This is a genomic window from Coleofasciculus sp. G3-WIS-01, assembly GCF_040223135.1.
Lineage (GTDB): Bacteria > Cyanobacteriota > Cyanobacteriia > Cyanobacteriales > Coleofasciculaceae > Coleofasciculus.
Window position 1 is genome coordinate 1 of record NZ_JAVJZI010000101.1, and the last position, 50,605, is coordinate 50,605.

Annotated in this window: 37 protein-coding genes and 3 pseudogenes; 25 read left to right on the top strand and 15 right to left on the bottom strand. The window is 44.5% G+C overall.

The genetic code is table 11. The annotated features are described in order from the left end of the window. Positions 1–203 precede the first annotated feature (203 nt). Positions 204–1,715, bottom strand: coding sequence for a threonine ammonia-lyase, biosynthetic (gene ilvA, locus RIM23_RS10575; RefSeq protein ID WP_446366849.1), 1,512 nt, complete (start codon positions 1,713–1,715; stop codon positions 204–206). Between the two features lie 63 nt (positions 1,716–1,778). Between ilvA and RIM23_RS10580 the strand changes: the two genes are divergently transcribed. From RIM23_RS10580 to RIM23_RS10595, 4 genes are read left to right on the top strand one after another with little or no spacing between them, the layout of a single operon-like run. Continuing rightward, positions 1,779–2,681 carry a TIGR04255 family protein gene (locus RIM23_RS10580; RefSeq protein WP_446366851.1) on the top strand — a complete coding sequence of 301 codons (903 nt, stop codon included), beginning with the start codon at positions 1,779–1,781 and terminating at the stop codon, positions 2,679–2,681. Between the two features lie 4 nt (positions 2,682–2,685). Then, on the top strand, positions 2,686–3,312 hold the full coding sequence (locus RIM23_RS10585; protein ID WP_446366853.1) for a hypothetical protein: 627 nt from the start codon (positions 2,686–2,688) through the stop codon (positions 3,310–3,312). Further along, on the top strand, positions 3,299–3,886 hold the full coding sequence (locus RIM23_RS10590; RefSeq protein ID WP_446362612.1) for a hypothetical protein: 588 nt from the start codon (positions 3,299–3,301) through the stop codon (positions 3,884–3,886). Before RIM23_RS10585 ends, RIM23_RS10590 begins: the two co-directional genes overlap by 14 nt. Positions 3,887–3,929: 43 nt before the next feature. After that, the gene (locus RIM23_RS10595) at positions 3,930–4,094 is read left to right on the top strand and encodes a hypothetical protein (protein ID WP_446366855.1); all 165 of its coding nucleotides are present in this window, start codon (positions 3,930–3,932) and stop codon (positions 4,092–4,094) included. Between the two features lie 106 nt (positions 4,095–4,200). On the opposite strand, the gene RIM23_RS10600 is transcribed toward RIM23_RS10595, so the two are convergent. Further along, the gene (locus RIM23_RS10600; protein WP_446366857.1) at positions 4,201–4,815 is read right to left on the bottom strand and encodes a hypothetical protein; all 615 of its coding nucleotides are present in this window, start codon (positions 4,813–4,815) and stop codon (positions 4,201–4,203) included. A gap of 349 nt (positions 4,816–5,164) precedes the next feature. Between RIM23_RS10600 and RIM23_RS10605 the strand changes: the two genes are divergently transcribed. Then, the gene (locus RIM23_RS10605) at positions 5,165–6,958 is read left to right on the top strand and encodes a protein kinase domain-containing protein (protein WP_446366858.1); all 1,794 of its coding nucleotides are present in this window, start codon (positions 5,165–5,167) and stop codon (positions 6,956–6,958) included. Between the two features lie 136 nt (positions 6,959–7,094). Next, positions 7,095–8,357 carry a pentapeptide repeat-containing protein gene (locus RIM23_RS10610; RefSeq protein ID WP_446366860.1) on the top strand — a complete coding sequence of 421 codons (1,263 nt, stop codon included), beginning with the start codon at positions 7,095–7,097 and terminating at the stop codon, positions 8,355–8,357. Positions 8,358–8,483: 126 nt separating this feature from the next. Here the strand turns inward: RIM23_RS10610 and RIM23_RS10615 are convergent, their stop codons facing one another. The 3 genes from RIM23_RS10615 to RIM23_RS10625 form a co-directional block, all read right to left on the bottom strand. Then, positions 8,484–9,173 (bottom strand): hypothetical protein, encoded by a 690-nt coding sequence (locus RIM23_RS10615; RefSeq protein ID WP_446366862.1) that lies wholly within the window; start codon positions 9,171–9,173, stop codon positions 8,484–8,486. Between the two features lie 279 nt (positions 9,174–9,452). Beyond that, positions 9,453–9,653 (bottom strand): hypothetical protein, encoded by a 201-nt coding sequence (locus tag RIM23_RS10620; protein ID WP_446338501.1) that lies wholly within the window; start codon positions 9,651–9,653, stop codon positions 9,453–9,455. Between the two features lie 170 nt (positions 9,654–9,823). Continuing rightward, positions 9,824–10,744, bottom strand: a complete 921-nt coding sequence (locus RIM23_RS10625) for a PEP-CTERM sorting domain-containing protein (protein WP_446366864.1) — start codon at positions 10,742–10,744, stop codon at positions 9,824–9,826. Between the two features lie 673 nt (positions 10,745–11,417). Between RIM23_RS10625 and RIM23_RS10630 the strand changes: the two genes are divergently transcribed. The 3 genes from RIM23_RS10630 to RIM23_RS10640 all read left to right on the top strand — a co-directional run bounded on the left by RIM23_RS10630 (position 11,418) and on the right by RIM23_RS10640 (position 16,079). Next, positions 11,418–12,752, top strand: a complete 1,335-nt coding sequence (locus tag RIM23_RS10630) for an AAA-like domain-containing protein (protein ID WP_446366866.1) — start codon at positions 11,418–11,420, stop codon at positions 12,750–12,752. Between the two features lie 105 nt (positions 12,753–12,857). Continuing rightward, on the top strand, positions 12,858–15,308 hold the full coding sequence (locus tag RIM23_RS10635; RefSeq protein ID WP_446366868.1) for a CHASE2 domain-containing protein: 2,451 nt from the start codon (positions 12,858–12,860) through the stop codon (positions 15,306–15,308). A gap of 30 nt (positions 15,309–15,338) precedes the next feature. Then, complete coding sequence (locus RIM23_RS10640) at positions 15,339–16,079, top strand: DUF928 domain-containing protein (RefSeq protein WP_446366870.1); 741 nt, start codon at positions 15,339–15,341, stop codon at positions 16,077–16,079. Positions 16,080–16,316: 237 nt separating this feature from the next. Here RIM23_RS10640 and RIM23_RS10645 read toward each other — a convergent pair whose 3' ends face one another. Next, positions 16,317–19,346 (bottom strand): CHAT domain-containing protein, encoded by a 3,030-nt coding sequence (locus RIM23_RS10645; RefSeq protein ID WP_446366872.1) that lies wholly within the window; start codon positions 19,344–19,346, stop codon positions 16,317–16,319. Between the two features lie 86 nt (positions 19,347–19,432). Here RIM23_RS10645 and RIM23_RS10650 point away from each other — a divergent pair, with 86 nt between their 5' ends. Continuing rightward, positions 19,433–19,753, top strand: coding sequence for a DUF433 domain-containing protein (locus RIM23_RS10650; protein WP_446366874.1), 321 nt, complete (start codon positions 19,433–19,435; stop codon positions 19,751–19,753). Next, the gene (locus RIM23_RS10655; protein WP_446338508.1) at positions 19,746–20,081 is read left to right on the top strand and encodes a DUF5615 family PIN-like protein; all 336 of its coding nucleotides are present in this window, start codon (positions 19,746–19,748) and stop codon (positions 20,079–20,081) included. Before RIM23_RS10650 ends, RIM23_RS10655 begins: the two co-directional genes overlap by 8 nt. Positions 20,082–20,149: 68 nt before the next feature. On the opposite strand, the gene RIM23_RS10660 is transcribed toward RIM23_RS10655, so the two are convergent. The 3 genes from RIM23_RS10660 to RIM23_RS10670 form a co-directional block, all read right to left on the bottom strand. Further along, positions 20,150–24,595 (bottom strand): two-partner secretion domain-containing protein, encoded by a 4,446-nt coding sequence (locus RIM23_RS10660; RefSeq protein WP_446366876.1) that lies wholly within the window; start codon positions 24,593–24,595, stop codon positions 20,150–20,152. A gap of 288 nt (positions 24,596–24,883) precedes the next feature. Continuing rightward, positions 24,884–26,545 carry an adenylate/guanylate cyclase domain-containing protein gene (locus tag RIM23_RS10665; protein WP_446366878.1) on the bottom strand — a complete coding sequence of 554 codons (1,662 nt, stop codon included), beginning with the start codon at positions 26,543–26,545 and terminating at the stop codon, positions 24,884–24,886. A gap of 157 nt (positions 26,546–26,702) precedes the next feature. Next, positions 26,703–28,244, bottom strand: a complete 1,542-nt coding sequence (locus RIM23_RS10670) for an FAD-dependent oxidoreductase (protein WP_446366880.1) — start codon at positions 28,242–28,244, stop codon at positions 26,703–26,705. Between the two features lie 161 nt (positions 28,245–28,405). Here RIM23_RS10670 and RIM23_RS10675 point away from each other — a divergent pair. Continuing rightward, a pseudogene (locus tag RIM23_RS10675) lies at positions 28,406–28,699 on the top strand (helix-turn-helix domain-containing protein); the annotation flags it as partial. Between the two features lie 127 nt (positions 28,700–28,826). Here the strand turns inward: RIM23_RS10675 and RIM23_RS10680 are convergent. After that, the gene (locus tag RIM23_RS10680; protein WP_446366882.1) at positions 28,827–28,982 is read right to left on the bottom strand and encodes a hypothetical protein; all 156 of its coding nucleotides are present in this window, start codon (positions 28,980–28,982) and stop codon (positions 28,827–28,829) included. Positions 28,983–29,015: 33 nt separating this feature from the next. Here RIM23_RS10680 and RIM23_RS10685 point away from each other — a divergent pair, with 33 nt between their 5' ends. The 5 genes from RIM23_RS10685 (at position 29,016) to epsE (ending at position 35,179) form a co-directional block, all read left to right on the top strand. After that, a complete protein-coding gene (locus RIM23_RS10685; RefSeq protein WP_446366884.1) occupies positions 29,016–29,162 on the top strand; it encodes a hypothetical protein in 147 nt (48 codons plus the stop codon). Positions 29,163–29,311: 149 nt separating this feature from the next. Beyond that, on the top strand, positions 29,312–31,519 hold the full coding sequence (locus tag RIM23_RS10690) for a hypothetical protein (protein WP_446366886.1): 2,208 nt from the start codon (positions 29,312–29,314) through the stop codon (positions 31,517–31,519). Between the two features lie 227 nt (positions 31,520–31,746). Beyond that, the gene (locus tag RIM23_RS10695; protein ID WP_446366888.1) at positions 31,747–32,736 is read left to right on the top strand and encodes a hypothetical protein; all 990 of its coding nucleotides are present in this window, start codon (positions 31,747–31,749) and stop codon (positions 32,734–32,736) included. A gap of 54 nt (positions 32,737–32,790) precedes the next feature. Next, positions 32,791–33,591, top strand: coding sequence for a hypothetical protein (locus RIM23_RS10700; RefSeq protein WP_446366890.1), 801 nt, complete (start codon positions 32,791–32,793; stop codon positions 33,589–33,591). A gap of 331 nt (positions 33,592–33,922) precedes the next feature. After that, complete coding sequence (gene epsE, locus RIM23_RS10705; RefSeq protein ID WP_446366892.1) at positions 33,923–35,179, top strand: exopolysaccharide biosynthesis GT4 family glycosyltransferase EpsE; 1,257 nt, start codon at positions 33,923–33,925, stop codon at positions 35,177–35,179. A 213-nt stretch (positions 35,180–35,392) separates the two neighbouring features. On the opposite strand, the gene RIM23_RS10710 is transcribed toward epsE, so the two are convergent. Further along, positions 35,393–36,478 (bottom strand): glycosyltransferase family A protein, encoded by a 1,086-nt coding sequence (locus tag RIM23_RS10710; RefSeq protein WP_446366894.1) that lies wholly within the window; start codon positions 36,476–36,478, stop codon positions 35,393–35,395. Positions 36,479–36,665: 187 nt separating this feature from the next. Further along, entirely contained in the window at positions 36,666–37,955 is a 1,290-nt protein-coding gene (locus tag RIM23_RS10715; RefSeq protein ID WP_446366896.1) for a glycosyltransferase family 4 protein, read from the bottom strand. A 788-nt stretch (positions 37,956–38,743) separates the two neighbouring features. Between RIM23_RS10715 and RIM23_RS10720 the strand changes: the two genes are divergently transcribed. The 3 genes from RIM23_RS10720 (at position 38,744) to RIM23_RS10730 (ending at position 41,941) form a co-directional block, all read left to right on the top strand. Further along, a complete protein-coding gene (locus RIM23_RS10720) occupies positions 38,744–39,547 on the top strand; it encodes an LEVG family PEP-CTERM protein (protein WP_446366898.1) in 804 nt (267 codons plus the stop codon). A 450-nt stretch (positions 39,548–39,997) separates the two neighbouring features. Next, a complete protein-coding gene (locus RIM23_RS10725; RefSeq protein WP_446366900.1) occupies positions 39,998–40,747 on the top strand; it encodes an LEVG family PEP-CTERM protein in 750 nt (249 codons plus the stop codon). Between the two features lie 330 nt (positions 40,748–41,077). Then, a complete protein-coding gene (locus RIM23_RS10730; RefSeq protein WP_446366902.1) occupies positions 41,078–41,941 on the top strand; it encodes a VWA domain-containing protein in 864 nt (287 codons plus the stop codon). A gap of 109 nt (positions 41,942–42,050) precedes the next feature. On the opposite strand, the gene bchM is transcribed toward RIM23_RS10730, so the two are convergent. Together bchM and nagA are read right to left on the bottom strand one after the other, a co-directional pair. After that, entirely contained in the window at positions 42,051–42,743 is a 693-nt protein-coding gene (gene bchM, locus RIM23_RS10735; RefSeq protein WP_446366904.1) for a magnesium protoporphyrin IX methyltransferase, read from the bottom strand. A gap of 526 nt (positions 42,744–43,269) precedes the next feature. Then, a complete protein-coding gene (gene nagA / locus RIM23_RS10740; protein ID WP_446366906.1) occupies positions 43,270–44,418 on the bottom strand; it encodes an N-acetylglucosamine-6-phosphate deacetylase in 1,149 nt (382 codons plus the stop codon). A 77-nt stretch (positions 44,419–44,495) separates the two neighbouring features. Here nagA and purE point away from each other — a divergent pair, with 77 nt between their 5' ends. The 5 genes and pseudogenes from purE (at position 44,496) to RIM23_RS10765 (ending at position 50,131) form a co-directional block, all read left to right on the top strand. Then, positions 44,496–45,023 carry a 5-(carboxyamino)imidazole ribonucleotide mutase gene (gene purE / locus RIM23_RS10745; RefSeq protein WP_446366908.1) on the top strand — a complete coding sequence of 176 codons (528 nt, stop codon included), beginning with the start codon at positions 44,496–44,498 and terminating at the stop codon, positions 45,021–45,023. A gap of 163 nt (positions 45,024–45,186) precedes the next feature. After that, positions 45,187–46,887 carry a beta-carotene ketolase CrtO gene (crtO, locus tag RIM23_RS10750; RefSeq protein ID WP_446366910.1) on the top strand — a complete coding sequence of 567 codons (1,701 nt, stop codon included), beginning with the start codon at positions 45,187–45,189 and terminating at the stop codon, positions 46,885–46,887. A gap of 39 nt (positions 46,888–46,926) precedes the next feature. After that, positions 46,927–47,481: a DUF2231 domain-containing protein gene (locus RIM23_RS10755; protein WP_446366912.1), complete on the top strand. Its 555-nt coding sequence runs from the start codon at positions 46,927–46,929 to the stop codon at positions 47,479–47,481. 247 nt (positions 47,482–47,728) lie between these two features. Beyond that, a pseudogene (locus RIM23_RS10760) lies at positions 47,729–48,172 on the top strand (OsmC family peroxiredoxin). Positions 48,173–48,463: 291 nt separating this feature from the next. Next, positions 48,464–50,131 carry an alpha-amylase family glycosyl hydrolase gene (locus RIM23_RS10765; RefSeq protein ID WP_446366914.1) on the top strand — a complete coding sequence of 556 codons (1,668 nt, stop codon included), beginning with the start codon at positions 48,464–48,466 and terminating at the stop codon, positions 50,129–50,131. Between the two features lie 230 nt (positions 50,132–50,361). On the opposite strand, the pseudogene RIM23_RS10770 reads toward RIM23_RS10765, so the two are convergent. Next, a pseudogene (locus tag RIM23_RS10770) lies at positions 50,362–50,605 on the bottom strand (photosystem II q(b) protein); the annotation flags it as partial.

The window sequence follows — 50,605 nt, forward strand, 5'->3', positions numbered from 1 at the left end:
ATTGATAATTGATAATTGATTAATTGGGTCTAAGACCTCTTCGTTTACGAAGAAATTAAAAAAGATTTTCCTTAATTTCAATCCTCTTCTTTTAAGGAGAGGTCATTATCCATTGTTCATTATCCATTGTCAATTTGTGAAAGCTCTCCGTGTTTATGGTGAAATCACCATTTGTAGGAGCACGACATGTCGTGTCCCTACTACTATCCCAAAAACAGTTTATACGCCGGATTCTGGTTTTCATCCCAATAGCGATAACCCAAAGTATCCAGAAACCCTTGCCATTCCTCCATCTCGTGCGGCGGAACCTGCATTCCTACGACAATGCGTCCATAATCTGCCCCATTATTACGGTAGTGAAATAGGCTAATATTCCAGTTAGGACTCATCGACCCGACAAACTTCATTAAAGCACCCGGACGTTCAGGAAACTCGAAGCGGTAAAGTAATTCATTATCCGCTAAGGGAGAATGTCCACCTACCATGTGTCGTAGGTGCATTTTTGTCAGTTCATCATCGGTTAAATCTACGGTTTTGAATCCACACCCTTCAAACGCTTCTATCATCTTAGCGGCGTCACTGCGGTTGGCAATTTGGACACCGACAAAAATATGTGCCTCGTTTTCAGCAGAAATGCGATAATTAAACTCGGTTAAATTCCGTTTACCTAAGCATTCACAAAACTTACGCAGACTACCCGGTTGTTCGGGAATTGTCACAGCAAAGATGGCTTCGCGACGTTCGCCAAATTCTGCCCGTTCTGCCACAAAGCGAAGACGGTCAAAGTTCATATTAGCACCGCAAGCGACAGCAACTAAGGTTTGCCCCTGAATTTGCTCGCGTTCAACGTAGGTTTTCGCGGCTGCGATCGCTAATGCCCCAGCGGGTTCTAAAATAGAGCGTGTATCCTCGAATACGTCTTTAATCGCGGCACAGGTGGCATCAGTATCCACCAGAATAATCTCATCCACATATTGTTGACACAGGCGAAAGGTTTCCTCTCCCACTTCCCGCACCGCCACCCCATCGGCAAATAAACCCACCTGGGGCAATCGCACCCGTTTCCCAGCTTTCAGGGATTGATACATGGCATCCGCATCCACAGGTTCAACGCCAATTATCTTAATTTGGGGATACAACCGTTTTACATACGCCGCAATCCCAGAAATTAATCCACCTCCGCCAATTGCCACAAAAATAGCATGGATAGGTTGCTGATATTGCCGGAGAATTTCCATGCCAATCGTACCTTGTCCGGCAATCACATCGGGATCATCAAAGGGATGAATAAAGGTTAAACCTTTTTCGGCTTCCAGTTGACGGGCAAAGGCGTAGGCTTCATCATAAGTTTCTCCCTGCAAAACCACCTCTCCCCCACGGGCTTTAACCGCATTGATTTTGACTTGGGGTGTGGTTATGGGCATGACGATAATCGCTTGGGTTCCTAACTGACGGGCAGCTAGGGCGACACCTTGGGCATGGTTTCCGGCAGATGCGGCAATGACGCCCTGTGCCAGCATATCGGGGGGGAGTTGTACCATTTTGTTATAAGCCCCCCGCAGTTTGAAGGAAAAGACAGATTGCATATCCTCCCGCTTCAACAAGAGTTTGTTATTTAGGCGGGCGGATAGGTTGGGGGCGTATTCTAGCGGGGTTTCTTGGGCAACATCGTAGACGCGGGCGGTGAGGATTTGTACCAGATAGTCACAAAGCATGGGTAAACCGGGTGGCAGATGCAGGATGTAACGAAAATTTTACTTTAATTGGGGGGCAATGGTTTGGGAGGTGATACTGAGTTAGTCTGGATATTAGGGTATAAAGTTATATGGCAGCGTGCTGAAAAACTTGGAGCAGTCGATGTGATAGTTGGAGAAAACAGTAGAAAACTACCTTCTTATGAGGAACCACCCGTCACTGAAGTGGTTTGCAGTGTGTTGTTTAAGTCAATTGAGGAATTCCTCTCTCCTCATATTGGACTATTGTGGCAAAGATTTCAGCCTGAATACCCGTTTTGTAATGATGTCGCTCCCATCACTCCTAGAATAGAAGTCTTTAATCAACCAGAGATTGAGCCTATAGTGGAACTGAGTGACATTCCACCACTGCCGAGAGTTTGCCTTTTCAGTAATGATGGAACAAAAATCATCCAAATTCAGCGAGATCGATTTATCCACAACTGGAGAAAGATTAGTCCAGAAAGTGAGTATCCAAGATATAAAAATCTTATCCAAAGGTTTCAAGAGTATCTATCAACGTTTGATGATTTCTTAGTAGAGGCTCAGCTAGAACCGATTCAGCCACTCCAGTATGAGCTAACTTACGTTAATCAAATTCCACAAGGGGATACTTGGTCAACTCTTGAGGATATTGGGAACGTTTTTCCAGATTTGACTTGGAACGCCAACTCCCAGAGATTTCTTTCTCCTCCACAGAGGATTAGCTGGAGTACTGTTTTTGAGTTGCCTGATGAACTTGGCAGATTACACGCATCCGTTAAATATGTCGTTCTTAATAACCATCCTACTCTTTTATTGCAACTTACTGTACGAGGAATAGGAAGCTATACATCCAGAGAGGCATTGCAAAATTGGTTTGATATAGGGCATGAATGGATTGTGCGTGCATTTGCTGATTTAACAGAAGAGGGGATTCAAACAAACATTTGGAAGCGGAGAGAATAAGACTATGACTTCAATTGTTTCCCAATTTGAAGAGCTGGATCAAAATCAAGGAGAGTTAGATACAACTGCAACCACTTTGATAAACCAAGAAGTAAAAAAATTTCCGGTTCGTCCTATTGCCGTAGTCAGTTCTGTTCGTTCGATAGCGCAGACTTGGGTGAAGCCGATTAATACTGGCGTTGGTGCTAAACGTTATTATCTTCCTCAACGTTTTCAAAGCTTGGCGAGTAGGTCTTTAACGCCTTATCCATACCAACTTAGAACCATTGAAGATCAATTGGAAGAGTTCGATACTAATGATATAGCTGTACACACATTAGCACAACCTACTTCTAGGCAAAATATTGGTTTCGTTCAAGCGTCAGCGAGAGTCAAAGATGGTAAATTTTTAACTCCGCCGATAGGTTACTCATCAACCAATGTTCCACGCTCACAATCTAAACTTCAGGAAATTGAAGCAGATCAGCTTGAAACAGATGAGGAAGAACCATTCTGGAGAGGAATTTTTGCCCTACCGCGCAGTAGTGACGTTTTATTCTCAAAGAAGATTGAACTTAAAGTAGATGAGCTGCCAGCTTGGAAGCCCCATGTTGTAATTGATAGCTATCGCCTCGAAGATGATGACGAATGACCCTTGGTATGAGGCAGTTGATGCCAACACAAAACTAACTCAGGGTGACATTATTTTTGATTGTCCTGTAGTTTGTTGGGCTTCTCAACCTATTGAACCAGAAATTGGCAAAGAAGTTGAAACACTGAAGTCAGCGATTAAAGTAATTAAAGCTGATGTTGTGGTGATGACTCAGGCTTGTGATCTGGAAAACAATAAAGTCGAAAATGTAATCCTATGTCCTCATTTGCCACTGGAGAGATATAAAGAAGAATGGGAAAATTTCATGAAAGCACGAGGTCAAACCAAACTCTCAAAAGCATGGGTAAGAACCTGTGAAGATATAAAAAATGGTTACATTTGGAACTTGGCGATGCTAAATGAGGGAATTACTGAAGAACTAAGTTTAACTCATCGTGTTGTTGATTTTCAGGATGTATACACCTTACCGCGTATTTTTCTTGAGTCTCTATTGCAAAAAAGAGGTAAACCTAGGCTTCGCTTACGTCCTCCTTATCGTGAGCATTTGTCACAAGCTTTTGCCAGATTCTTTATGCGAGTGGGTCTTCCTATGGGAGTAACAAAGGTTTGGTAGAGCGATCGCTTCAGATTCACCTGGCTGGATCGAGTTGCACTGTATGAAAGCAATTGCTCAACCATGGGGCGATCGCGAACAAATCGAACCTCAATCCATTGAAGACTCTGTACTTCAACGGTTCCAGGAACAGGCAGATCGACCTGTTTGTAGTAAGCGCTTTAGCGCTTCTTCTGGCACTAAAGTGTCTACTACGAACTCAGCTTAAGTCAGCGCCATCCGACTTAAGGGTTTATCATCGTTTGTAATGGATGAAATTTAGGGTAATGTCGGCTGCACTTCAAGGGTTGCTTGCTATCTAGTTCGCGATCGCGCTATGGAGTTGAGGCTTGGCTACTATTGAGTAAACTTGAGCGCTCCAGTAATGAAACTAGGCTTTCACTCATTCCTGAACAATCACAGCTTTTAGAAATGACAACGGCTCCGGGAACATCGTTTGTATCCACCCAAAACTCAGCATGAGCATCTGGAATCGCAACAACATCTCGACTCCGCTGTTCTACCAGATAGCCTTGCTTTCCATCAAAACTATAGGGAGATATTTTTTCATTTTCTCTACTCTTTTGTTCCACAAGTTGACGTAATTCTAGATTGCGTGGATTCTCAACGGTGCGAACTAAGGTTTGAGCATATCCACGTCCCAGTGCTTTTCTACCTTTGGCTATACAAGATAACAATTCATAAGTGCCTGGATCGACAATTTTGACATTGCCGTTATTCAGTAACATTGCTCTGAAGTTAGAGGGGATGGTGAGTTCTACGCCAAACTTATCTAGTTCTAAGTTTCTCGTTGTCTCTGCTGCTGGAATTGAACCCGGATCATCACAATATTGTTCCGGTTGGGTAATCCCTGGTTCGACTCCAGCCAGAAAAGAGATTGATGCTCCCGCTAAGGCAAATATTAATTGAGTATTAAGTAGTCGGTTCATAATTAATTTGTCCCAATTCAACAGGTGTAACCTAGGGAATCGCACATCTTTCCCCGTGCAAAAAACGCTCCCGCATCCTCTGGCTTCCCCCATGGAACAAAAAGCGAAGCATCTGCTGGTCTCCCCCGTGCAAAAAACGCTCCCGCATCCCCTGGTCTCCCCCGTGCAAAAAACGCTCCCGCATCCCCTGGTCTCCCCCTTTTTAAGGGGGACGGAAGGGGGATCTAAACTTTGAGCGCTAGTCATACAAAGTCTTATAGCGGTGGGTTCCCCTGGCTGTTGAGCGGTAAACGGTGAGCGGTTTAACTTATAGTGAGATAGGTAGACTGTTGCTATTCTATCGCCACCTATGCCCCTTTGCATTAACCCCACCTGCCCAAAACCCGACACCTCAGAGAATGAGCATCAGCGCTTCTGTCAAAGCTGTGGCTCAGAATTGCTGCTGAATGGGCGTTATCGGGTGATGCGTTTGATTAGTGATAAGAGTGGGTTTGGCAATATCTATGAAGTCTACGAAGGAAGTACACCGAAAATCCTAAAAGTTCTTAAGGATCATCTCAACCAAGACGCCAAGGCGGTGGAACTCTTTGAACAAGAGGCGGTGGTATTAGGGCGACTGAATCATCCGGGTATTCCTCAAGTTGATAGTTCCTTCCTCTATCAGACACGGAATGGGTTGGGATTGCACTGCTTGGTGATGGAAAAGATAGACGGACCCACCTTAGAGCAGTGGTTAGAACAACAGCACAATCGACCCATTTCTGAAGCGCAAGCGATCGCGTGGTTAAAACAGCTTGGGATTATTCTACAGCTTATTCATGATCAGCAGTACCTGCATCGGGATATTAAACCCTCTAATATTATGCTTCGCCCTGATGGGCAGTTGGTGTTAATTGATTTTGGTACAGCGCGAGAAGTCACCCGCACCTATCTAGCTAAAGTGGGCGCTGGCGGAGGGATTACAGCCGTTATTTCATCCGGGTATACCGCCCCCGAACAAATGAATGGGGAAGCGGTAAGACAATCGGATTTCTTTGCCTTGGGACGTACTTTCGTCTTTTTGTTAACCGGACATCATCCCAGCCAGTTGTATGATGCTCAAACGGATACATTAAACTGGCGGAATCATACCACCGGGATTTCCCCAAACCTATTGCAGTTAATCGATGAATTGATGGCGCGACAGGTTCGCGATCGCCCGCCAACTACCCAAGCTATTCTACAACGCCTGGACGCCTTAGAGCATCAACCCGCTACATTGACCGAAACCCTGAAAGTGGGAGTCGCTCCCCTCCCTCAACCCGAACCCGCCACAGAACGCCACTCTAGGCGTTGGCAAGTGGTGATTTTAATGTTAGCAATACTGGTTATTTTAGGGATTGGAGTTATCGGTTCAGGCGGGTTAAATTCCCAATGGGTTTGGATATTTACCCCAGCACAAGCACCGCAAAGAAAGGGAGATGTGGATTATTTTCCTTACGTTGAAGGCGCTGATAGTGAAGGGAGAACCGCTGAATTTAGTGTCGCGGTACTGTCGCGGGAATATAAATGGAAACTGGGGAGTACGTTTCAAGTTAACTATAATCAGCAGATTATCCCCATTGATGCGTTACGGTCAAATTTGGAGGATGAAGGGATACAGCGCCTGATGCAAAATCCCAGTGAAATTATTTCCGTGGGAACCGCTTCCTGTGAAGGAACTCCAGTGGGAGAAGAACAGCGAGCCTTTAGACGCGCCGAGCAAATCCAACTGTTAGCCAAAAAGTTATTTCGGGATGTTCCATCGGTAGAAAACTATCGCCTATTAAATCTGGGTCAATTTAACCGAGACGATTGTTTACCGGATCAAGATGCTACGTCGTACCAGCGTAGTATTATTATTATTGGCGTGAAGAATAAAACCCCTGGTGTAATTGTAGATGAAGCTTTGCGATCGCGCTTAGAAAACACACCCTTTGGGGATTTTCGCCTAGAGGATTACTCCCTGGGCTCGCCTGAGCGGTTTCAAACCATATCCAGTCAGCTAGAGACACCAGAGATACCGGAAACGCCAGAGACACCGGAAACACCAGAGACACCGGAAACACCAGAGACACCAGAGACGCCAGAGACACCGGAAACGCCAGAGATACCGGAATTGTAGGGTCTCAAAACCATGTCATTGAGGGTGGCGAAGGGTTAAAACTCAAAGCTCAAAATTCAAAACTCAAAACTATTGTAGGTTACTGTTTTCTTGAGCTAAGCTGCGACAGGAGAGCAAGTGAAGAGGTTAGCAGTCAATGGCAAATGAAGAACATGGGGCTCTACTCAAACAAGGCGTAGAAACCTGGAATCAGTGGCGGGAGGAGAATCCGCAACTCGTACCCGATTTGAGTCAGTCGGAGCTAAGCAGAGCTAATCTGAATGAGGCAAACTTTAGTGGGGTGAACCTCCAGAATGCTGATTTGAGAATGGCAAATCTCACTGATGCGAATCTCCAAGGTGCGGATCTCAGTGGCGCAGATCTCCGGGGTGCTAACCTGAGAGGGGTTAACCTAAATCAAGCCAATCTAACGGGTACGGATTTAAATGGAGCCTATTTAACCCTAGTTAATTTTATTGACGCTAATCTTACGGCTGTTAACCTGAGTGAAGCGAATCTGAGAATTGCTAACCTCAGTGGTGCTAATTTGAGTGAAGCGAATCTGCGGATGGCAAATTTAAGTGAAGCGAATCTGCGGATGGCAAATCTCAGTGAAGCTAACTTAGAAAAAACCCAAGTCTTAGCGGCGAACTTCAACAAAGCGATCTTAACAGGAACCTGCTTGCAAGAGTGGCAAATCGACAGCACCACCAACTTAGATGAAGTAATTTGTGATTATATTTACTTGCAAACGGGTCAACAAAAACGCTATCCCAATCAGGGAATTTTTACGCCGGGAGAGTTTACTGAGTTATGGCGTCAGCATCTCAACACGGTTCAAGTAAAAGTGAGTCCGGAGGTTACCCAAGTTCAAGATTCTCCAGTCCAACAAACGAATGCAGTCGTCGCCAGTGTACCAGAAGTCAAAGTCGAAATCCAACAGCCACACCAACCTCCAGTCAATTACACCGCAACGGCTGGCGCACCGGAGATTAAAGTTGATATTCAACCACCTGTTTATCACAGTGTAATGCCTAGGGTTTCAGAGGGAGCAGATAACAGTTCCCAGCCTCCTTCCCCAAGCGACAGCACGGTTATCCAACCTAATCTACAACAGGCGGTATCTGAAGTTCACCGACTTCTAGAACAACTGGATCAGGATCTGTGCGAACCAAAATGGTCAGAAGTCGCCGCAGAGATTCAGCAACTTTTGCACGAATTGACTCAAACTTGTCCGACAAGAACACCGTTAGAAAAAGTGATTGCTGTTGCTGCGGCGATTAAACAGATTGAGAGTAATCCTCCCCTAAAAGTCAAGGTTGTAGAAGCGGTACAAAGTGCTGGAATTGCCAGACTGCAAGAGTACATCGAGCATCCTCTAAGTAAGATTTTACTGCCCGCGATCGCAGAATGGAACTAAGTGGGTTTGTAGTAAAGGCTAAAGCCTTTAGATTTTGTTGCGCCCTTTTTCCGACCTGCGCCATCTTATTGAGCCAATGGAATCGAGAAGGGTTATAGTTGTTAATTGATATCAGCGGTTGTCCTATCACCTAGTTGCCAGTTGTTTGGCTAATTGTTCGATAACGAGTGAACGACAAAGGGCTTCAATTTTTTTATTGCCACCGATGTCAAAAAATAGATGAAGCCAGTCGTCAGGGGAAAAAGAAAGGTCTTCTAACCAAGGTGAAGGAGTGACTTTTCCCCAGCGGATAATTGTGCTAAAGTTGGCTGGCGTGGGTTCTAATCGATCGCGGGTTGGGTAACGTTGTATGTCCAAGCGAATGCAGGATTTTAGGATAAGTTTTAGGGGTTGATCGGTAGTGGCAACTTCCGGAAAATAGTTGGTTGAATTGAGTTCCCAGTAGTAGTTGAGGTTGAAGATATAATCATAAGGGAATTGCCACTCCATTGAGAGTAATTCTGAATCTACAAAGTCGTACTGTTGCCAAATTTCTTCAAAGTTCTCCACCAAACCACTAGGAGTGTAAATGGGTTCGAGGATAAAGGCTTGTAGCAATACTGGAGACTTGTCATCGAGGGATTGGTGATGGGGTGGTGATTTTGAGCCGAATAAACCATTCCAAAAACTCGTCAACCATCGGAAAACACCATTGTGCGATCGCGCCTTGGTGCTAGATGCTGTAGACGGTACAGTGGCTGTCTGTTTGCTTGTCGCTACATCTGAACTTTCCATAGAATTATTTTCCTTAAAATCATGATCTAGAACTATATTCATTAAAAAGGGTTTCTTGGCTTCAGAACCCCCCGCAAGGTATCAAGTTCAATCTGGTTATTGCTATCAGAAGGTATCAGAAGGTATCAGAAGGTATCACAACCAGACAGCGCTACGGCGATTGAAATCGCTGCTACACAAACCAAGTCCGCCTGCGCGGACTGAATTATAACGGGGGTGGGGTTGATCAGGGGAGGGTTAGGGTGGGGTTAGATCAAGGTATCGCTTTCTTTTTGAAGCTCAAGTTGACACATAAGACAGACCTGCGCCCTACCCTGTATTCTATGTTGTTTCAGCGCTCAATTCTCGCGACTTTTGCCGCACCATTCCTGCAATTACGGCTTGTTGTAATTTCATAAAGGCGTTGATGTCTTCTAAACCATATTTCGTGGTTTGTAGTAATTGCCGGAGTTGGTCTTCTGCTTCAACGCTAAGATAACCATTGGTGATAGCTTGTTGGACAATTTGCCGAATTAAAATCATTGTCTTTATCCCTCCTTGGAAACTGTCATTAACGACGGCTAGGAAACTTTGCTCAAGACTCTAACTTTTCACGGAAAGCCTAGAAACCTGCGTCGGGGCGGGTTTAGTTCAATCTGGGTGCAACCGAAAAGTAGAGACGTTCCATGCAACGTCTCTACACTCACGTTACTTTACATCCGACGACGCTTACGAATTTGACTGGAAAAAATTAAGCCTACGGTAGCTAAACCCAATACTGTACTCGGTTCAGGTACAGACTCACAGTAATCCCTTTCGCAAATACCGGATTTGTCAAACTTAAAGCCAATATTGTAATTGCCATCAAACTTATCTAAGTCGTAACCTGCCGTTATTAAATCAGAATCACTCAGATAAATAATATCGGCAATAAACTCTCCCGATGCAATAGAATTGAGACTTTGACCTTGATCAAAATAGGTGGTTGTGGCAGGTAAATCACCGAAACTGGGTTCGCACAAACCGGGAATACAGTTTCGGGTAACCACAGCCTTATTATAGGCTTCTAGGCTGCCAAAACCATTGTTTTCTTTTGTAACACTTTTGGCGGTGACATTGGCATATAGACCAACTTTAGGTGCGCCTGAATCACTGTTGGGGGAGAAACGAACGGCAAATAAATCACCGACTTCGCTCGCTGTGGTAAAGTCTTGATCAGTCAAGTTTATAAATAAATCACCCCAACCCGTATTCCTGTCATCCGCGCCAGTTCCCTCTACACCGGTTAAGGGCATATTGCCATTGAGGACAACAAAAATGCTATCGACTGTTTCCTTGACAGACATCCCGTAGAGTTCATAGCGATTCTCTTTGCCACCAATGATATTGCCATCAACGCCATCATTGGGGGAATCTTCACTATTTTGCCAGTCATAGTCATCCTTGGGGTTTTCTTCGATCACTAGCGCTCCACCATCGTTGAGACATTCAGCCGATACATTGAGAATATCTCCTTCATTTAACGCTCTTAATGTGGCGGCTTTTGCGGCTTCTCCTGTGGTCACAATTAAGCCAAGTGCAGCGGTTAAACTGAGCAGTTTTGTGGCAAGTAATGGTGTGTTACTATTAGACATCGTTTTCTCCTTGAACTGGTATGTAGTCAGGGCTTTAGCCCTAAATTATGTTGGGTTTCATGGGGGCTGTAGTCAGAGCTTTAGCCTATCAACGTAAGTCGGTTAATCCCTTGGAACGAAACCAAAATCGGGTTAGCTTGGATATTGTCTGCTTTCTGTAATATGCTCCTAGGATGTCACCATTGTCGGCTAAGTTGAGGCACTAAACCTAGCACGGCTACTTCCCTAAAAACTCAAGTTTGATGCGGTGCGTTAGCGAAGCGTAACGCACCCTACGACTAGAATACTGCGTAGTGTACAGGGGTTGGCATTTTCTTTGTAAACCGATACAAACTCAGGTTCGTCATTTGTCATCTGTTATTTTGCCTTTGTCCTTTGAAAATGGGAAATCCGGCGTTATCATTCTTGCCTAGCTTCAATCAGTAGATTTTCGGACTATCCTTATTAAAGGGCAAACTTGCCCGCCCTAACCCCCTGAAACCTATCAATTTGCCCGCTAACCTATTGCATTGAAATTTACAGAAAGTATCAAAAGGTATCGAAAAGTATCAAAAGGTATCAAAAGGTATCACCGTTTTGAATCTGGGCGGGTTTTGTGGAGAAGTTATCGGTGGTATCCTCTGGTTATAGGCTAAACCTGCCCCTACCCGTTACCTTACACGGAATTTGCTATATGTTGTGGGATGCATTTCTAAAACGAGTCGCTGATGCTCATGATCTGTTTGAAGAAGATGAGCGACAAGCTTTCCTGGTTCGGTTTAATCAGCGGAATTTGCCACGATCTGATAATCAGGTGGCGCAGGATTTGAATATTAGTGAAGTGACGCTGCAACGGCGACTGGGAAAGGGAGTTTATACTCATTTAGTCACCAGTTGCCCTCAGCTTAATACTGATAAAAAGGGAAAATTTAAGCTCGTCCGAGATTGGCTAAAAAAAGGGTATATCCTCTGTCAAGGCGATGGCAAAGGAGTGATAAAAGCAACGGCTTTTCTTCACCCCTCTCCAATCGCAAATCATCCTTACGTCGAACGCCCCCCGATTGAATCCCTCTGTTATCAAACTATTTGTGAACCGGGTGCATTGATTCGGATTAAGGCACCACGGCAAATGGGGAAGACGGAGTTAATGGCAAGAGTTTTGAATTTGGCTCAAAAACAAGGCTATCACAGAGTCTATTTAAATTTATGTCAACCGGAAGAATCGGTGGTGCAAGATCTGGATCAATTTTTGCGTTGGTTGTGTATGAATGTCAGTCGTCAACTACAAAAACCGCTACAAATCCAGGAATATTGGGATGGGGATCTGAGTAGTAATGATAACTGCTCAGCTTATTTTCAGGACTATTTATTAGAGCAAATCGATAGTCCCCTGGTTTTAGGATTGGATACGGTTGATCGCCTTTTTCCTCATTTGCCTATTGCCCAAGACTTTTTCGGTATGCTGCGGGCATGGCATGAAGATAGTAAAATTATCGATAATTGGCAAAAACTGCGATTGATTGTGTCTCATTCGACGGAAGCTTATATTCCGCTGGATATCAATCACTCGCCGTTTAATGTAGGATTAACCGTTCCTCTACCCGAATTTACAGCCGAACAAGTAACTGAATTAGCACAACAGCATGGGCAGGTATTAAGTAAGGCTGATGTCAGTTTATTAATCAATAGGGTGGGAGGACATCCTGGTTTAATTAAGCAAGCGTTAGTTGGACTAAAGACTTTCCGAAATACCACAATCGAACGGCTATTCAATGAAGCGGCGACGGATGCGGGGATTTATGGAAATTATTTGCGAAAGATTTGGCGAGATTTGCAGGATAATCCAGCATTGATTCCGGCGCTAAAAGAGGTGGTGGAGGCAAGCAATGGTGTAGAATTGGCGTCAAAACTTGCCTATCAGCTTGAAAGTTTGGGACTGGTGCATTTAACTGGAAACAAGGTAAGAATCAGATGTGAGCTTTATCGTGACTATTTTGGCTCTAGATTGGCGAATTGGGCGGAGGATTAATTAATGTTCGTAGTAAAGGCTTTAGCCTTTGACGGGAAGCGAAGCCTCGCCAATGGCATTCCCTTTTCAGATCTGGGAACGAGGGAAACGAGGGAGGGAGGGTGAATGACAAATGACTATCATGTTGGCGGAAGTTTACCGCCGACTGCGACGAGTTATGTGATGCGTTCTGCTGATCAAGAACTTTATCAAGGATTAAAAGCAGGAGAATTTTGCTATGTGCTAAATTCCCGACAAATGGGTAAATCTAGTTTACGAGTGCAAACCAAAAAACGCCTGGAATCCGCAGGAATTGCCTGTGCGGTGGTTGATTTAACTCGCATTGGGCGTCAGGCGAATGAACAGCAATGGTATAAGGGAATTGCTTATCGTTTAGTTAGTGAATTGCGACTGGCGAAGCGCGTCAAATGGCGACAGTGGTGGGATGATCATGACTCCTTATCACCTGTGCAGCGGTTGGGGGAGTTTATTGAAGCGGTTGTGCTGGATATTACTACTCAAAATTTAGTTATTTTTATTGATGAAATTGATATTACGCTGAGTTTATCATTCCCCACAGATGATTTTTTTGCCTTAATTCGAGCTTACTATAATGGACGAGATACAAAGAAGCGATGTCAGCGTTTAACCTTTGCATTATTGGGGGTAGCCAGTCCATCGGATTTAATCCAAGATAAAACCAAAACACCGTTTAATATTGGCAAAGCGATTGAATTACAGGGGTTTAAACTGGATGAAGCGCTGATTTTAACCAAAGGGTTTGAAGGAAGGGTTAAGCATCCGCGAAAGGTGCTGGAAGCGATATTATATTGGACGGCGGGTCAACCGTTTCTGACGCAAAAATTGTGTCAGTTGGTGCAACTGTCCTGTGACTCTCAGTTAGACAGTGTTATCGACAAGGATGGGTTGAGGCGAGTTATCGATTTCGGCGATAATTTTATGGGGAAAACCCTGGCAATAAGTCGGGCGGGTTGGGTGGCGTTTGGGGTTTTATCGAGAAGCGTTATGGGTAAAATTTGCCCCGACACCAATGAATGGGAATTCGTGAAACAAATCGTGCGATCGCAGATTCTGGTAAACTGGGAATTCACGGATCATCCCGAACATCTGAGAACCATACGCGATCGCATCCTCCTCAGTCACCATGGTGCAACAGCGTTACTCCACCTCTATCAGCAAATCTTACAACGGGGGGAAATCCTCGTCGATGAGAGTCACGAACAACAGCAATTGCTGCTATCGGGGTTGGTGATTCAACGTCAGGGTAAACTCAGAGTTCATAACCCTATCTATAAATCGATCTTTAATCGCCAATGGCTCAACACCCAACTTACAGCACAAGTTGAGCATTCTGTCAAGACCCCAGCTTGGACAATTCCCGCCATCAGTGGGGTTGTCAGCGTTGTGGTGATTGGGGTGCGATCGCTGGGTTTATTGCAAGGGTTAGAATTGCAAGGGTTGGATGGATTAATCCGGTTGCGCCCAACCGAAGCCTTAGACTCGCGCCTATTGCTGGTGAAAATAACCGAAGCCGATATCAACAAATACCGCCATCCTTTATCCGATGACGTGCTAGTCAAATTATTGCAGAAACTGGAATCGATGCAACCGCGAGTAATTGGCTTAGACATCTATCGAGATAACCCAATTCATTATCGCGACGCACGGCGAGAATCATCCACCGATTTACCCACCTATCTGCGCCAAACCAATCGGGTGATTCATATCTGTAAAGTTAGCAGTGAAAGCGATAAAGGAACCGCCTCTTTCCCCGATATTCCGTGGCAAAATCTCGGCTTTAGTAATGTATTGGTGGACAGCAAAAACACCGAAATCGGTCTAATACGCCGCCAGTTATTATATCAAAGGGTTAGCTCAACCTCACCCTGTCTCACCCCCTACGCCTTGAATGTTCAACTCGCGTTTCGCTATTTAGCCGCCGAGAATATATTACCAACATTTACCGCCAAAAACGGCAACTTACAGCTTAGAGATATTATTTTTGCCGATTTAAAACCCCGTGCTGGCGGATATCAACGCTATGATTCTAGAGGTCAACAAATTATCCTAAACTACCGTGCGGTTCAACCCATCGCCCAATCCGTGACACTGACAGAAGTTCTCCAAAATGAAATTGATCCCCAATGGGTCAAGGATCGGGTAATATTAATTGGCGTTACCGCCACCAGCATAAAAGATAGCTTCCATACCCCTTACGGAGAAATGCGCGGCTTAGAAATTCAGGCGCATGGCGTGAGTCAGATTCTCAGCGCGGTACTCGATAAACGTCCCTTAATTCAACCAGGACATTTCTGGAGTGACGTATTGTGGATTGGGGGATGTTCCTTAGTCGGCGGATTATTAGTTGGCTTCATCCAAAAACGCCGATACCAGATCCTCGCCATCGGTACATCATTAGTTTTATTATCAGGACTCAGTTTAGTCTTATTAATTAACGGGTATTGGATACCCATTGTACCATCCGCTGTTGCCTTAATTGTTTGTAGTAAAGGAACCTTAGCCCTTTACACCCCTCGAAGAGTCACTACACTCTAACAAAAAACAAATAAAAAGGACAAATAACAAATGACCAACAAACCATTCAACCTCACCATCATACCCCTTCTCATTATCGCCCAGCGATCGCCCCTCGACGCCCTCATCTTCAACCAACCGCCACCCCCACCGGATAAAGACACACCTGGACAACAATCGGATTCAGGAACCCGTGGACCCTGTGACGCACAGCCCGCCGAAACCGATAATCAATTAGTCGCCTTTGTTCCCGCCATAGAAAAACCCGGAATCAGCTTATCAGAAACTCATGTTTGGGGATTAACCCAGAGTCAACATCCAACATTTTTGTTTTATATTCCAGCCACAGCCACCTCAGCTAAACTCGCCAACTTTAGCCTCGAAAATGAAGCCGATTATCAATCCAACTTTCAATTCAATCTACCCCAAACTCCCGGAATTGTTAGCCTAGCCATCCCCACCAATGAACCCCCCCTGGAACCCGGTAAATGGTATTATTGGTCACTAAAACTCTATTGCCAGACTCAAGCCTCAACACCTAATTTTTTTGTTGATGGGTGGATTAAACGGGTAGAGGTTGAGACACCCTTGAACAGTAACACTCCCCAAGACAAAGTTATCATTTATGCTCAAAACAGTTTATGGTTTGATACCGTCACCGAATTAGCCAACCTTCACCGCCAAAAGCCCCAAGAAACCGAGCCAGCCTGGGCAGATTTATTAGAATTTATCGGTTGGGAACAGCTTACCGAAAAGCCAATTCTTCCCTGCTGCACCTTGGAAAAACAGTAGAGAACATCCTCACACCTTACCCCTTACCTGACAATCTAAAAAATTGCCTAACAACTACAAACCCTCTCTGCGTACCTCTGCGCCAACCTCTGCGTACCTCTGCGTTAAAAAAACATAATCCTGACACCAACAACCAAACCATCAGCTGTGAAATAGATTTTACAGGTTGAATGGGCGCAAGCCTTGCGCCCCTACAGTTTTAACCTATTAAATTAGGTGCGCTACACCACGACAAATTCATCCTGGAAACAACGAGAGCCAATTTCCGATTAAAACAAAGGGTGCCCAATAATAAGGATGCTGATAATTCGCATTCCCTAAAAACTCCTTCTGAACCATCTGTATCGCTTCCGCTTTGCTCATCGGTTCCGTAGAATTGGTTAACTGTTGATAGAGCAATCTAATAAAATCAGTGGTTGATTTATCATTCACTTCCCATAACGTAGCAATGGTACTCCGCGCCCCAGCACGAACCGCTATTCCCGCCAACCCTAATGTCGCCCGACTATCCCCATTGGCAGTTTGACAAGCACTCAAAACTAACAGTTCAATCGGATCAGGTAAACTTTCCTCGCGACTTTTGAGATAGTGACTCAATTCATTCACCTGAATCCGTTTATCCCATGCCAAAATAAAGGTTTCATTGGGATTAGAACTAAATTGTCCGTGGGTGGCGAAGTGAACAATAGAAAAGGGGCGGGCGTTGATTTGATTTTGCAAGGCTTGACTGGTAAATGCATCATTGAGTAGCTTTACATCTGAGGGGATTTGTGATAACTCTACTTCAACATTGGCGAGGGGTTGAAAGCTTTTATGGGGGGCGAAATCTGATCGCACCTGAGATAATCCAAACGCCAGCATCTGTAAGGGTTGCTGGGAGAGGGGTACAGGGGCGAGTAACTGGGGTTCTCGATTCAGCGCGATCGCATAATTTTCAACTAGATACTGGTTCCCATCCCAAAGCACTCCCATAGGAACGGTTTGTAAGGCTCCATCTAGGACAAAAACTAAAGTGTTTATCCCATTAGTTTTAAGCTGAGTTTCAAAGGGAGCAATTAACCAATTATAGATCGGTTGAGATGTATTTTGAATTTCTTTAGTATAGCGAGAACTACGCTGGGGATTGATAAGTTGAGCGCGGAGTTGATCGACAGTTTCTTCTATTTGACGGGGGGAAAGCTTGACGCGATGGTGTTGTAAGGTTGGGTGGGTTGCAGATTTAGAATGATTGAGATTAATTTTAGAGACGCGCCAGGGTGTAGACACGCGCCATGGCGCGTCTCTACATTGTTTACAGTCATTGCGTGTAACCTCGTCAAATTCCGATGGCTGGGGTAGTTTGAGAATGACTTCTAATCGCTCGTCTAAAAGAATGGTATAAATAACCGCCGTATTGGGGGCGTGTTCGTCTACAATTTGGTCAATTAACGCCGGGGTAGATGGTGCACAGGCTTCTTGTAAGTAGTTCTCTAATTCGGCTAATTGCAGTTGCGCTAAAATGTCTCTGGCTTGAATTAAGTTTTGAGGCGATGGCGTTTCATCTCGTAAAAGCAAATCGATTAATTCTCGATAAATCGGTTCAATTTCATCTCGAAAGGAAAAGCGAACATCAGGGTTAAGGGTAGCTAAATCTGGGCGAATCGTATTGACTGTATTAACGGCGGCTTGATATGCCGCGATCGCACCCAATTCCCCTTCAATATTTCCCTGGGATTTCCGCAAACGCCCCAGTTGCCATTGCCATTGATAGGCAATATCCCACGCCTGAATTGATTGGCTAATTTGAATGGCTTGATTAGTTAAATTTTGTGCCTCTTGAATATTCTGATTCCATTCGTATAGTTTACCACTAATTCCTGTCGCATACGCCTCGCTTCGCCGATCATCTAAATCGTGGGCTTGTTGAATAATTTGTTTATTTTTCTCAAACGTTGTGGTTAATACGGTGTCCATTTTTTGCCAAAATATGTGGCGATGAATTTGGGAAACTTGTGCCGCGTTTTTGCTAACCGTTTGCTGAATTTGCTTCAAGGTAACTATAAGTTGGGAGAACTGAATTTGGCAATCAATGGCAGTGTGGCTGGTGGGTAATGTGGTAATTTGAGTTTGAATTTGGATTAAATTCGGGAGTTGTGGCTCAATCTTTTCCTGCCACCATGTCTGAGCATTTGACCAGTGACGCTGATTGAGCAACCAGTATTGGGTATTGAGCAAAATACTCAGGTGATTTAACTGAGATTGGATGAGAATTAGGGACGAATTTGATCGAGTTATTGCCTGTTGATAATAATCGGCAGCTTGGGCAACAGCATCCATAACAGGTTGAATGTTCTGTAGAGAGGGGCGAGTTCTTTCGTAGAGACTGCGCTGGTGATTATAGGTATCGTTTGCCCAGTTGCCTAACCGGAAATAAGCCTCAGCAATAGCTTGGGGATTTTCCAATTTTTGCGCCAGAGTCAAACTTTTATCTAACAATTTTCTGGCTTGTTCTAAATTGGTTAAATCATCTAACTTAAAATACTGTTTTAATGGCGACCAATTGGGATCTGAATAATTAGAGTTACCCACAACCCGCAGCAATTCTCCCAAATGAGACCAAGCCGTAAATTTAAGCAAAGAGTCGGGTTGACTTTGCAGGTGCAATGTTGCCTGAGTTAAAGTTTTAAATGCCTCCCGTAACCGTCCTAAAGTTTGCAAGGCTTGAGCTTGGTTAATTAAGCTGCCAATGCTTCCGGTTTCATCTCCCAAGCGGGTGTAGAGGCGATGTACCTTTTCCCAGGTTTTTAGAGCATCAGCAGCGTTTCCCAGAGAGAGTTGTAGATGCCCTTGATTGTTAAGAACTTGAGCCAATATCAGGCTTTTTTCCGGGGAATTTGGCAGAGATTGCAGTCGGTTTAAACTTGTCGCGATCGCGTCTTTCGCCTCTTGCCATTTCCCCAATTGCTGAAAAGCCAAAGCCAGATAGCTTAAGACTCTCGCTTGTTGGAGTTGATTCCCTTCATCAGCCAATTGGGATGTAGCTTCTTGCCAGAGACTTGCCGCCTGAGTAAATTGTCCGTTTTTATAATAACCTTGACCTTGTTGAATTAAAGTATTGATATCAACGATAGGACTTTGGCTAAGAATTCGCGGGGGTTCTGTACTGAGTGCCGATTGACGAGTGAGATAAGTTTGACCCAAGCCAATCAATAGAGTGAAACAGATACCAATAAGCCCATATTTAAGGAATCGTTTCAGATGATGCCATACAGACTGGGGTGTAATCATAACTTGGCGATCGGAGAACTCCTCTCTCTACTGTACACATAATATGATAGAATCACTAAAGTATTATTCTTGCCAAAGACGACAACATGCGGCTTCAATCCATAAGCACAGAACATATTTCCATCGATCCTGACTATTGCTTCGGTAAACCTCGCATTGCTGGTACAAGAATGCCAGTGGCTACTATTGCAAAACTCTATCTAGAGATGGGGGAATCTCTAGAAGATATTGCTCAGGAGTATGATTTATCCTTGGCATCTGTTTATGCTGCTATTGCGTATTATTACGATCATCGGGAAGAAATTGACGGTCATACAGCCGAAAGTGAAGCTTATGTTAAACAAATGAAGCGCAATAGTCCTCCTTCCCCTCTCCAAGAAAAGTTGAGAGCTATTCGCGGTGAGTAATCGGATTCGATTTCACTTAGATGAGCAGGTTAAATCTGTTATTGCTCGTGAGTTACGTCGTCGGGGTATTGATGTGACAACAACAGTTGAAGTTGGTTTACGTACTCAAAGTGATCAGGCGCAGTTAGCATTTATTTGTCAAGAGGAACGAGTACTTTTTACTCAAGATGATGATTTTTTGAGAATTGCTAGTTTGACCAGCGATCATCCGGGTATTGCTTATTGTCAACAAGGAACTCGTTCGATTGGACAAATTATTGAAAGTTTGGTGCTGATTTATGAAGTTTATACCCCCAAGGAAATAGTTGGGCGTGTTGAGTATCTTTAGAAGCCATCCAGGGCGTGCGCCGGGAAAGGGCGCACACCATTGGTGCAGGGCGCAGGTCGCGTGCGCCCCTACGGGACAATCGCTTCATTAGGTGCAGGACAAATCGGGGTTTGCCAGGAACTATACAGCGTGGGATTCGGTGCTGTCGCCACCAGTTCTATCTCTCCATTTTCCTTAATAATCCATCCTTGCGCTTCAATAATCTGAGTTGATTTTGTCGCCGTTTGCGGATTATTTACCCCGGAATTAACCCGATTTTCTGTTGAACTTATCGGATCACGGAAATCAACCCAACCCTGATTATAACTGCCATTATCAATTGGATTGGGCGGTAAACCCCCGCGCCCGGAAATAATAAATTCATTGCTTCCACGCCGTTGACCCACTTGACATCTTGGTTCAATTGGGTCTACAGATTGTAACTGGGGTAAAGGTTCAGGTTGAGGTCGAGTTTCAGTATTAATTTCTTCTGTCCCATCAATCCCCAATTCTGAACTAGCGGTGAAGTCACTCTCTGAAGTGCGGCGGTCTTCAAATTGGCGAAACCCTTCAATTAGTAAAGCCGTCGCCGAAATCGTCCCACCTTGACCCGCAAATGCATTAGCAACGACATCACTATTTTCCGAGAGAATTGCCAAAACAATTCCCCCAGCATTAATCGTAATATTGCCGCCATTGGCAGTCCCAAACGCTTCCGCCGCAATTTCACTATTGAAGCGCATAATAATAGAATCTGCCACATCTAAACGAATATTACCCCCTTCACTGGCAGTTGTCGTTGCCCGCAGGCGTCCTTGATTGATTAAAAAGATAGAATCAGCGGTAATCTCCAAGTCACCGGACGTGCCAGAACCGCTACCACTCACAGTTAATTGTCCCCCATTTTCCACGGTTAAACGACCCGTATTCAGGGTGATTCCTCTAGCATTCGCCAAACTTTGAGACTCAAAATATAAGCCGCTTCCTGTACCCCTAACCTCTACCGATTCCGAGGCGTTAACGTCTATAATTCCGCCCTCTCCGGAGTCAAAGGTTGTCGCGGATACTTGTCCACCGCCTTGGATAACTAATCGTTCAGTGTCTATCTTCAACTCTCCCGCATTACCGGAACCCGAAGAATCGAAGACTAAACGGCTAGGCGTTTGACCATTCGCCGACGTACCGATAATTTCCACAGATTCAGAAGCATTCACGGCTAGTTTTCCCGCTTCCCCGCTATTCGCAGTTGTCGCTGACACCAATCCTCCATCTTTGACAATTAACCGACTCGTATCAATGGTTAATTCTCCTGCATTTCCCCCGGTTTCTGTGGCTAAGGAATCAAACAATAAACGACTAGGAGTGATTCCATCAGAAGCTGTACCACTAACTTCTACCGATTCAGACGCATTTACAGCTAGTTTTCCCGCTTCCCCGGTATTCGCCGTTGTCGCTGAAACCAATCCTCCATCTTTGACAATTAACCGACTTGTATCAATGGTTAATTCTCCCGCATTTCCTCCCGTTCCCGAAGCTGACGAATCAAATAATAAGCGACTGGGAGTTATCCCATCAGAAGCAGTACCAATAACCTCAACCGATTCAGTCGCCGTCACATTAAGTTTACCCGCTTCACCTATGCTAGAGGTAACAGCAGAAACTCTCGCCCCATCTCGAACCACTAATCGGTTTGTGTTAATATCTAATGTGCCAGCATCACCCGAACCGGACGTATCAAATAACAAGCTGCTTGAATTTTCACCATTCGCCGACGTACCAATAACTTGCACAGAATCGGCATTAACAATCAAATTTCCCGCCTGACCTTGATCTGATGTCGTCGCGGAAACTCGCCCTCCTTCTTCAACAATTAATGTTCCTGTATTAATCTCCAATCCTCCAGCATTACCGCTACCCGTAGAATCCAAAAACAAACGGCTGGACGTTTGACCGTTAGCGGAAGTGCCAATAACCTGGACAAAATCATCCGCATTAACTGTTAACGTTCCCGCCTCACCTGAACCAAAAGTGCTAGCTGTTACTAAGCCGCCATCCCGCACAGTTAACTGGTTCGTATTAATCGACAAATTGCCAGCATCACCCGCATCTATAACATCTAAAGTCGTTCTGGCGCGAACCTCCGCATTAATAAGTTCCATAGACTCGGATGCATTTATTTCCAAATCTCCTGCATTCCCTGTGCCATTCGTACTCGTAGCGACAGCAGCTCCATCCTGCGCCCTGAATTGTCTCGTGTTAATCGTCAGTTTTCCCCCTTCTCCAGAACTAAGCGTGAAAGTATAAACACCGCCAGCGGTCCCATCGGGTCTTGTGCCAAATAATTCTACAGAATCTGAGGCTGTCACTGTTATATTTCCACTCGAACCACTACTGGTATCTTCAGCAGCCGCAGCAATTTGCGCCCCATCCCGGATAATCAATCGCCTTGTTTCGATGAATATATCTCCGCCATCCCCATCAAGCAAACTCTGACTATAAAAACCACTGGGACGAGGATTTTCTATGTCTGGTGTACCCGACAATTCTATAAATTCAGAAGCATTCACCCTCAATGTTCCTGACTGCGCTCTACCACACCGACTAACTGCTCCGTTTCCACAATTAGCCGTTGATATTTCACCACCATCTCGCAGAATTAATTGCCTTGTGTTTACTGTCAAATCTCCAGCATCACCATCTCCCAAAGTCCTGGCTTGCAAATTGCTACCTACATAATCATCGCTATTTTCCCGTTGACCTACACCGATTAATTCCACAGATTCAGTAGCATTAATTGTGAGATTACCTCCCTGACCCGCCTCCTCTCCCTCACTTTGAGTTACAGTAAAGATTCCAGCCCCATTGCTGAGGGAAAGCGACCTAGCATTAATGTCAATATCACCTCCCTTACCCTGACCAGTCGTATTGCTGCGGATCAAGGTATTGGCGTTTATGAGAGAAACTTGATCTTGAGCCGTAATACGAATATCGCCACCAACACCAGAAACCGACCTGACCGAAGAGTCAACATCACCGGTAAACGTAATCCTTTGGTCAGATAAGATAGTGATTGATCCACCATTCCCAGAACCGCTGCTCGTATCAATCCTGCCGACTTCAATCGCCCCTCTGGAGTCAATAAATACTGAACCACTGTTACCAGAAAACTGCACAGTATCGTTCGTTAAAATTACTCCCACATTAATGACTCCCCCAGATAATGAAGGATTAGGTTGGTACTGATTGGTTAATAAGACAATGCCATCTTCAGCATTGATGTCAATACCACCTCTAATCCGAATATCGCTACCGGTTGGAGACGTATTCGTCTCAGGTGGTGCAGGTTCAAACGAACCATTCCCTATAATTCCTGGGATACCAAAAGCTGTAGTTCCAGCTCTAATATCAACCGTTGGTTGAGTCTGACCATTAATGGCTACTGAAGTACCATCAGAAAGGATCACATTTTCACTCAAACCATTGATAGCGTCTGCACCCGTGATGATAATACCGCGTTCAACCTCCACTTGACCCCCTGCTAATATGTGCAGTGAGCCTCCCCTGTAGCCTTGAAAACTCACATCCCCACTGGCGCGAATCACTGGGTCATCAGGACTTGACAAATTGCCTAAACTGCTATCTAATTGTTCAATGCGAAAATTCCCACCACTCCAGAAGTGAGCATCCGCACTAACGGTATTACCAGAACGCAGCACCATATCCTCACCGGAAAATAACCCACTATCGGGATGATTTAAGGCAAAAATATCGACCGTTTGATTCCCCTGCATCAACAGTTGACCCATGGCTGAAGCAATAAACGGATTCGTTATACTGTCGCGCACTTTCACCGTATCCGTCGCCAATAGAGTCAAATTCTCCCCAGCTTGTACCTGATTCTGGAGGTTGAGATTTCGACCCGCGAGAATCAAATCCCCACCAACAGCTAAACCACCAGAACTTGCGATCGCGCCTTGATAATTCGAGCCATATTGCAATCCCGGCGTCAGGTTAATCGTTAGTAATGGCGGTGCTTGGGGGTTCGTTGCACTAAATTCTGTGCCATTCTCAAACACCCAACGCTGTGCTGTAGACGCCACAAACGCACCCTGAACATCCAACTGGGCATTTTTACCAAAAACAATCCCATTGGGATTCATCAGAAACAAATTTGCTCCACCATTAACCCCCAGGGTTCCCAAAATATCCGAAACATCCATACCCGTCACTCGGCTGAGAATATTATCAATTCCCATCGGATTGGCAAAATAAACCCGTTGTCCCTCCCCCACATTAAACTCAGAGAAACTGTGGAATAGATTTGTCCCTCGAATCGCCCCCCCATCAATCTGATCGGTGGGAATTCCCTGAATAATTACATCCGGCGTCACCACAGACTGTTCCACTCCTAGAGTAGAATCAGGATTAACTTGGGCAAAGGTAGGAATTGTCCAATGGGATAGAACCCACGCGATCGCAACTCCTGCGGTGACACAAATTCCCCGACATGATTGACTTTGTCTGCATCTCACCATGACACCCTGTCTCAGACTCCGTATTTCTACTGATATTAAGATTAAGCAAGATGAACAGGTGCGATCGCTACCGTAGAATTACGGAAATTTGGTGCTTATGCTACGCTTCGTGCTGACTACGAACCTAAGGGTAATGAATGGCACCCTCCTTAAGCATTTTGGAATCTTGATATACCGTAGGGTGGGCATTGCCCACCAGCATGGTAAGTCAGTACCATTCAACCTAAGGAGATGGGGTAAGCGAATGATGTCCTACAGCCAATTCACGACGATCGGAAAAGTCTTCGCTTATAATTCAATATATTCAATTGTTGGGGAATTCTGTTTTCTTCCCCTGAGCAAATAACAATTCATCTCCCCCTTCCCTTTGACTTGAATCAGACCGCGATCTTCAAAATAATAGCGATGCTTGAGGCGTTTATAAGTGTCTTCCGTTACCTGAATACTCCCCGGTAAGCCGTGGGATTCCATGCGACTGGCAATATTTACCGTATCTCCCCACAAATCATAAATAAACTTTTTAATCCCAATAATCCCCGCAATCACGGGTCCGGTATGAATGCCAATGCGAATACTAAAAGACTTCCCGGTTTCTTGACAAAATTGCTCAATCACCCGTTGCATATCCAACGCCATATCCGCGATCGCTTCCGTGTGATTGAGCATGGGCATCGGTAGCCCCCCAACCACCATATAGGCATCACCAATCGTCTTAATCTTTTCTAAATGATGTGCCTCAACCAGTTGGTCAAACTCTGAGAAAATCACATTCAAAATCTCAACCAACTCAATCGGTGAGGTGTGAGACGCCAACTCGGTAAACCCGACAATATCGGCAAAGAGTACCGTAACCTCATTAAAATGATCCGCGATCGTCCGCTCTTCTCGCTTCAAACGATGGGCAATAGGTTCTGGCAAAACATTCAGCAGTAGGTGTTCTGATTTTGCGGTTTCCCGATCCAATGTTTTTAACGCCGAGGCAAACTGTTTAGCAATAATTACCGCCGCAATTAATGCCACCGACACAGCACCAACTAATAATACCATTGCCGTAGAACTGGTGCGCTCAATGGTAGAACCCGCTCGCTTTGTCTCCGCCTTTGCCAAGTCGATCAATTTATCGGCTAGTGCCTGTGCCTGTTGATCAAAATTGCGAATTTTATCCTGAATTTCTTTATCGATTTGAACGATCTCTTGGGCAACCAATTGGTAAGCATCTAGATATCTTAACGCCTGTCTCCGTTCCGTCGCATTAAACTTAGCACTTGCGTTAATCTGCTCACGTAACCTTTTCGCCGTTTCATTCAGCAACTCCATTTTTGCAGGCTGACGAGTAGATAAATATTCCTTTTCATAGGACTGCATTTCCTCGACAAGTTCGATCAACTCTTGAGCCTCTGCCAATTGCAGTCGATTCCGCAATAGGTTTGAATTTTGTTCTAGTTGCTCGATGACGCCAACATTATCAATCCCCAAATTACTCACCCAACCCACCGTTTCCTGGAAACTCCGAGAATATTGCTCGACAATTTCCACATACTCGACTAAATCCGGATTACTCTGCCGTTTAAATATCCCCCCCTGAACCTGAGCCAGAAGCTCTTGCAGTTGGCTACTAATATCGATAACTTTGTTAATCTCTTGGCGGTGTTTTTCGCGAAACTCATTCAGATTGGTACTGGAAAAATTAATACTGGGCCACCGTAAAAAAAAATCAATTTCCACGCGACGGGCATTGCGTAACGCCGCATCCATTTCAAATCCGCGCCGTTGAACTTCAATACTGGTTAGAAGCACCGCTTCTGTCTCATTACGCATTTGCCGCAGAGAGACAAAGCCCGTCATTGACACAATGCCAATTAACACCAGTAGCGCAATAAATGCTAACGCAAACTTGGTGGTGATGCTAAGTTTGCGGCCAGCTCCAGTCAGGCGCTTCCATCTTTTCATAGTCCCTTCTTACTTAGTCCTTCGCCATTTGCCCTTAGTTTGAAGTCGCCTTTCAATAACCAATGACTAATGATCCAGCAATCAATTTTGTAGAGACGTAGCATGCTACGTCTCTACAGCCTCCCTCATCTCCCCCACCATCCTGTGCCAAGTCAGATTAATAATCCCCCCCAGAACCATAGCGCCATGCATCCAGCCAACGGTGGTAATAGTATTGGGAAGTCGGGGGTAATCGATTTACTGGTTTGCTCATGAATTGTCCTAATGGATATAAGCCACTGTAGACACCCAGATTAATGTAATGCACCATCCAATCTAACAGCGTTGTTAACCCAACTTGGGGAATTACGGGAATTACCAGTCCCGGTTTAGTTAGGGAAATGAGTGTCAAGGTTTGGAACAATCCAGAAAACTGAACTACATCTTGCAGGAAAGGACGCAGTACGTCATCCCCCAACTGTGCCATTGTTTGAAAAACACCAGTGAGTAACTCATTGATTTGATTGGGGGGTAGATTTTGCTCAACTCCCACACTCATCGCCCGTTGAAACATCCAGGTAACGGCAATATTCGGCTGATAGGGTTGCAGTAGGGTCAAGGCGTCTTGAGTCAAAACGTCACAGCTAAGGGCTTCCTGGATGCCTTCTGTCAAACGTTTGAGGTGGCGCACCATGGAACCAAATCCGCCAAAACTTACAGGGGATTGAGCGCCACTGCTATCACCCACGGGCAAAATTCGATTCCATGGCATTTTAATTGGGCTTTCTTTATAGGATGGGAAAAAGCCAAATAACACTCGTTTAAAATCAATTTGGGATAGTTCCACCCCCTGATAGTCGGGCAATAGCCGTAGGTATTCCTCCATAAAAAACCCCAAACTGGGACGTTGGGGATGGGCATCAAGATAGCTGAATAGATAGGTGGTTCTGCCATCCCTGGCGGGAAACGCTTCCCAAAAGTATTGACAATGATTCTGAATGGGTGTAAAAGAGAAGATTAAATCCCCCGTATCATTCTCAGTAAAACCCTGAGCGCAACTGCCCACGACTAGACAAACCCCTTCCGGTTTTTCCCCCTGTCGCACTTGCTGAACAATAGGAGAGAAGTTGCCCATCGCATCAATCAGCAACCGAGTGTTTAACCCACCCGCCGCCTCGACGCGCACCCCATCGGGATGAATCACCGCCCCCTCAAATGCCGTTCCCTCCAAAAGCTGACCCCCAGCATCGAGAAACTTGGACTTGAGCGTATCCAGGAGGAAAACGGGGTCAACGCCAATATTTAGGACATCCCGCACCCAGACATCCTCTCCACCCAAAAAACTCACCCGACCAGGGTTATACTCAGATGCGATCGCGTCCTCTAATTCCTCAGGCGATAACAGGTCAAGTTCTAGGAATACCTCAAGTTCCGGGCGGGAAATATTCCACTCCTGATCCCTCCCCCGCAAAATCCCCCGTTCTAATACGGCGACACGCCAGCCGCGCTTTTGCAACGCAGCACCCAGGAAGATGCCTAAGGTACCACCACAGATAACGATATCCCAATCGATGCTTCCCAAAGGTTCAATTGATTCCTTAACCACCTGAGGAATCGGCGTGGTACCGTCTCGCAACGCTTGCCAGAATTGGTCAGCCTTCCGCAAGCCTCCCAAGACATCCCCCGGTAACTGGGAAAGAATTTGTTCAGTTTGATTCATGACTCTCTCTCTTGGCACAGATGCTCCCTCTACCAAACATTCTAGAGGTTGAGAGCCACTGGTTGAAACGCAGTGGATGAAAACCGACAAAAAGAATTTATCCTTTTGTTCCCGGATTATTCTACAAAAACGGGTAAAATACGGTAGGAGGTGATGAGCAAGTGTTAAGTTTAACTTACGAGTACAAGGCAATTCCTACACCCGAACAAGTTCAACTCATTGAGCATACCTTAACAGTATGCCGAAAAGTTTGGAACTATGCTCTACGCGATCGAAAAGATTGGCTGAATTCTCGCAAGTGCCAGGTTAATGCTTGTTCCATCACTTCTGAATACATCATTCCCACCGATGCGCCATACCCAAGCTATGCACAGCAGTGCAAGGCATTAACCGTCGCTAAACAGGAATTTCCAGAGCTTAAAACCGTTAATGCTCAAGTATTGCAGCAAGTGTTAATAGTCAAGAGTCATAGAAGCAGGAACAAAGGTGTAGAGGCATCTTTTTAAAATGCCTACAACATGCTTAAGAATTCCCTGCGTTTTAACCAGGGGAGTACGTCAAATCCTAATCTGCAAGGGGATGCTAGGAAAATTGCCGATCGGCTAAAATTGTTAATCTATCGGGAAAATTGGCAAATTTTGCTGGAAATAAGGCAGAAGACAGAGGGCAGAAGGCACAAGGAAAAGTGTCAGGTTGCAAGGGAGTAGAAAATTGAAACACCACTCCTGTTTTATTCATTCGTTAGTTAACACGTTGAGGAGAATCTGAACGATGAAAAAACTATTTTTATTAGCTATTATTGCTATCGGCTCTATTGGATTAAAGACTCCGGCTGTCGCTGAAACTGAAACCGCCGCATCGGGAAATGTCCAGGCTGAGTTTTTCTATCTAGCTGTGCGATCGCGCTACCATGTATAGATAGCCTTACACTTGACCAGGAAAGAGAAAAAACTAGGGGTGGGGAAACCCGCGTAGGCGGGTGCAAGTTTGTGTAGCTGCGGTTTCTAACCGCCCAGCGATTTCTCCGCGTCTACAACCGCCCAATTAACTATTATGTCTAATCTATCATGTCTAATCGCGCCGAAACCATAGCCGAAATTATAGAACAACGCCAACCCTTAGTTAAGAGCATCGCCGATGTCGAGGAACATCTGAGAAATCTGACTGACTTGCTCCGCTCCCTAGATCAACGGCGTCATATCTTACAGGATAAACTAGACGAACCGGAACTGTGCGATCGCCTCACCCAAATCGACTTTTCCCCATTGCGCTTACAGATTAGCACGCAACTGGAGCAACTGCATCAACTTCGCGATCGCTTCTGTCGCCCTACCTTAAATATTGGCGTCGTTGGACTCATGGGTCAAGGGAAAAGTACCTTCCTCCAAAGTATCAGTGGACTCACCGATGATGAAATTCCCGCCCTCCGAGGCGGCGCTTGTACCGCTGTTCGCAGCACCATTTATCATCAACCCGGAGACACCTACGCCGAGGTAACCGTTCATTCTGAACAGACTTTTTTACAAGAAGTCATTCAGCCCTACTATCAGGAATTAGACTTAGGGAATCCGCCCCAAACCTTAGACGAATTTGCCGGAACATTACCGGAATTTTCGGGAAGTGATGCGACCAAAAACTCAATGTATGAGCATCTCAAAGAAGATTATCATAAGCACTTACCCATGTACAGACACTTACTCCTGTCTGGCGCACCCCGAAAACTTCCCCCCATTCCCAAAGAACGGATTCATGAATATGTCGCCCAACGCCGCTTTCCCCAAGGCGAACTAATTACCTTTGACCATTTAGCCGTTCGCGAAGTTAAAATCTTCTGTCCCTTCAAAAATTCCGATGTCGGTAAAATTGCCTTAGTCGATGTACCCGGTTTAGGAGATACTCGCTTAGGCGATGAAAAACTCATCCTAGAAACCATCGGACAAGAGGTAGATTTAGTAATTTTTATTCGCCGTCCCGATAGACTCCGCTATGGATGGGAAAAACGGGATACAGATTTATATAATACCGCAGCAGAAGCATTAAATAATCTAGAGAATCGCTCATTTATGATTCTCAACCACGTCACCGGAACCGATGACAACCTAGAAGCTTGCCAAAAACACCAAACCAGTATCCACGATAAACATATTGATGTCATCCGCTGCAAAATTGCCGATTGTGCTAATCCAGAGGAAACCAATGGGATTCTTGATTTAGTTCTCAACTATCTGGCAAATAACATCACCTATTTAGACGAGCAACATGCCCGCATTTATCAGAAAAAACTTAAGAAACTGCAAATTTCAATTAATGGCGAACTAGAAAAAGCTCGTCAAGTTTGGTCAGGAGGATTAATCGTTGACGACATTAATGAGCAAGGAAAATTCTTGCGTCTATTCAACAAATTCTGGGCAAATCTAACGCGAGGGCTGGAAGAATTATTAGATCACCTGGATATCGCCAAGGATCGCGATGAACAAGATATCTTTAAACAACAGGTTGAATCGATTATCCAAACCTGCAAAAGCGATACCGGACTTCCCACCGAGGAACCCCTGAACGAAATTATTGCCCGACGTTTTGAAGAAGGGGATTGGCAAACCACCTACGCCAAATACCTCCATGAAATCCGCAATCATCTCACCCGACATTTCCACGCCATGGACATGGGGTTAAAAGAGTATGTGGAACAGGCAAAGTCTCAGGTAACTGAGGTACTGGTGAATCAAGGAAATTTCGGCGAACTCACACCAGCCAGAGGGTCAGCATTTCTCAAAGCCATGGCAGAACTTATACCCGATAATTTAGTCCGGCTCAAACACGCTTTTCAAACCCTATCAAATTTTGAAATGTCCTACAAGGCAAACTTTCATTATCGGATTCGTCCTCATTTAGACAATCTAAATCCCGACAAAACTAATCTGCGACTGTCTGCATCGAATACCACAGAGTCGCGGGAAATCAAAGCAAAGGAAATCCTTACCTACTTAGAAACCTTGCAAGAAGAAGCCCTGTTTAAATGTCAACATGCCCTAGAGGATTTTTATGGAGAACCGGGTCAAGCCGCTTTTGCCCAAGTCGAAGAGTTTGTCGATCAGGTTTTGCGAGCTAAAGATGTTAAAAATGAATGGCAAATCTTTCTCTTTCAAGAAAAAGCTCAAGTTTGGTTGAAGGAGTTTGGTGAAAATCAAGAGGGCGATGATCGTCAGCAGTGGCTATCATTAGTCGATCAAGCCATAGCGACTAACTCACTCAAAGAACTCCAATTCTTAAATTAATTGAGGCTTCGCTCGTAGTGAGCGCTTTAGCGCTTTGTTCCGCTTTCCTATTAACTGAAGTCCGACGACTGCCCCTACATTTTAAATGAGATACACAGAGTTGTTGAGAATTATATTAAAATTAAGGGCGGGTTTTGTATAAAAATTAAGACAAGAATCAATATTAATCCCTAAACCCGCCCCTACAGACGTGTCATGGCGCGTCTCTACCCAAAGGATGGAGAAAGATGCCTAAAGAACTCAATATAACCATGCTAGGTGCCAGTGGAGTTGGTAAAACCACATTATTAACCTCAATGTATGAACAATTTGAGGCAACCAGTCGTCAAGCTAATCTGCAATTAAAACCCGATATCGAAACAGCAGCAATTCTAGAACGGTATCTCGCCCAACTCAAAAGTTTAACCTACGAATTTAAAGCCGATGAACGCACCAAAGGAATTCGGGGAACCCTAGCCGTCGCTGGACCGGAATCCTTACCCTCTTACCGTTTTGATTTAGGATTAAATGACAAAAAAGATTACCTGCGGCTTCAGTTTCGAGATTATCCCGGCGGCTATATTTTACCCAGTGATGTAGCGGGGAGGCGATTTGTGCAGAAGATGTTGCGAGAATGTGCAGCAGTTATCGTGGCAATTGATACGCCAGCGCTGATGGAACTCAATGGTAGATGGCATGAAGTGAGAAATAAGCCCGATGAGATTATGACATTGTTTAAAACAGCATACCAAAAGTTGGATGAACCCAAGTTAGTCATTTTGGCTCCTGTCAAGTGTGAAACTTATATGCAAGATGAAGTGTCTGCCAACAATCTCATCAAACAGATTCAAGAAAAATATGCACCGTTACTGGACTTTTTTCAAGAGCCAAGACGAGCTGATAAAATTGCCGTAGTCACAACTCCGGTGCAAACCGTTGGCTGTGTCGTCTTCTTGAAAATCGAGGTAGAAAATCTCAATCAACCCCGATTTTATTTTCGCAAGACGAGTTTTAATGCCAAATATAGTCCCCAAGATAGTGAGCAGTTGCTGCGGTATCTATTGCGATTCCTGTTAAAAGTTTACATTCAAAATCGCAATTGGTCAATATTTAACATCGTGCGGGAAGTTTTCAACCCTGATGCTCAACTCAAGCAAGCGGTAGAGCAGTTTGCTCAAGGATGCAAAACAAACAAAGGATTTGCTGTCCTACAAGGTAAATCATTGTTAACACTTTAGAACTTGTCATTTGTCTATACAAATCAAAACTATTTTACAAATAGGAATAAACTGATGGATATCTATATCCAGAGTCGCGGCTTTGAACAAGACTATGATTACCGTTGGCTACAGGTTGGTAACGATGGGTCAATTCAACCCAAATTGCCACCCATCGGATTGACAGTAACCCATTTAATCGATCGCGAGACACCAACGGTTGTGTTAGAACGATTAATGGATAACCATTTGCTGCTGCTACTGACAGGACTTGAACCCAAAGGACGAGTCGATTTTCTAGACCGCCAAATCCGCATCGCCATGGCTTGGGTGGGTGCAACGACTGACGAACCCCTGCTGCGAAGTTTAGCCGCATCTGCATTAATTGACCAAGAGTATCATCCCCTAGTGGCACAACTTAATCAAGCGGTATGCTTAGGAGGTAACTATGGCTTTCAGGTGTCATTACCTCAGATGCAAGGATTGGTTACCGTAGTACGAAATCCTCAGCAACTATCCAGTGAACCGCCGACTCTCACCCCCAAAATCGGACGGAATATCGCGACGCTCAGACAGGAGTTAGCCGAAGAACTACGAACCTGTCATTTACCACCAACCCCAGGTATTCTCATCGTAGTCACCGGGATTAAGAAACCAGAAACCCTACAAGAGGCTGGCGTATGGCGCAGTCTATCCACCCTAGTAGAAGGCGATAGTTGGCAAGATTTATCCCCTCAACCCTGGTTTTTACCCGCCAATTTCCAGGAGGGAACCCAATCCAAGAATCCCCTAATCTGGCTCATGGTTTTGATATCGATTCTCTCCTATTGGTTAGCATCCCTTGTGAAATTGCTATCGAGTCAAAAAGATACCTAGCCAGGGCAGATTGAGTAGAGACGCGCCATGGCGCGTCTCTACCATAAGATGCGTCCTAACCGCTATGGCGATTGCTATACATCTGGGTGAGGTAAGCTGATATGTATTTAAATTGGATACTCCCTATTTCCTGGGGAGCATGTCAGTTTTGCACAAAATGTTCTCGTAGGTTGGGTTGAGGAACGAAACCCAACAGGCTAACGATGGCGTTGGGTTTCGCTTACGCTCTACCCAACCTACAAAGGTGACATGCTCCCATTTCCTGTTTCCTTGTCCTCATGCTCAAATAGTAAAACCCGCCCCTATACCCAACTCACCACTCAAAACGAATATGAATCGGAGTATTGGTTACCTGCTTCCCGAATTTCCCGGACAAACCCACATTTTCTGGTGGCGAGAAATGAACGCCCTAACCCGTATGGGTATCGATATTGATATTGTCTCCACGCGGCGTCCCCTCTCAAAACTCATGTCCCATACCTGGGTTCAAGAGGCACAACAACGCACCACTTATCTCTTTCCTCCCAGAGCCAACCTATTAGGTATCCTTCTCGAACTACTACGCTGTGGTATTCCCGGTTGGTTCCGTTGCTGGCAAGCAATCTTAACCGCTAAAGATGTTTCACTCTCTGGCAGGTTGCGACTACTTGCCCTCGCCTTCATTGGAGCGGAAGTATCCAATTTAGCCAGACGCCGCAATTGGCAGCATTTCCATGTCCACTCCTGTGCAGATGGGGCAAATATTGCCATGTTTGCGGCTTTAATTTCCAAACTTTCCTATAGCCTCACGTTGCATGGTCCTCTAAGAGACTACGGACCTAATCAAGAGCAAAAATGGCAGCACGCCGCATTTGGAATTGTCATTACCCAACAGCTATACGAAGAAGTCCAAAACTCTTTAGCTAACTATCTGCCGAAAACAATAAAAATTGCCCCAATGGGCGTTGATTTAGATGTGTTTACCAGAACTAGCCCCTACTCTCCCTGGGGGCGACAGGGTACTTGCCGGATTTTTAGCTGTGGGCGTCTCAATTTCTGCAAAGGGTATGTCGATTTGATTGCGGCTGTAGATATCCTGAGAAAACAAGGAATCAATGCCGAATTAAAAATTGCTGGAGAAGATGAACAAGGTGGAAATGGGTATAGAAAGGAGTTGGAAACCCTGATTCAAACCCTAGGTTTAACCAACTCTGTTTCTCTTTTAGGTGCTGTTTCGGAAGACAGGGTTAAAGCCTGTTTAGAAGAGGCTCACATCTTTGCCCTTGCCAGTCTGCGTGAACCCTTAGGTGTGGCAATTATGGAAGCCATGGCGATGGAGTTACCCATTGTTGTCACAGGTTCTGGTGGCGTTAAAGAACTTGTGGAAGCGGGAGTCAATGGGCTACTGGTAGAACCCCAAGCCCCCACCCAATTAGCCGATGCCATCTCCCGATTATTACATAATTCTGAATTATCTATACGTTTAGGTCAAGCCGCACGGGAAAAAGTAATTCAACAGTTTCAAGCCAAACGTAGTGCCAAAGTTTTGTATGATGCCATGACCGAACTTTATCCTACTCCCATAGAAACTCTAAGCGGTAAGTTATAACCTAAACAAGCTTCGTAGTGGCGTGACACACCTTATTTGGTGGATGAAAATTCCGCCCGGAAACGCAACAGGATATAGGGCTAAAGCCCTTACTACGAACCCAAGCTAATCTATCAAATGATGTGTGCCACGCCAGTAGGGTGGGCACTGCCCACCAGCCTTAAGTCAATACCATCTCCCTGAAGTTAGTGTCATTCAACTGAATATCAAAAGTCATGAGAATAACTTTGAATCATTTTCTTTATTAAGCAATTCCGCTTGAAAACGCGGATACCACTCTCGTAATTGCTGCTTATCCATCTGCATCAGCTTAGGTACTAATTTTAGAGCTAACCATGCGCCGCGTGCATGAGGAAACCCTCGATTCGGATTAGCACAATCTCGCAGAAATTCTAGCAAGGCGCGGCTGAGTGCAAATCGGACGACCAAGATATTGACCCTATGCTTTACTGTTCGGTGCGCCAAAAATAAAGCAATCGGATTTAAAATAACCAGCACAGAATTTTTATACCGATTAATTCTAGAAACGGCTGTCTGTTCGTGAAAAAGTTTAGCTCGACGAGCTAAGACAAGAGCCGAGGTTCGAGACACACGATAGCTAACATCCAAATCATTAACTGTACGACTAATTAATTCCTCAAATCCGCCAATCTCTTTCAGTGCTGACGTCCGAAATGTCATCCGACAGCCATGAAACAGCACCACATTATTAATCGAGGTTTTCTTGGCTAATTCAGAAAGGTCATAGCGATGATACGTTCCGTCATAAGGGATAAAGAGGTTTTGTATATGCCAAAGCTTATGGAATGGTTTAAGGAAATGATCCCATAAATTTAGTTTGTCGGGTTGCTTGTTCGTTTGAACCGGATTATCAGATGGGCTGTTTTTCTGATCCTTTTCCCTGGTGGACGGTGGCTGAGGAACCATTAACGCCATCACTCCACCCACTAAATCTTCCTCATCTTGCTCATAAACTTCCATGATTTCTTCCGCACAATCAATGTACATAAAAGAATCATCGTCTAGATAAAATACGACATCGCTATCGCAGAAATTTAGCCCAATGTTTTGCTGATAAGTTAGGGATTTTTTATCAGAGCCTACATAAATTAACTCAATAGACTTAGCGGTTAGAGCGAATGAATTTAAAATGCGAGTTTTCGACAACTCCCACTCATCGCTCGCATCAACAACGATGATTTGTTTTGGAGGACGAGTTTGAGCAACGATTGTCGGCAAAGAGCGCTCTAAAATTGCTCCTCTATTTAAAGTGGGAATAATAGCTGACCAGCTTAGCATAATTTTTATCCGAATATTTACTACCTATAAATCAAACTTAAACTTGAATATCACTGACTTAAGTCTGGTGGGCAATGCCCACCCTACGGCATATCAAAGGTTTTGGCGACTCACAATGCTATATTTCAGTGCCATTCAACTTAAACTTAGCTTAGATAACTAAACACAAATCATAACTTTATCTGCATTATTTATCCAGGCTCCTTTTCTCACTAATCATTTGTTCATAAATTTCGACTATCTCAATGGCTTTACGTTCCCAGGTAAACTGTCTAGCTCGCTCAATCGACTTAACTGACATAGATTCTCGTAGTTGATCATCTTCAACTAAAATTTTAATTTTCTGAGTTAGCTCCTGAGTCAAATGCTCAGGGGAAATTGGCTCGATTTTGAACCCTGTTTCTTCAGTAACATATTCACCAATACCACCATAATTTACAACAATGCAAGGCAGTCCATTCGCCATAGCTTCTAAGACGACAGCACCACCAAATTCTCGGATAGAGGGAAAGCAAAAAATATCAGCTTGCCGATAATAGTCAAGGGTTTGGGATTGAGGCACCCAACCAATAAATTGAACAATATCGTTTAACCCTAGTTTCTGTACAAGGTTTTCCAGTTTAATTTTTTCTGAACCATCCCCAACAATAGTTAATTCAATTTTATTTAGAATCGTTGGATTTAATTGACCTATAGACTTAATCACTATATCGGCACATTTGTAAGGAACTAATCTACCGACAAACAGTAAATGAATTTTGGCATCTTGTTTTGGCTGCTTTTGGGTCAATACAAAACGGGAATCAATTCCATTTTCAAAAAATAGACTAATTCGAGAATCGGAGATTTTAAATAAGCGTTTTAACAGATTCAATGTATAAGTTGAACCCGCCAATATTCTGTCTGCTTTTTTATAGGTTTCTCTGTAGCCAGGGATTAAAAATCGACCGATGGCTCTCAAGAAATTTAGGTAAGCAAATTCTTCTCTAGCTTTTGTTCTAAATCCTGGAGGAAAAGGAATACCTCCATTGACAGGTCCAAGCAGAAAAGGAGTCTGCTGACACACCTTATTTATTTTGTAAGGATACCTCGGTATCATCGGGGTTATCGCATGTACAATATCATAATCACCGTTGAGGATTTTTTCTTTAAACTGACGATAGACTTTATGGTTAAAATCTGCATATATTGGATACATTAAGCTATTGTATAATTGCCATTTTGTTTTGTTTTTGTAAGTGAGATTTTCAACGAGACTATAGTAACGCTTTAAGACATCCATCTCCTGTATGTAAACAATGCGATTATTGGGTTCTGATATTTCCTTGATATCTTTTTCATTTCTGTCATGAGTAACTAGGGTTGTCTCGACAATCTGGCTAATTGCTTGAAAGTATTTATATCCTTCCAAGGGGACAGACTGCCAACGTGGGTTACATTGTTCTATTATGAGCAATACTTTGATGTTATATTTCATTGTAGGCTTGAACTCATTTTTGGCAAAAATAACATAAACTCTTTGGGTTTGCCTTATTCATGGCAGTAATCGTTTTAATAGATTAAATTCAATGCTTGAATGAATAACTATAAGTTATTCTTATACAAAATAGACTCTCAAACTCTCATCAATTATGAGTTGACGTGGATTAATTTTTATGAAAATTTATAATCAATGGTCTTTCTGCGATCGCATAACTTAACAAAACTTAATATAATCTTGTTGATTTTTTGTTCAACTCTTGAGCCGTCAAGCTCTGTCGCCTGCATTTCTCACAAGTTTTGTCCTCATACTCTCATACTCCTCGGAACCTTTATCAGGGAGTAGGTTTCGAGCCTTCTTGACCGACCCATAATTTGGGCAGAGTGCGGAAACCCTGATTATACGGTCAATTCAGATAGTATAAGCCCAAGGGCGATCGCGGTGAGAAATCCGGGTGTAGAAACGTTGCGGGAGAACATCTCTATACTGACCGATGGGGTCTAAGACGTTTTTCGCCAATTCTTTACACAAGCTTCATTGTTAATTTATCAAAACTTTATAGACAACGGCTCAAATAGGGGTATTATTTGGTTAGTGAATAAAAACACTTGGCGGCTACGAGCAAAACTGAAATCTAACAACTGCTCTAAAACACAGTTTATCGCTAACGGTCAAGAGAGGATTAATAAATAGCTATTGAGTCTCTAAATCACAGAAGCAGTTATAGAAGCCAGCTCAAGTTTTGCCAACAACTAGGTCAATCTACTTTATCAGGAAACAAGATCATGAAATCTCTCTCAACTTTTTTCCGTCAATCCACTACCGTCGCCTCGCTACTTGCTGCCTCTACAGTCACTGTAGGGCTTATGGCACCCTCGGCTTCAGCGATTACGTTACTTCCTCCGCAAGATCTGGAAACGGAAATTAATGTGGGTGTAACAGGCAGTGCAAGTGGTTGCCTTGATGCTAACAAATGTATAGATCCTAGTTTTCTTCCTTGGATAAAAAGTATAGAGAGTTTGGTAGATGAGACTAGTGGGACACAGAGTCGCTTGTTTATTGATATATTAGGAGAAACTAATTCAGTTTATGATGGTGGTTCTTTAGGTACAGCAACCCTGAGGGCAAAGGATCGTGGTACGACCCCAGGTGGAGCATGGTTCCGTCCCTCAGAAACAAATGCTGATGGCTCAGTTGGCGAAGAACAGGGACAACTAGAAGTTGGTACTTACAAATTTACTTTCACTAAGCTAATTCCTCAACTAAAAATCAAATATTTCGATACAGAGTCCACTAATTCAACGGGAGTGCCTAATTTTATTGCTGACATGCTGGACATTAACCCAGAAGCCATGCTAATTTCAGGAGAAAATCCCGTTCCTGCCGGATCAGATGGTAACGTTTATTACCAGACCTGGACAGATGTTAGCTTTATTACCTTAAAGTTAGGTAAAGATACAGCAGGCACAGGTGATGGTGTTGACTTCCAGATAATTAAAGATGTACCAGAACCAGGAACTGTCTTGGGATTAGGTGCTCTGGCGATGGCAGGTGCTTTCGGCTTACGCAAGCGCAACAAAAAAGCCTGATCTCTAAATTTCCCCAGAAGGTGCTAAAGGTTAAGAACTTTAGCACCTGAACACAGGTTCGGTTAACCCTACTATCAAAACTAAGGGATTTTCACAAACATCAATGTTCTCTAGCAATTTCCAATTGTTGCTGGTACAGCATGGTTCTATAAGATACCACATATTTATAAGAAAACAGTATTGTAAAATACAAAATCATTAATGTTATGAAATAGAGACGGGACATGTCCCGTCTTTACTATGTCGCGTCTTTATTTCGTGTCACCGCTAACACCTATGAGAAGAGGCTTTACACCAGCTTTACATTAACTTTACAAAAACTTTATAGAGAATCTCATAAATTAACGCTAGTATTTGTCAAGACTCAGCTCAACCTTGGCTCAATTGGCGCCAAATGGTCATGCTCAAGACATTCAATTAGGTCAATCTACTCCTGGAAATCACAAATTTATGAAATCGATTTCAAATTTTTTGAGCAACTGTGCTATTGTAAGCACGTTGATTGCCGCCTCTACAGTAACTGTAGGGATCGTAGCTCCTTCGGCTTCAGCTTTGTCCCTGGTTCCTCAACAGGAAGGCGAAGTTCAACTCATAAATTCTGGTTTTACTCCTATAGGTCCATTAGTGACGCTTCCTGACTTAATCAAAAGTGTGGAGAGTTTAGAAAATCCCGATGGTAGCTTCAGTCGTCTATTTGTTGACGACCTAAGCACCGCTAATAACTACGGTGGCACTATACGGTTTGGGGCAGGAGATTTAGGTACAGTTACATCAGGGTTTTGGTATCGTCCCTCGGAAGTAGAGGAAGAAAACGGGCAATTGGAAGTCGGAAAATTTCAGTTCATGTTCACTGAAACTTTGTCGAAACTCACTATTAAATATTTCGACACCGAGACTTCTAACACTACTGGTGTTCCTAACTTCTTAGCCAATGCTAAAACTGACGGGATATTGGTCGAGGGGAAAAATCCTGTTCCTGCAGGAGCAGATGGCAATATCTATACCCAAACGTGGCAAAATATTAGCTTCATTACCCTAAAATTGGGTAAAGATAAGCCCGTTGGCACAGGTGATGGCGTTCAATTCCAGTTACAAGCTGAACTCTTAGCAAGCGTACCTGAACCGGGAACCGTCTTTAGCTTAGGTACTCTGGCAATGGCAGGTGCTTTCGGTTTACACAAGCGCAACAAAAAAGCCTGATGCCTAAATTGGTTAAATAGGTGCTAAACTCAGCCTTTAGCACCTGTAAAAATCGTTCAATAGATGCCAAGGGATTCGAGATATTCATCTCCAATCCCTATTTAATTGCTCATATCACACCGTCGTGGTGTGGCACGTCTAATTTTATGCATTAGATTGGGTTTGTAGTCACGGATGCGAACCCAAAATTTTGTTGGGTTGACGCAGGGAACCCAACCGACAGCACCACCTCCATAATAGTACATATCAGCTATATGTGATATCTGGAACACACTTAACAATTCTTAATTCAATCCATGTCGATCAACCGATGGACTGTAGCGACTTCAGATGTCTATTTATAATCGGGTGGCAAAAACCATTAAACTATTCATATCGGGTCTCTCGGCAAAATGCCCCAAAAAACAAAGGGCTACTACGCTGAGCAATCCGCCCATTTTGCATCAAGCAACGATTATTGAAGCCAAAAATACGGGCGTTATTCAAAAAGGGGACTGTATGCCAAGTAAAAAACTTTTTAACCGAGATGTTTTCATGCTCATCGACCAAAGTGGGTCAATGGTGAGAAGAGATTCAGAATTTAATAATAATATTCGCTGGAAAGTTTTACCGGAAGTCATTGAAGGGCATGTCTATCGCATTCTCAATGAAACCAGTCTGGATGGGGACAAGGTTTGTCAAGAAATTGCCCTAACTTTTTTTAGTCCGAATCGCCCCTGTGACAAAATCATCTACCTTGAAGATACAGCTCAGGTTCCCAGCATCTTTGATGAAAACCAGCCCGATAGTAGCACGTTTATTACACCCACACTTGAGCAAGTTATTAATCAATGGTTTGCCAATCGTGAGGCGAATCGGGAAGCGTTTATTATCATTTACACAGATGGTCAGTTTGATGACAGAGATAAGTTTTTGAACTTGATTCAGACAACCAGCGCCAGACTGAAAAGTCAGGATGAACTGAAGATTGTCATTATCGGGTTTGGTAGTGAATTAAATCCCAAGTTTTATCTTGAACTGGATAAAAATGTCAGGGGATTTACAGATTCTAAGGGATTAGATTGCAATATTGTGGTTTTTGACTTGTTAAGTAAAATGCCCAATATTATTGAGCTACTGAACCGTCAGCTCGAAAATCCAACGGCAGGTTTACCGATGTGGGCAAAGGATCAATATCCTGATTTGTTTGCTTGAAAATAGTTTGTAGTGAGAACTTTAGTTCTCTAACGTCTAGCTGGACAGGGCTAAAGCCCTCACTACGAACCCAATCTATTGCACGAAATATTGTACTCCTACAGGTCGCTTAATCTGAATTTCGCGTTGCTTCTAAGAGGTAAGAAAAGTAAAACTGGGTACTGGTCATTTCCGTGCGTTGAATGGAAAAGCCGTTACGCTCCAATATTTTGATAATATCAGTTCTGCGGTGTAGGTAAGCACGAGTGGTTTTAGAAGGACCGGGAAATAACTCGCCAATTTTTTTGAGCAAACTGTATACAAAGTTTTTGGGAGCAAAGCTCACAATTAAGCGTGACTCGGCTAGACAAGCAAGATGGGAGATCATCTGATCAGCTTTATCTTGGGGATAATGAATCAGCACATCCAGACAAATAACCGTGTGATAACTCCCGCTCAAGTCTTCCAAATCCTGTACGGCAAAGTTAAGATTGTCAGAATTCGCCAAGCTAGCGCCAGCCTTTTCCTTGGCTTCACCGACCATTTTTTCGGAGATATCACTGGCAAAGACTTTCGCACCTGCTTCAGCTAGGGGAATGCTGAGACTTCCCACACCACAGCCAGCGTCACAGATAGATAACTCGGCTAAATTGCCATCAGCCTTAAGCCAGCTTAGGACAGTATCGACGGTTTGCTGGTGTCCATTACGGATATCCAGTTGGACTTTATTCACCTCGCCCTCGCCATAAATTCGCCGCCAACGGTCAAATCCAGTGGCGTTGAAATAATCTTTAACTACGGTTTTATCATCAACGGTGTTCATAAAAACTCCTTCGTTGTGGGAAACCCTGTGTCCCTTCGCTTCGCTTGAGGGCAAGCTTTAGACCAGGGAGGAACACGCGGTAGCGGTTTAAGAAGCATAATTTTTTAGGGGGTGGAGGGGTATGGTTGCCCCTCCAATTGTCTCCCATTTCTGGGGTAAAGTTAGCCTCGCCAATGTTATCAGTCGGTAACTATCCAAAAGCACTGTTTCAGTGACCTTAAAACTGTTTAACTTTTTGGTTCTAGAGCAGTAGACTGGCTATCGCATCTACGCACCATCTCTTTAACACTTGCCGATAACGTAGTGCGCTTAGCACTTAGGCTGGTAAGCACAGCTTTAACTTACTTGGCTAAAGCTCCGTGTCCCTTCGCTTCGCTTATCGGGCAAGCTTTAGACCGGGGTTGCTTACAGAGTCAGTTTGGATGGAGGAGTGAGGACGAGTGAAGTACTCCGGCAAGCTCCGCTGAAGCCGGAGCTTAAATACTTTACCATGAGCTAGGTTTTCCCTTCCTTAACAAATGACAAATCACCCATTGAATGTCAAAGGTTGCCAACTCAATTTTGATGTTTCCTCATGCCAATGCCATCGCAACAAATTAGCAGGTTGTCCAACCCCAATCCCTGGTAAACGGATCGCGTGTCGAGGGGACTCCGTTGCTAGGGCGATCGCACTCTCGATTCCACACAGTCCCCACTCTACCAAATTCTGCACTCCCACCAATAACGGTAAGGTGGTTCCCGCTAATGTACCATCCGTTAATCGTGCCGTACCCTGTTTCACTTCTATTTGACGCTCATCCCAAGGATAAATCCCATCACCTAATCCTAACGGTGCTAAAGCATCACTCACCAGAAATAATCCCGCTTCATACCCACTCGCTTGTAGTAGAATTTGTAACATTGTCGGACAAACATGCTGTCCATCCGCAATCACCCCACAGCGCACTTGAGGATGGGTTATGGCGGCACCGAGTAATCCGGGTTGCCGATGGTGTAATCCCGGCATCGCATTAAAGGCATGAGTTACCATTGAAGCACCTAAGGCAAAGGCTTCCTCCGCTTCAGCGGCTGTTGCTTGGGAATGACCTAAACTTACGGTAATTCCTAAAGAACGCACATACGCGATCGCCTCACCTGTTTCGTCTAACTCCGGCGCTAGAGTCATCACTTTGACCAGTTTGCCATAATCCCCCAAAACTTGCTTGACATTTTTTAGGTTAAGTGGTAATAAATACTCTGGAGGATGCGCTCCTCGCTTCTGAGGATGCAAGAAAGGTCCCTCCAAATGCACTCCTAAGATTTGCGCCATTCCCGGATGGTGGGAAGAGGTGGCTAAAAAATCAGCAATCACGCCTAGCGATTGTTGAATTTTCTTGATCGAGGTGGTTACCAAGGTGGGTAAAAACCCATCAATCCCCTGATTCGATAGAAATTGGCAAATACGCTGTAATTTCTGGTTATCCCGGAGAGTTAAATCAGGAAACGCCAAACCCAGCGCCCCATTAATTTGTAAATCGACCCCAGCTAAGGAGAGCCAATCTCCTGTAACATCGAGAGTAGCGGCATCAGGAGCGATATCAGTCATGGGTGCGATCGCGGAAATTTTTCCCTCAGCATCAACCCTTACTTGTTGCAAGCCTGGATAACCCGGTACTCGTGCATTAATAATAATCATATTCTTTATAATTAATCCTGCATCATTTTAATTCAGGGAACTCTGAACAGGAAACAGCCAAACAGGACGAATGACAAATGACAAATAACAACCCCCTAATTGGTATTATCATGGGCAGTGATTCCGACTTGCCCACAATGCAGGGTGCGATCGCAATTTGTGAAGAATTCGAGGTTTCCTGCGAAGTCGCGATCGTTTCCGCGCACCGAACTCCCCAACGCATGGTAGACTATGCCCAAAGTGCTCATCAGCGTGGACTCAAGGTGATTATCGCCGGAGCTGGAGGTGCGGCTCACTTACCCGGTATGGTGGCGTCTCTGACACCGTTACCCGTCATCGGTGTTCCAGTTCCCAGCCGCCATTTACAAGGGGTGGATTCTCTTTACTCAATTGTGCAAATGCCAGCCGGAATTCCTGTGGCTACAGTAGCCATTGGCAATGCTAAAAATGCCGGGTTGTTAGCCGTGCAGATTTTGGCATCCCAGCAATCTGAGTTACTCGAACGAGTGCAGCAGTATCGCCAGAGTTTAACTCAATCGGTCATGGATAAGCAAGCGGCGCTAGAAAAGTTGGGGTATCAACAATACCTGTCGCAGAATAATTAACTTCTTGTGTGAAGTTAAAAACCAATCGATACTTTATCTTTGACGAAACTATCAAAACCTGCGAATCAAAGAAAACCTCTTCCTTCTGATAGATTCAACAAACCGTTCAGTTTCCTCTACTTTATGGAAAATATCAGCCAATACCTCTACTTTCCTCTACTTTATGGAAACTTATGATGTCATCATCATCGGTGCAGGTCATAATGCTTTAGTCTGTGCAGGCTATTTACTCAAGTCAGGTTACAGCGTTTTGCTACTAGAAAAGCGCTCTATCGCAGGTGGAGCCGCTACAACTGAGGAAGCCATGCCGGAAGAAGCTCCGGGCTTCTACTTCAACCTCTGTGCGATCGATCACGAATTTATTCACCTAGGACCGGTTGTTGAAGAACTAGAGTTAACCAAGTTTGGGCTTGAGTATCTATACTGCGATCCCACTATTTTCTGTCCTCATCCAGATGGCAAGTATTTCTTAGCTCATCATTCCGTCGAAAAAACCTGTGCAGAAATCGCTCGCTATAACCAGCGTGATGCACAGAAGTATCAAGAGTATATGGACTTTTGGCATCGCCTTATTCAAGCCATTACTCCTATATTCAACGCACCCCCTAAATCGGTTATTGACATTTTAGGGAACTATGGGTTGCATAACCTGCAAGATCTCCTTTCATTGTTAGGAGGTGTGGATGACACCCTGGACTTGATCCGTACCATGCTGACAAGTCCTAAGGATTCATTAAATGAGTGGTTTGACTCAGAATTTCTCAAAGCCCCCTTGGCTAGACTTGCCTCTGAACTGGGGGCTTCTCCGGCAGAGAAAACGATCGCGATGGGTGCGATGATGATGGCACTCCGCCATGACCCTGGTACCGCCAGACCTCGCGGGGGTACGGGTGCATTAACCCAAGCGTTGGTTAAGCTGGTAAACCATCATGGAGGCACGATCTTATGTGATCAGCAGGTTGAGCAGATTTTAATCGGCAACAATGGACGAGCCGAAGCCGTTCGGGTTGCAGGGGGTCAAGAGTATCGGGCGACAAAAGGGATTATCTCCAGCATTGATGCCCAGCGTCTATTTCTTCAGCTTATTGATCCAGCCGATGCCCAAGCGATCGCGCCTGAGTTAAACGAGCGGATCAAGCGTCGGATTGTCAATAGTAATGACGGCATTTTGAAGATCGACTGCGCCCTCTCAGAAGCGCCTCGTTTTGAAGCTTATGACCATAAAGATGAATATCTAATGGGGTCAGTGCTAATTGCCGACTCGGTCAATCAGGTAGAAGCGGCTCATAATTTGCCCATCATGGGACATATTCCTGAACAGGATATCTCTTTGTGGGTGGCTGTGCCGACAGTCCTCGATCCTTCGATGGCGCCAGAGGGCAAACATACTCTCTGGATTGAGTTCTATGCCCCCTATCAAATTCGAGGCGCTGAAGGGACGGGTTTATTTGGTACAGGTTGGACAGAGGAGCGCAAGAATCAAGTCGCAGATCGGATCATTGATAAGTTAGCCGAGTATGCACCAAACGTCAAAGATTCCGTTATTGCCCGTCGAGTGGAGAGTCCGGCTGACTTAAGCGATCGCCTGGGGGTTTACAAAGGCAATCATTACCACATTGATATGACCCTAGACCAAATGATATTCTTCCGTCCTCTACCCGAAATTGCCAACTACCAAACCCCGATTGACGGATTATTCCTGACGGGGGCAGGAACCCACCCCGGTGGCTCAATTTCCGGTCTACCTGGACGTAATTGCGCCCGCGTATTCCTCAACACCCAACAACCTTTGAGCCAGAACTTTAAAGAAGCCGGAAACTGGCTTAAATCCCGATTTGAGTCTGTTTCTCAACTTGCACGATAAAGCAGTGATTTAATCCCATACAACCATGCGGAGAAAAACATGGAAACTAGAGATTTTCAAACTCAAAGCGAAAACGTTCCTTATCCGAGTATTCCACCCCTCATCGATAGCCGAGAGACAGAATATCGGGGAACAGGAATTACCAGTTCTGTCGCGATTTTTGGTCACCCTATCCATCCAATTATTGTCATCTTCCCGATCGCGTTCTTGAGTGGGCTAGCGGGTACAGATATCGGTTATTGGCTAACCCACGATGTATTTTGGGCAAGAGCCTCAGTTTGGTTATTGGGAGTGGGATTACTCTCAGCGATTGCCGCAGCAGTAGTGGGTATTGTAGACTTCCTGCGTATATCCAGAGTCCGTGAGCGTAGAGCCGGTTGGGTACATGCGCTGCTCAATGTAGCGGTACTGGTGTTGAGTGGTGTTAACTTTTTCCTCCGATTGGGCAATCCAGTCACGATTATTCTTCCCGTAGGACTGATTATCTCGTTAATAGTGTCAATCTTACTATTAGCCAGTGGTTGGTATGGTGGTGAATTGATGTTCCGTCATAAGGTTGGTATTGTCGGTCCCGGTGAGACTCATGTCTCTTAGGGTGCATGTCAACGCAAGTAGGTTGGGCTCTTGGAACGAAACCCAACTTATCCGGTTAGCTGGAATATTGCGTGCTTTCCCTGACATGCTTCCTGTCTCTTAATGCTAAGAAGATAAGGCAGGATCTACCTTGTGGCACATGAAGTTGCTAACCATAACTCATACCATAAACTGGCGAATAATGTGAATAACGCAGCAGCGTTTAACAAAAGAGAAAATCCATTCAATAACACTAGGAGGTAGGAGTTTGACTACACTAACCAGAACGGCACAAGCACAATGGAATGGTGACTTGAAACGCGGCAATGGTCACATTAATGCATCAAGTCATATCCTCAACGATACTCCCTACACCTTTTCCACGCGCTTCGAGGATACCCCAGGTACAAATCCTGAAGAACTGCTTGCCTCTGCCCATGCTGCTTGTTATTGTATGGCGCTTGCCCATACCTTGACAGAAAAAGGCTATCAACCTGAAAGTCTCCAAACCCAGGCATTCTGCTCACTATAATCCCAGGAAAATGGGGGATTCAAGATTACCAAAATGCGTCTAGCCACACAAGGACAAGTTCCTAACCTGGACAATACTCTCTTTGGGCAGATTGCCCAAGAAGCGGAGAAAGTTTGTCCGATTTCTAATGCCTTGCGTCAAAATGTAGAAATCGAACTTGATGCGGCTTTAACGTCATAGTTCATGGTTTATAGTCCAAAATCACAGCCGATATTCTGCTGATGCGGTAACGTCCCAGTTTTACCTCGATATCAGAGACTCTCCTAGTGACAATTTATTTTCCGATTTGAGGAGAGTAGAGACGTAGCGTGCTACGTCTCTACCGAATAGCTTGGATCTTTCTTTACCGTTCAAGGCTTCGGCTGTTTTCTTTATCAACTAATACGACAATAAATAGTTGGATTCAAATCCCCATCTAAAACTTGGACAGTTGCCCATTGTCTTTCATAAAATTAAAAAAGAGAACCATTTATGTCAAGTTCAATTGAATTTAAACTACTCGTTCCTTATAACAAAGGAGCCGCCTTAATTGGATCTTTTTCAGATTGGCAAGAAGTCCCAATGGAAAAAGATGAAAATGGTTATTTCCGCACCAATGTTGATCTAGAAGATGGGGTTTATCACTATAAATTCCGAGTCCAGTCTAAAAGTTGGTCAAATGAACCCGATGAATGGGTAGAAATCATTGATCCCTATATAACTGAACTCACTCCAGATACAAAAAATGGAGTCGTTCGGATTAAAGAAGGGGAACGGCTTGTCGATACCTACGTTTGGCAGCATGACGATAAACCTTTACCAGCCAACCATGAGTTAGTCATTTATGAACTCCTCGTTTCCGATTTTTATCACCGTGAGGGTGATAATGAAAAGCGGGGACAGTACCAGGATGTTATTGCCAAATTAGATTACTTGCAGGAATTGGGAATTAACGCGATCGAGTTGATGCCAGTAAACGAGGCTCCTGGCGAGTATAACTGGGGTTATACTCCGACTTACTTTTTTGCACCACAGCCCAACTACGGTTCAACGGAAGACTTAAAGCAGCTCATTGATGAATGCCATGCCAGAGGTATTCGGGTTATTTTAGACCAACTTTATAACCATTCCTCTGAAGAAAGCCCACTCCTGCAAATTGACCGGGATTACTGGTATTATCATGATCGTCACCATCCCGATGACCCCTTTTACTGGGGACCAGAGTTTAACTATAATCATTATGATGAACACCGAGACGCCATTCCAGCTCGTGATTTTATGAAGGCTGTCGTGCGGTTCTGGATTCAGGAATACCACATCGATGGCATTCGGTACGACGCATTAAAGCAACTGGATAACCGTGACTTCCTGAATGAACTGATCGAGGAAACTAAAAACGCAGTATTTTCCAAACCCTTCTACAACATCGGCGAACATATTCCAGAGAACCCCGATCTGATAAGTCCTAATGGACCGATGGATGGATGCTGGCATGACAATTTTTATCATCAAATTATACCCCATCTTTTAGGAGACGAGTTCAATCTAGAGCAGCTAAAACAGGCACTAGAACCTAAGCAGCAAGGTTATCCCGAAGGTATTACTAAGGCAATTACTTACCTGAGTAATCACGACCAAAAACGTCTCATGGTTCAATTGGGAGAACATAGCATTCTTGATGATGCTGCCTTCAAACGAGCGAAGTTAGGGGTGGTTCTCTTAATGACAAGTGTAGGCGCTCCCATGCTCTGGATGGGTGAAGAGTTTGGCGAACGCACAGACATCAATGTTGACGAAAAGAATCAACAACTGGAATGGTCCTTGTTAGAGAATGAACGGAATGGCGGTTTATTTGAGTATTACAAAGGTTTAATCGCACTACGCAAGCAAAATCCAGCTCTCCAGACTGGCAACCTTAAATTTTTCCATGACGGCTCTGATGGCAAAGTCTTTGCTTATGAGCGCTGGAATGATCAAGGTTCACGGGTTTTTGTTATTGTCAACTTCTCCGAGCAGTATTTAGAGGGCTACCAAGTTCCTGATATTCCGGAAAACGGAACCTGGCATGAATGGACAAGAGACTACGATGTTCAAGCAGAGGATAATCAATTAACCATTGATATGGGTGAATACGAAGCACAAGTTTTCGTCTGGCAGTAACGTTGAAGCAAGAGGAGGCGATTGAAATCGCTGCTACAAAAACAAAGTCAGCCTGCGCGGACTAGATTATAACGGGAGTAGCTAACCCGGATTTAGTATCATTGTGCCCGTCCGCTCCCTCCAGCAGAAGCAGGCTCATGGAGGAGATGCAAACCACTCGTAAAAAGATGCGAAAAAGCTGTAGGGTGGGCATTGCCCACCCTACGTTTTACCAAATCTCTATCGGAGAACTAGCCGTTGATGCTAGGAGCCGTCAGAGCTACGGGAGTAGCCTCACCAGCCGCCAAGTCTAAGGGGAAGTTGTGAGCATTGCGCTCGTGCATGACTTCAAAGCCTAAGTTGGCGCGGTTGAGTACGTCTGCCCAGGTGTTGACTACACGACCTTGGGAATCCAGAATCGACTGGTTAAAGTTGAATCCGTTGAGGTTGAATGCCATGGTGCTGATACCCAGTGCTGTGAACCAGATACCAACC

Bases quoted from the DNA above. Each gene is read 5' to 3' on its own strand.
- RIM23_RS10700 (WP_446366890.1), top strand. From the start codon at position 32,791: ATGGATATCTATATCCAGAGTCGCGGCTTTGAACAAGACTATGATTAC.
- purE (WP_446366908.1), top strand. From the start codon at position 44,496: ATGACAAATAACAACCCCCTAATTGGTATTATCATGGGCAGTGATTCC.
- RIM23_RS10690 (WP_446366886.1), top strand. From the start codon at position 29,312: ATGTCTAATCGCGCCGAAACCATAGCCGAAATTATAGAACAACGCCAA.
- RIM23_RS10670 (WP_446366880.1), bottom strand. From the start codon at position 28,244: ATGAATCAAACTGAACAAATTCTTTCCCAGTTACCGGGGGATGTCTTG.
- RIM23_RS10615 (WP_446366862.1), bottom strand. From the start codon at position 9,173: ATGAATATAGTTCTAGATCATGATTTTAAGGAAAATAATTCTATGGAA.
- RIM23_RS10640 (WP_446366870.1), top strand. From the start codon at position 15,339: ATGACCAACAAACCATTCAACCTCACCATCATACCCCTTCTCATTATC.
- RIM23_RS10585 (WP_446366853.1), top strand. From the start codon at position 2,686: ATGACTTCAATTGTTTCCCAATTTGAAGAGCTGGATCAAAATCAAGGA.
- RIM23_RS10610 (WP_446366860.1), top strand. From the start codon at position 7,095: ATGGCAAATGAAGAACATGGGGCTCTACTCAAACAAGGCGTAGAAACC.
- RIM23_RS10685 (WP_446366884.1), top strand. From the start codon at position 29,016: ATGAAAAAACTATTTTTATTAGCTATTATTGCTATCGGCTCTATTGGA.
- RIM23_RS10695 (WP_446366888.1), top strand. From the start codon at position 31,747: ATGCCTAAAGAACTCAATATAACCATGCTAGGTGCCAGTGGAGTTGGT.
- RIM23_RS10600 (WP_446366857.1), bottom strand. From the start codon at position 4,815: ATGAACCGACTACTTAATACTCAATTAATATTTGCCTTAGCGGGAGCA.
- RIM23_RS10645 (WP_446366872.1), bottom strand. From the start codon at position 19,346: ATGATTACACCCCAGTCTGTATGGCATCATCTGAAACGATTCCTTAAA.
- ilvA (WP_446366849.1), bottom strand. From the start codon at position 1,715: ATGCTTTGTGACTATCTGGTACAAATCCTCACCGCCCGCGTCTACGAT.
- RIM23_RS10710 (WP_446366894.1), bottom strand. From the start codon at position 36,478: ATGCTAAGCTGGTCAGCTATTATTCCCACTTTAAATAGAGGAGCAATT.
- epsE (WP_446366892.1), top strand. From the start codon at position 33,923: ATGAATCGGAGTATTGGTTACCTGCTTCCCGAATTTCCCGGACAAACC.
- RIM23_RS10595 (WP_446366855.1), top strand. From the start codon at position 3,930: ATGAAAGCAATTGCTCAACCATGGGGCGATCGCGAACAAATCGAACCT.
- bchM (WP_446366904.1), bottom strand. From the start codon at position 42,743: ATGAACACCGTTGATGATAAAACCGTAGTTAAAGATTATTTCAACGCC.
- RIM23_RS10620 (WP_446338501.1), bottom strand. From the start codon at position 9,653: ATGATTTTAATTCGGCAAATTGTCCAACAAGCTATCACCAATGGTTAT.
- RIM23_RS10725 (WP_446366900.1), top strand. From the start codon at position 39,998: ATGAAATCGATTTCAAATTTTTTGAGCAACTGTGCTATTGTAAGCACG.
- RIM23_RS10715 (WP_446366896.1), bottom strand. From the start codon at position 37,955: ATGAAATATAACATCAAAGTATTGCTCATAATAGAACAATGTAACCCA.
- RIM23_RS10660 (WP_446366876.1), bottom strand. From the start codon at position 24,595: ATGGTGAGATGCAGACAAAGTCAATCATGTCGGGGAATTTGTGTCACC.
- RIM23_RS10755 (WP_446366912.1), top strand. From the start codon at position 46,927: ATGGAAACTAGAGATTTTCAAACTCAAAGCGAAAACGTTCCTTATCCG.
- nagA (WP_446366906.1), bottom strand. From the start codon at position 44,418: ATGATTATTATTAATGCACGAGTACCGGGTTATCCAGGCTTGCAACAA.
- RIM23_RS10590 (WP_446362612.1), top strand. From the start codon at position 3,299: ATGATGACGAATGACCCTTGGTATGAGGCAGTTGATGCCAACACAAAA.
- RIM23_RS10680 (WP_446366882.1), bottom strand. From the start codon at position 28,982: ATGAATAAAACAGGAGTGGTGTTTCAATTTTCTACTCCCTTGCAACCT.
- RIM23_RS10630 (WP_446366866.1), top strand. From the start codon at position 11,418: ATGTTGTGGGATGCATTTCTAAAACGAGTCGCTGATGCTCATGATCTG.
- RIM23_RS10650 (WP_446366874.1), top strand. From the start codon at position 19,433: ATGCGGCTTCAATCCATAAGCACAGAACATATTTCCATCGATCCTGAC.
- RIM23_RS10720 (WP_446366898.1), top strand. From the start codon at position 38,744: ATGAAATCTCTCTCAACTTTTTTCCGTCAATCCACTACCGTCGCCTCG.
- RIM23_RS10665 (WP_446366878.1), bottom strand. From the start codon at position 26,545: ATGAAAAGATGGAAGCGCCTGACTGGAGCTGGCCGCAAACTTAGCATC.
- RIM23_RS10625 (WP_446366864.1), bottom strand. From the start codon at position 10,744: ATGTCTAATAGTAACACACCATTACTTGCCACAAAACTGCTCAGTTTA.
- RIM23_RS10765 (WP_446366914.1), top strand. From the start codon at position 48,464: ATGTCAAGTTCAATTGAATTTAAACTACTCGTTCCTTATAACAAAGGA.
- crtO (WP_446366910.1), top strand. From the start codon at position 45,187: ATGGAAACTTATGATGTCATCATCATCGGTGCAGGTCATAATGCTTTA.
- RIM23_RS10635 (WP_446366868.1), top strand. From the start codon at position 12,858: ATGACAAATGACTATCATGTTGGCGGAAGTTTACCGCCGACTGCGACG.
- RIM23_RS10605 (WP_446366858.1), top strand. From the start codon at position 5,165: ATGCCCCTTTGCATTAACCCCACCTGCCCAAAACCCGACACCTCAGAG.
- RIM23_RS10730 (WP_446366902.1), top strand. From the start codon at position 41,078: ATGTCTATTTATAATCGGGTGGCAAAAACCATTAAACTATTCATATCG.